This window comes from Thiocystis minor (genome assembly GCF_016653465.1).
Lineage (GTDB): Bacteria > Pseudomonadota > Gammaproteobacteria > Chromatiales > Chromatiaceae > Chromatium > Chromatium minus.
This window is the reverse complement of the sequence record NZ_NHSQ01000116.1, coordinates 1-41,131: the sequence shown is the minus strand read 5'-3', so window position 1 is coordinate 41,131 and position 41,131 is coordinate 1. Positions and strand designations below refer to the sequence as shown.

The 41,131-nt window shown below is 61.9% G+C and carries 34 protein-coding genes, 1 tRNA gene, 1 other RNA gene and 2 pseudogenes; 20 read left to right on the top strand and 18 right to left on the bottom strand.

Annotated features, from left to right (window positions below):
- Positions 1–195 (bottom strand): hypothetical protein (locus CCR95_RS16520; RefSeq protein WP_201092160.1); only part of this gene is annotated, 195 nt, incomplete at its 3' end.
- Positions 196–934: 739 nt separating this feature from the next.
- Here CCR95_RS16520 and CCR95_RS16515 point away from each other — a divergent pair.
- Positions 935–1,282, top strand: coding sequence for a hypothetical protein (locus tag CCR95_RS16515; RefSeq protein ID WP_201096245.1), 348 nt, complete (start codon positions 935–937; stop codon positions 1,280–1,282).
- Between the two features lie 574 nt (positions 1,283–1,856).
- On the opposite strand, the gene CCR95_RS16510 is transcribed toward CCR95_RS16515, so the two are convergent.
- Positions 1,857–1,932: transfer RNA gene (locus CCR95_RS16510), tRNA-Thr, on the bottom strand.
- A gap of 171 nt (positions 1,933–2,103) precedes the next feature.
- Here CCR95_RS16510 and CCR95_RS16505 point away from each other — a divergent pair.
- Together CCR95_RS16505 and ruvB are read left to right on the top strand one after the other, a co-directional pair.
- Complete coding sequence (locus CCR95_RS16505; RefSeq protein ID WP_201096244.1) at positions 2,104–3,591, top strand: FAD-linked oxidase C-terminal domain-containing protein; 1,488 nt, start codon at positions 2,104–2,106, stop codon at positions 3,589–3,591.
- A 41-nt stretch (positions 3,592–3,632) separates the two neighbouring features.
- The gene (gene ruvB / locus CCR95_RS16500; RefSeq protein ID WP_201096243.1) at positions 3,633–4,685 is read left to right on the top strand and encodes a Holliday junction branch migration DNA helicase RuvB; all 1,053 of its coding nucleotides are present in this window, start codon (positions 3,633–3,635) and stop codon (positions 4,683–4,685) included.
- Between the two features lie 88 nt (positions 4,686–4,773).
- On the opposite strand, the gene CCR95_RS16495 is transcribed toward ruvB, so the two are convergent.
- The 5 genes from CCR95_RS16495 to CCR95_RS16475 form a co-directional block, all read right to left on the bottom strand.
- The gene (locus CCR95_RS16495) at positions 4,774–7,149 is read right to left on the bottom strand and encodes a nitric oxide reductase activation protein NorD (RefSeq protein WP_201096242.1); all 2,376 of its coding nucleotides are present in this window, start codon (positions 7,147–7,149) and stop codon (positions 4,774–4,776) included.
- 64 nt (positions 7,150–7,213) lie between these two features.
- The gene (locus CCR95_RS16490; protein ID WP_201096241.1) at positions 7,214–7,576 is read right to left on the bottom strand and encodes a four helix bundle protein; all 363 of its coding nucleotides are present in this window, start codon (positions 7,574–7,576) and stop codon (positions 7,214–7,216) included.
- Between the two features lie 42 nt (positions 7,577–7,618).
- Complete coding sequence (locus tag CCR95_RS16485) at positions 7,619–8,425, bottom strand: CbbQ/NirQ/NorQ/GpvN family protein (RefSeq protein ID WP_201096240.1); 807 nt, start codon at positions 8,423–8,425, stop codon at positions 7,619–7,621.
- Positions 8,426–8,542: 117 nt separating this feature from the next.
- The gene (locus CCR95_RS16480) at positions 8,543–8,899 is read right to left on the bottom strand and encodes a ribulose bisphosphate carboxylase small subunit (RefSeq protein ID WP_201096239.1); all 357 of its coding nucleotides are present in this window, start codon (positions 8,897–8,899) and stop codon (positions 8,543–8,545) included.
- Between the two features lie 117 nt (positions 8,900–9,016).
- Positions 9,017–10,435, bottom strand: coding sequence for a form I ribulose bisphosphate carboxylase large subunit (locus CCR95_RS16475; RefSeq protein ID WP_201096238.1), 1,419 nt, complete (start codon positions 10,433–10,435; stop codon positions 9,017–9,019).
- Positions 10,436–10,643: 208 nt separating this feature from the next.
- Here CCR95_RS16475 and CCR95_RS16470 point away from each other — a divergent pair, with 208 nt between their 5' ends.
- The 3 genes from CCR95_RS16470 to gloB all read left to right on the top strand — a co-directional run bounded on the left by CCR95_RS16470 (position 10,644) and on the right by gloB (position 14,414).
- Positions 10,644–11,570 carry a LysR substrate-binding domain-containing protein gene (locus CCR95_RS16470; RefSeq protein WP_201096237.1) on the top strand — a complete coding sequence of 309 codons (927 nt, stop codon included), beginning with the start codon at positions 10,644–10,646 and terminating at the stop codon, positions 11,568–11,570.
- Between the two features lie 84 nt (positions 11,571–11,654).
- Entirely contained in the window at positions 11,655–13,607 is a 1,953-nt protein-coding gene (gene dxs, locus CCR95_RS16465; RefSeq protein WP_201096236.1) for a 1-deoxy-D-xylulose-5-phosphate synthase, read from the top strand.
- A 30-nt stretch (positions 13,608–13,637) separates the two neighbouring features.
- Positions 13,638–14,414 (top strand): hydroxyacylglutathione hydrolase, encoded by a 777-nt coding sequence (gene gloB / locus CCR95_RS16460; protein WP_201096235.1) that lies wholly within the window; start codon positions 13,638–13,640, stop codon positions 14,412–14,414.
- Positions 14,415–14,557: 143 nt separating this feature from the next.
- On the opposite strand, the gene CCR95_RS16455 is transcribed toward gloB, so the two are convergent.
- Entirely contained in the window at positions 14,558–15,802 is a 1,245-nt protein-coding gene (locus CCR95_RS16455; RefSeq protein ID WP_201096234.1) for a multifunctional CCA addition/repair protein, read from the bottom strand.
- 480 nt (positions 15,803–16,282) lie between these two features.
- Here CCR95_RS16455 and CCR95_RS16450 point away from each other — a divergent pair, with 480 nt between their 5' ends.
- From CCR95_RS16450 to CCR95_RS26420, 3 genes and pseudogenes are all read left to right on the top strand, one after another.
- Positions 16,283–16,765: a DUF2939 domain-containing protein gene (locus tag CCR95_RS16450; RefSeq protein WP_201096233.1), complete on the top strand. Its 483-nt coding sequence runs from the start codon at positions 16,283–16,285 to the stop codon at positions 16,763–16,765.
- 28 nt (positions 16,766–16,793) lie between these two features.
- Positions 16,794–17,561, top strand: a pseudogene (locus tag CCR95_RS26425) (AMP-binding protein); the annotation flags it as partial.
- Positions 17,562–17,669: 108 nt separating this feature from the next.
- On the top strand, positions 17,670–18,032 hold the full coding sequence (locus tag CCR95_RS26420) for an AMP-binding enzyme (RefSeq protein WP_420825665.1): 363 nt from the start codon (positions 17,670–17,672) through the stop codon (positions 18,030–18,032).
- A gap of 55 nt (positions 18,033–18,087) precedes the next feature.
- Here the strand turns inward: CCR95_RS26420 and CCR95_RS16440 are convergent, their stop codons facing one another.
- The 5 genes from CCR95_RS16440 to CCR95_RS16420 form a co-directional block, all read right to left on the bottom strand.
- Positions 18,088–21,426 (bottom strand): EAL domain-containing protein, encoded by a 3,339-nt coding sequence (locus CCR95_RS16440; protein WP_201096231.1) that lies wholly within the window; start codon positions 21,424–21,426, stop codon positions 18,088–18,090.
- Between the two features lie 301 nt (positions 21,427–21,727).
- On the bottom strand, positions 21,728–22,330 hold the full coding sequence (locus CCR95_RS16435; protein WP_201096230.1) for a TetR/AcrR family transcriptional regulator: 603 nt from the start codon (positions 22,328–22,330) through the stop codon (positions 21,728–21,730).
- Between the two features lie 30 nt (positions 22,331–22,360).
- Entirely contained in the window at positions 22,361–24,622 is a 2,262-nt protein-coding gene (locus CCR95_RS16430; RefSeq protein ID WP_201096229.1) for a nitric oxide reductase activation protein NorD, read from the bottom strand.
- A 343-nt stretch (positions 24,623–24,965) separates the two neighbouring features.
- Positions 24,966–25,772 carry a CbbQ/NirQ/NorQ/GpvN family protein gene (locus CCR95_RS16425; RefSeq protein ID WP_201096228.1) on the bottom strand — a complete coding sequence of 269 codons (807 nt, stop codon included), beginning with the start codon at positions 25,770–25,772 and terminating at the stop codon, positions 24,966–24,968.
- Between the two features lie 212 nt (positions 25,773–25,984).
- Positions 25,985–27,379: a ribulose-bisphosphate carboxylase gene (locus tag CCR95_RS16420; protein ID WP_201096227.1), complete on the bottom strand. Its 1,395-nt coding sequence runs from the start codon at positions 27,377–27,379 to the stop codon at positions 25,985–25,987.
- 604 nt (positions 27,380–27,983) lie between these two features.
- Between CCR95_RS16420 and CCR95_RS16415 the strand changes: the two genes are divergently transcribed.
- Positions 27,984–29,357 (top strand): porin, encoded by a 1,374-nt coding sequence (locus CCR95_RS16415; protein WP_201096226.1) that lies wholly within the window; start codon positions 27,984–27,986, stop codon positions 29,355–29,357.
- A gap of 76 nt (positions 29,358–29,433) precedes the next feature.
- Here the strand turns inward: CCR95_RS16415 and rpiA are convergent, their stop codons facing one another.
- From rpiA to CCR95_RS16390, 5 genes are all read right to left on the bottom strand, one after another.
- Entirely contained in the window at positions 29,434–30,105 is a 672-nt protein-coding gene (gene rpiA / locus CCR95_RS16410; RefSeq protein ID WP_201096225.1) for a ribose-5-phosphate isomerase RpiA, read from the bottom strand.
- A gap of 128 nt (positions 30,106–30,233) precedes the next feature.
- The gene (locus CCR95_RS16405) at positions 30,234–30,845 is read right to left on the bottom strand and encodes a 5-formyltetrahydrofolate cyclo-ligase (protein WP_201096247.1); all 612 of its coding nucleotides are present in this window, start codon (positions 30,843–30,845) and stop codon (positions 30,234–30,236) included.
- An 11-nt stretch (positions 30,846–30,856) separates the two neighbouring features.
- A non-coding RNA gene (gene ssrS / locus CCR95_RS16400) (6S RNA) lies at positions 30,857–31,042 on the bottom strand.
- Positions 31,043–31,056: 14 nt separating this feature from the next.
- The gene (locus CCR95_RS16395) at positions 31,057–31,410 is read right to left on the bottom strand and encodes a cell division protein ZapA (protein ID WP_201096224.1); all 354 of its coding nucleotides are present in this window, start codon (positions 31,408–31,410) and stop codon (positions 31,057–31,059) included.
- Positions 31,407–31,616 (bottom strand): TIGR02449 family protein, encoded by a 210-nt coding sequence (locus CCR95_RS16390; RefSeq protein ID WP_201096223.1) that lies wholly within the window; start codon positions 31,614–31,616, stop codon positions 31,407–31,409. Before CCR95_RS16390 ends, CCR95_RS16395 begins: the two co-directional genes overlap by 4 nt.
- Positions 31,617–31,692: 76 nt before the next feature.
- Between CCR95_RS16390 and CCR95_RS16385 the strand changes: the two genes are divergently transcribed.
- The 10 genes and pseudogenes from CCR95_RS16385 to CCR95_RS25455 all read left to right on the top strand — a co-directional run.
- Positions 31,693–32,298: a UPF0149 family protein gene (locus tag CCR95_RS16385; protein ID WP_242523289.1), complete on the top strand. Its 606-nt coding sequence runs from the start codon at positions 31,693–31,695 to the stop codon at positions 32,296–32,298.
- Positions 32,295–33,614, top strand: a complete 1,320-nt coding sequence (pepP, locus tag CCR95_RS16380; RefSeq protein ID WP_201096222.1) for a Xaa-Pro aminopeptidase — start codon at positions 32,295–32,297, stop codon at positions 33,612–33,614. The genes CCR95_RS16385 and pepP overlap by 4 nt, the downstream gene beginning before the upstream one ends.
- A 178-nt stretch (positions 33,615–33,792) precedes the next feature.
- On the top strand, positions 33,793–35,025 hold the full coding sequence (gene ubiH / locus CCR95_RS16375; RefSeq protein WP_201096221.1) for a 2-octaprenyl-6-methoxyphenyl hydroxylase: 1,233 nt from the start codon (positions 33,793–33,795) through the stop codon (positions 35,023–35,025).
- A 105-nt stretch (positions 35,026–35,130) separates the two neighbouring features.
- Positions 35,131–36,360 carry a UbiH/UbiF/VisC/COQ6 family ubiquinone biosynthesis hydroxylase gene (locus CCR95_RS16370; RefSeq protein ID WP_201096220.1) on the top strand — a complete coding sequence of 410 codons (1,230 nt, stop codon included), beginning with the start codon at positions 35,131–35,133 and terminating at the stop codon, positions 36,358–36,360.
- Positions 36,361–36,639: 279 nt separating this feature from the next.
- A complete protein-coding gene (locus CCR95_RS16365; RefSeq protein ID WP_201096219.1) occupies positions 36,640–36,996 on the top strand; it encodes a hypothetical protein in 357 nt (118 codons plus the stop codon).
- A 67-nt stretch (positions 36,997–37,063) separates the two neighbouring features.
- On the top strand, positions 37,064–38,317 hold the full coding sequence (locus CCR95_RS16360; protein WP_201096218.1) for a 6-phosphofructokinase: 1,254 nt from the start codon (positions 37,064–37,066) through the stop codon (positions 38,315–38,317).
- Positions 38,318–38,960: 643 nt separating this feature from the next.
- On the top strand, positions 38,961–39,929 hold the full coding sequence (locus CCR95_RS16355; RefSeq protein ID WP_201096217.1) for an IS5 family transposase: 969 nt from the start codon (positions 38,961–38,963) through the stop codon (positions 39,927–39,929).
- Positions 39,930–40,031: 102 nt separating this feature from the next.
- Complete coding sequence (locus CCR95_RS16350; protein ID WP_201096216.1) at positions 40,032–40,463, top strand: helix-turn-helix domain-containing protein; 432 nt, start codon at positions 40,032–40,034, stop codon at positions 40,461–40,463.
- A gap of 59 nt (positions 40,464–40,522) precedes the next feature.
- Positions 40,523–40,801, top strand: a complete 279-nt coding sequence (locus tag CCR95_RS16345; protein ID WP_201096215.1) for a transposase — start codon at positions 40,523–40,525, stop codon at positions 40,799–40,801.
- 77 nt (positions 40,802–40,878) lie between these two features.
- Positions 40,879–41,004 (top strand): annotated as a pseudogene (locus CCR95_RS25455) (IS701 family transposase); the annotation flags it as partial.
- Between the last annotated feature and the right edge of the window lie 127 nt (positions 41,005–41,131).

Genomic DNA, 41,131 nt, shown 5'->3' with positions numbered 1-41,131 from the left:
TTCTTCGTTGATGCGTTCAATATTTCGTTTTCCCGCTTCAGTTTTGATCAGGCCCATGATGTAAGCTCGACTCAACTCGTGACCATCAGACGTTTCGTTTTGAAAATACTCATGATAATCCTCAATATGAACTGAGAGATTATCAACCATGGTTTTCAACACCACATCTTTTTCATTATCAATACTGTTAGCCATGATTCACCATTTTCCAACATTATTTTTCCCTAGAAATAATATTTGCAAATCATAAGCTTATGTCAAGATAACAAAGTAGAATTAAAGAGCTAACGTATCAATAAACTAACATAATCTTTAACGATGAGGTCTGACGTGACGCGCTTAGATACGAACAATTCGGGCTCTCTCGATTGCGAGCGGACCCGATCCTGGCGTCTGGTGTTCCAGACGCTTGAAACCTTACTGAGAAGAGAGAAGAAAATCAAGCCCCATATGATAGCAATTCAAGACCACTCATCATCAATCGACGATGGGGTTCTCAGATTAGGTAGGCTGCTCGCTTCCACCAAGATGAGAGGGACACCAAACCAGAATCAGGTTTCAGTCAGAATCTGATGTTAAGGAATCGTGTCACAGGACTTAATCAATAAATAATACGTAGTGAATGATTTCCGCCGTTAAACCGCCAAATTAAACCAACAGATCGTCGTGACAGGCAGATCAATGTAACAACTATTAAACAATCAAATCACTGGTCATTGTAAAATTGCGTCCACAATGAGTTTCAAGGTCGATTGCGCATAAAATTTTTTGGCTTGGTATTGACATGACCGCCGCCAGAAGAATACGATGCTTTCGCAGTCAGAGATTAGTGGCGACTTAAATTATTCGACCCTGCTCTATTCTCTGACTGCTCGCGCCAAGGTGCGAAATTACATTTTCTTAAATCGATGCCCTTATTCAAGGAGTTTTTATAATGAATTTAGATCACTCTCATTACAATTTGATTTTTGAGCACTATGGTACTCATGGACCTGAAAAAATCGCTATCCACCTCAGTAGTGAACTTCAAGTGACGGTTACTGCTAAAGACGTTACGAAGATTGCCAGCGATCTTCGTAAGAAGACGCAGCGCAAAATCGACCTGCTCGAAAAGGATGGCAAGGTTGATCAAGCAGAAACCCTTCGGGAACGGCTTGCTTTAGCGATCCCTCCTAAGCGTCGCCCGGTGAATAAGGCGATGGAGTCCGCTGTAGAGGGGTTTATGGCATCGCCAATGCCGTCTGATCCAGCACCGGTCGAGGAGGAGCACGGTACGCCTTAAGTTAAGCTGGTGGGCATTCTCTTTTAATCATTGAATGGGGCGCTTTGCGCCCCATATTTTTTCCGCGAGCAATGGATGACTTCATTGCGTTCGTTCGGATCATGGGTGATTTCATACTTCGCATACTGAATACAGTAACCGCCGTCACTGCGGAAGCCGCTAGGGCAGGAAGAGCCGACTTTGGGGATGACGATTTTATCGTCTGCTGCTTGGGCGATGGTTGGACAACTGCGGGGACTTGGGATGGGACCGGGAGGTGATCCAACCGGTGGGAAAAACAGGCGTGATCGCTTGTGTCAGTTAGGGAGTCGCAACCGTCGAAGCATTTTCAGCAATTCCGTGAATTTTATCGGTGGGGTTGTTTTGCTGGGGCATTAGCGGGGCAAGAAGGGTCACTGGACACTCTATAACTGGAGCGGTTCGGTCGAGCCCGCTGACAATCGAGTAAGGGGATGAGACATGGCAGCGACCTTGAGGATGCCGAAGGGATCGCAATCCTTGCTCCACAACATAGCACCGACATAGCACCAAAGAAAAACGGCCTAGACGCTTTGCATCTAAGCCGTTGATTGTATGGAGCTGACGGTCGGATTCGAACCGACGACCTGCTGATTACAAATCAGCTGCTCTGCCAACTGAGCTACGCCAGCTTGGGAGGCGCGACACGTTACTCTGCGTCAGCGACAGCCGGATTCTACAGTGAAGACCGGGGGTTTCTCAACGGGCAAAGTCTGGCCCTGATGATTCTCTGTTTACTGAAGCCAGGCGAGGCTCTAGGCTCACGACTTCGATCCGCATTCCCTATCGAGGTTCCGGACGCCATGAGCCTGATTCAACCGACACAAATCCCTTTCGACGACGCACGGCTGGCGACGGCGCGGGCCGGGTTGCTGCCCGCGCTGCGCGCCTTTCTGCCCGAGGATGCGATCCTGGCGCGGCAGGAGGAAGTCAGTCCTTACGAATGCGATGGTCTGTCCGCGTATCGGCAGTTGCCCCTGCTGGTGGTGCTGCCGCGCACGGTGGAGGAGGTCCAGCGGATTCTGCGCTTGTGCCATGAGCGCGAGGTGCCGGTCGTCGCGCGGGGCGCGGGGACGGGGTTGTCGGGCGGCGCCCTGCCGTTGTGCGATGGGATCGTGCTGAGCCTGGCGCGCTTCAACCGGATTCTGGAGCTGAATCCGGAGGCCCGCACCGCGCGCGTTCAGCCGGGGGTGCGCAATCTGGCGATCACCGAGGCGGCGACGGTCCACGGGCTGTATTACGCGCCAGATCCGTCGAGCCAGATCGCCTGTACCATCGGCGGCAATGTGGCCGAGAATTCGGGCGGCGTGCATTGTCTCAAGTACGGTTTGACGGTCCATAACGTGCTGGCGGTGACCGTCGTGACCATGGAGGGCGAACTCGTCGAACTCGGCTCTGCGGCGTTCGACTCGGCGGGCTATGACCTGCTGGCGCTCTATATCGGTTCCGAGGGCATGCTCGGGGTAACGGTGGAGGTGACGGTCAAGCTGCTGCCGGTGCCGGAGCGCGCCCAGGCGCTGCTCGCGGCCTATGACGATGTGGAGAAGGCCGGTCAGGCGGTCGGCGACATCATTGCCGCCGGCGTCATCCCGGCCGGGCTGGAGATGATGGATGGGCCGGCGATCCAGGCGGCGGAGGCATTCGTGCATGCCGGTTATCCGACCGACGCGGCGGCGATCCTGCTCTGCGAACTCGATGGCACCAATCAAGAAGTCTCGGAGCAGGTGATGCGGGTGCGTGAGCTGTTGCTGGCCAGCGGCGCGACCGAGGTGCGGACCTCGACGGACGATGCCGAGCGGCTGCGTTTCTGGAAGGGTCGCAAGGCGGCGTTTCCGGCGGTCGGGCGTCTCTCGCCGGATTATTACTGCATGGACGGCACCATTCCGCGCCGCGCGCTGCCCGAGGTGTTACGGCGCACCGCCGAGTTGTCCGAGGAATATGGTCTGCGGGTGGCCAATGTCTTCCATGCCGGCGACGGCAATCTTCACCCCTTGATTCTGTTCGATGCGAATCGGCCGGGCGAACTGGAGCGCACCGAGGAACTGGGCGGGCGCCTGCTGGAACTTTGCGTGGAGGTGGGCGGCACCATCACGGGCGAGCATGGCGTGGGCATCGAGAAGATCAATCAGATGTGCGTGCAGTTCTCGCCGGAGGAGTTACGGCAGTTTCATGCCGTCAAGGCGGCCTTCGATCCCAAGGGGCTGCTGAATCCGGGCAAGGGCATCCCGACCCCGCGTCGCTGCTCGGAATATCGGCAGTTGCCGGATCGCCAGCATGCCCATCCCCACTGATCGTCCATCCGGTTCAATACCGCTTTCATTCAGGCTGATTGATGAATAACGCCGACCGTCTCATCGACCCCGAGGCTGCGACCGATGACAAGTCGATCGACCGCGCCATCCGTCCGCGCAAGCTGGTCGATTATGTCGGCCAGCCGGCGGTGCGCGAGCAGATGGAGATATTCATCGGCGCGGCGCGCGCACGCAAGGAGGCGCTGGATCATGTGCTGATCTTCGGTCCGCCCGGACTCGGAAAGACCACGCTGTCGCACATCATCGCCCACGAGATGCAGGTGACGCTGCGCCAGACCTCGGGGCCGGTGCTGGAGAAACCGGGCGATCTGGCTGCGCTGCTGACCAATCTGGACGCGGGCGACGTGCTCTTCATCGACGAAATCCACCGTCTCAGCCCGGTGGTCGAGGAGATGCTCTATCCGGCGCTGGAGGATTATCAGCTCGATATCATGATCGGCGACGGACCGGCGGCGCGCTCGATCAAGCTCGATCTGCCGCCCTTTACCCTGGTCGGCGCGACCACGCGCGCGGGGCTGCTAACCTCGCCGCTGCGCGACCGCTTCGGCATCGTGCAGCGGCTGGAGTATTACTCGGCGGAGGATCTGACCACCATCGTGAAACGCTCGGCCCAGATTCTCGCCATCGAGACCGATCCCGATGGCGCCGCCGAGATCGCGCGGCGTTCGCGCGGCACGCCACGCATCGCCAATCGTCTGCTGCGCAGGGTTAGGGATTACGCGCAGGTCAAGGCCGATGGGCGGATCACGCGCGAGGTGGCCGATCGTGCGCTGGGGATGCTCAAGGTCGACGCACTGGGCTTCGATCACATGGACCGGCGTCTGCTGGAGGCCGTGATCGAGAAGTTCGACGGCGGACCCGTGGGGGTGGAGAGTCTGGCCGCCGCGATCGGCGAGGAGCGCGGGACGATCGAGGACGTGCTGGAGCCGTTCCTGATCCAACAAGGGTATCTGATGCGGACCCCGCGCGGGCGCATGGCGACCCAGTCGGCCTATTTGCATTTCGGGCTGACGTCGCCGCGCTCGCTGCAGCCGGGGAGCGTTCCCGATTTGTTCGAGTCCTCGGACAATTGAACCGCAAAGGACGCGAAGGGCGCAAAGAATGCATCTTGCTGTTCTTTGTGTCCTTTGCGCTTTTCCGGTTTTCATTCAGCCGATTCAATCACCCCGTCAGCGCCGCGAACACCGCCGGCAGCCGTTCGGGCAGCCGCTGGACATGGTCGACGATGGAATAGCTGTTCTCGCCGAAGATGCGGGCGACATAGCGGTCCGCCTGGGGGTCGAGCGTCAGGCAGTAGGTATGGATGCCGAGCATCCGCAGATCGTCGACCGCTTTCTTGGCGTCGTGGCGCAGATACTGCGGGTCGCGTTCGTCGATGTCGGCGGGCTCGCCGTCGGTGATGACCAGCACCAGGCGCTTTTTGGCCGATTGCTGGGTGAGATGCCAGCCGGCGTGACGCAACGCGGCGCCCATGCGGGTCGAGAGTCCGCCCTTCATCCCGGCCATGCGTGACTTAGCGTGATCGTCGTAGGGCTGATTGAAGTCCTTGAAGCGGTAGTATTGGACATCGTGGCGACCGTCCGAGGCGAAGCCGTGGACGGCGAAGTTGTCGCCGATGGAGTCGATTGCCCAGGCCAGCAGGCCGGTGGCCTCGCGCGTCAGGTCGAGGATGCTCGGGGCGTCCGCGTACCCCGGTTCGCCCTCGGCGATTCCGACCTTCTCGTTGGTGGACTGCGACAGATCCATGAGGACCACCAGCGAGAGGTCGCGGATGTGGCGGTCGATCCGGATGTTGATGCGCGGGTCGGGCATGATGCCGCGCCGGATGTCGATCATGGCGCGCACGGCGGCGTTCAGGTCCAGTTCCTCGCCTTCCTCGTAGCCGCGCCGACGGACGATGCCCTGGGGTTGCATGGCGTCGATCAGATGCCGGATGCGGCTCGCGACCGGTTTGTGTTTGGTCAGGATCTCGTCCATCCGCTCCGGGTCGCCACGGCCCTGGCGGCGCTCGATGACGGTCGCCCAATCCGGACGATAGAGCTGAACGTGGTAGTCCCACTCCTGATAATGATAGGGGTCGGAGACCGGTTCCTTGCCCTCCAGTTCGTTGATGGTGCAGCCTTCCTGGTCGAGCCAGAACTCGGTCGAGAGAGTCCAGATCTCCTGGGCGTCGTCGCCGGCCAGTTCGCAGTCCAGTTCGTTGACCATCTCCATGACGCTGACGTTGCGCCGGACCTGCTGCTGGGAGACCGGGAGATAATCGGTCCCGCGCGTGAGGAAGAGGTTCTCGTCGAACGCCCAGACATAACGGTTGTCGTCCCGGTAGGGCAGGGGCCAGGACTCCAGGATGCGTACGCTCGGCAGCGGGATGACCTGGAGAACCCGGTTGTAGAAGGTCACGCCGGCGTCCCAACTGATGCGGTTGTCCTCCGCCCGCTCGGCGAAGACGCGCCGAAAATCCTCGGCGCTCTCGTTGATCAGCGGATGGGCGTCGCGATAGTCCGCGTCGAGCAGCGCCTGGGCCAGACGCATCATCAGATCCATCATCGGATGACGCTCGCCGTCATCGTCGCCGCCCGGCGGTGTGGTGAAGAATTGCAGCCAGAGCTTTTTCAGGCCGGGAAATTCGCGGATGGCCAGATTCTCGACGCGCGCATCCTCGAAGATCCCGATGAAGGCCATCTGTGCCTGGCTCAGTTGTTCGGCGCTGAGCGGCTGGGTGGTATAGACCATGTGCGCGGCGCAATGGGCGGCGGCGGCGCGATAGAGTTCGATCCCGGCGATGCCACGCCAGGGGTCGAAGGCGTCGGGCAGATGGATCTGGAAATCCTCGACGAAGGGCTTCAGACCCTGGCGCGACTCATAGTCGCCGGAAGTCGGGCGCATGAAGAAGGCGCGCGCCCAGAGCGCGCGCAGATAGAAATTGAGCCGGCGCTGGTTGTCGACGAAGAGGGTACCGCGACGCTCTTTCTGGAGCACCGATCGGGAGGATTCGGTCTGGAGCCCGAAATAGGCCATCTGACCGTCCAGATCCCGCGCATGCGCCTGCGCACCCCAGAGCGCCCAGCGGCGTAGCCCGCCGAGGGTCAGCTTGGAGAGCAGTTCGTCCATGTTCTCCATCATCGGGCGCAGACCGCGCGGGGCCTTGCCGGCGAGCTGATGGAGCAGATTGAGATAGCCGCGCAGTACCTCCGCATCGCCGAGCCGGCTGGCGGCTAGCGGCATGTTGGCCATCATCAGGGTGACCACGGTTCCCGAGGTGTGCGAGGCGAGCTTCATCAGGGCGCTGACGACCTCGGGGATGATGTCCTCGCCGACCTCTTTGGCGACCCCCGGCATTTCCTGGACGTAGGTTAGTACCAGATCCGTTCCCCTGTTCAGCCCGCACATGGCGCGGATGCCGGTCAGATAATGCCCCAGTCCCTGCGCAGACATCACCCGCGCCGCCTCGTGATAGCTCGCCTCCAGCGCCTGGGCGTGCGGGTGCTCGGGATCGGCCTTGAGGCAGGAGAGGTATTCGCTGAAGTCGATGGTCATTTTAGGAGCCTCCAGCTTTCAGTCGCCAGCTTCCAGCCAGAGGGTTTCAGCGGGTAGCGAGCGTCTATACGGCGGATTGAACGAGTTTGGAGAGCAGGCCCGCGAGCATGCGACGCACCTCGGAGCAACGCACCATCAACACTTGGGCTTGATCCTGGGATAGATAGTGTAGGTCTCTGGATAGCAAACATTGGTATTCGAGCTCGTTGGCTGAACCCACCGCGATTCTGACGAATCGGGCAAAATCCGCATCGGTTCCCCGGCCACAACCTTCGGCGATATTGGAAGGAATGGAGACGGCGGCGCGCCTCATCTGGGCGGATAGCCCAAACCGCTCGTCCGCAGGAAATCCCTTCGTCGCGTCATACACAGAGAGCGCCAGGAGATGCGCGCTAGTCCAAACACTCAGTTTGCGATAATCCCTCATCCGCGCCCCTGCGCTGGTGGCTGAAAGCTGGCGGCTGGAGGCTCAAAAATACGTATTCACCGCCGCGTCCAGGGTATCGCGCATATCCGGATCGTCGGTCAGCGGGCAGACCAGGGCCATGCGGGCGGCGGATTGCGGGTCGATGCCCTTGCCGATGAGTTGGGCGGCATAGACCAGGAGTCGGGTCGACATGCCTTCGTCCAGTCCGTGTCCCTTGAGATTGCGGCTGCGATGGGCAACCTGAACCAGTTTCTCGGCGGTCGACTGGTCGACTCCGCCCTCGTGGACGACGATCTCGGTCTCGATCTCGGCGGTGGGGTAGTCGAAATCGAGCGCGCCGAAGCGTTGCTTGGTGGATTGTTTCAGATCCTTCATCAGGCTCTGATAGCCGGGGTTGTAGGAGATGACGATCTGGAAATCCGGGTGCGCCTGGACCAGCTCCCCCTTTTTCTCCAGCGGCAGATTGCGGCGATGGTCGGTGAGCGGGTGGATGACGACCGTGGTGTCCTGACGCGCCTCGACGACTTCATCGAGATAGCAGATGGCGCCGATGCGCGCGGCGACGGTCAGCGGGCCGTCCTGCCATTTGGTGCCGTTGATGTCGAGCAGGAAGCGCCCGACCAGATCCGAGGCGGTCATGTCCTCGTTGCAGGCGACGGTGATCAGCGGCTTGCCGAGCTTCCAGGCCATGTACTCGACGAAACGGGTCTTGCCGCAGCCGGTCGGCCCCTTGAGCATGACCGGCATGCGGGCCTCGTAAGCAGCCGTGTACATCTCCACCTCGTTGTGCACGGGGCGGTAGTAAGGCTCGCTCTTGATCTGGTATTGGTCACGGTCGATGTCGGTCATGGCGACGATTTCCAGGGTTGGATGCGATGGAGGTTAAGCGGCCAGCGGCCAGCGATCAGCGGCCAGCAAAAGGTTGATTCGGCTGGCTGCTGGAGGCTGAAAGCTGGCGGCTGTCAATCAGACCGGCTTGCCGCGGAACACCACCATCTCGGCGCCCTTGGACTGGGCGTAGTTGTCGAAACCGATCAGGCGCACATGGTTGTTGGGATGCGCCTTGTGACAGGCCTCGGCCTCGGCTAGGATGGCGTCGACGTTGGTCTCGCCGAACATCGGCAGCTTCCACATGTACCAGAAGTGGTCAAAGGCGTTTTCCGGCTCGGTGTGCTCGATGGCCGGGTTCCAGCCCTTGTTGACGATGTACTCGACCTGCTTGCGGATGCGGTCGGCATCCATCGCCGGCAGATAGGAAAAGGTCTCGAACTTACGGCTGTTGACGTCTTCGAGACTGGACTTGTAATCCTGCATTTCGCTCATTGGTGTGATGCTCCGATTGTTCTTGATTTGAGCCTCCAGCCTCCAGCGGCCAGCTTCCAGCGAGTGGAAGCAGGCGGCCGTGGTTTAGCTGGTGGCTGATCGCTGGTCGCTGGCAGCTTACTTGTGCGCCACGTCGAGCTTGTCGACGGTGTCGAACTCGAACTTGATCTCCTTCCAGGTCTCCATCGCGATCTTCAGCTCGGGGCTGGAGGCGGCGGCCTTGGTGAGCACGTCCTTGCCTTCCTTCTCGATCGCGATGCCCTGGTTGCGGGCCTCGACGCAGGCTTCCAGCGCGACGCGGTTGGCCGCGGCGCCGGCTGCGTTGCCCCAGGGATGACCCAGGGTGCCGCCACCGAATTGGAGGACGGAGTCGTCGCCGAAGATGGTGACTAGGGCCGGCATGTGCCAGACGTGGATGCCGCCCGAGGCGACCGCGAAGGCACCCGGCATCGCACCCCAATCCTGATCGAAGAAGATGCCGCGCGAGCGGTCTTCCTTGATATAGGAGTCGCGCAGCAGGTCGATCCAGCCGAGCGTGGAGGCGCGGTCGCCTTCCAGCTTGCCGACGACGGTGCCGGTGTGCAGGTGGTCGCCGCCCGACAGACGCAGGATCTTGGTCAGCACACGGAAATGGATACCGTGATGCGGATTGCGGTCGAGCACGGCGTGCATGGCGCGGTGAATGTGCAGCAGCAGGCCGTTATCGCGGCACCACTGGGCCAACCCGGTGTTGGCGCAGAAGCCGCCGGTGATGTAGTCGTGCATGATGATGGGTGCACCGATCTCCTTGGCATACTCGGCGCGCTTGTACATCTCTTCCGGGGTCGGCGCGGTCACGTTCAGATAGTGACCCTTGCGCTCGCCGGTCTCGCGCTCGGCCTTGTCGATGGCCTCCATCACGAAGTCGAAGCGTTGACGCCAGCGCATGAAGGGCTGCGAGTTGACGTTTTCGTCGTCCTTGGTGAAGTCCAGACCGCCGCGCAGACACTCGTAGACGGCGCGGCCATAGTTCTTGGCCGACAGACCCAGCTTGGGCTTGATGGTGCAGCCGAGCAGCGGACGACCGTACTTGTTCATCATGTCGCGCTCGACCTGGATGCCGTGCGGCGGGCCGTTGCAGGTCATGACATAGGCGATCGGGAAGCGCACGTCTTCCAGACGCAGCGCGCGCACGGCCTTGAAACCGAAGACGTTGCCGACCAGCGAGGTGAAGACGTTGACGACCGAGCCTTCCTCGAACAGATCGATGGGGTAGGCGATGAAGGCGTAATAACAGGAATCGTCGCCGGGCACATCCTCGATGGCGTAGGCGCGGCCCTTATAATGATCGAGGTCGGTCAGCAGATCGGTCCAGACCGTGGTCCAGGTGCCGGTCGAGGATTCGGCGGCGACAGCGGCGGCGGCTTCTTCACGCGGCACACCGGCCTGCGGGGTGATCTTGAAGCAGGCAAGCAGGTCGGTTTCCTTAGGCTTGTAATCGGGCATCCAGTAAGTTTCGCGGTATTCCTTGACGCCCGCGCTATATGTCTTTGCCATGCTGGAAAGTCCTCAGTGTTTAAGGTGTGGTGATGTCTCGCCGGCTCTGCCTTGGTGCCGCCTTTGCGTCGCGGTGAATCCAGTGAGTGGCTGAACCTGGAGAAATCATAGCGGGACAAAGGTTATAATGAATACTCAAGGTTTTTTATGAATAGCCTAACAATTTACTTATGATTTGGTTCTTTCTGGATTCGGCCGGTTTCGCATCGTGCATCTTTCATTAAGACAACTCCGGGTTTTCGAGGCGGTCGCGCGCCGGTTGAGCTACACCCGCGCGGCCGAGGAACTGCACCTGAGCCAGCCAGCGGTTTCGATGCAGGTCCGTCAGCTTGAGGACGAAGTCGGACTGCCGCTGTTCGAGCGACTGGGCAAGCGTATCCTGCTGACCGAGGCGGGACAGGAGGTCCAGCATTACAGCCTGGCGGTCAACCGCTCGCTGCTCGAAATGGAGGAGATTCTGGAGTCGCTGAAGGGCGTCGGCCGGGGGCGCCTGCAGATTGCGGTGGCGAGCACGGTCAACTATTTCGCGCCGCGCCTGCTGGCGGTCTTCCAGCAACGCTATCCAGGGATCGGTCTGCGCCTGGATGTCACCAATCGGGAGACGCTGGTGCACTTGCTGGAGAGCAATGCGGTCGATCTGGTGCTGATGGGAATTCCGCCCAAGGGCATCGATGTCGAGTCCGAGGTCTTCATGGAAAATCCGCTGGTGGTGATCGCCCCGCCGGATCATCCGCTCGCGGGCGCGCGACGGATTCCGATGTCCCGGCTGGCCGATGAGGTCTTCGTGATGCGCGAGCCCGGCTCCGGCACCCGGCAGGCGATGGAGCGCTTTTTCAGCGAGCGCGGTCTGACGATTCGCCACGGGATGCAGATGACCCGCAACGAGGCGGTCAAGCAGGCGGTGCGCTCGGGTCTGGGGCTGAGCGTGGTGTCGCTGCACACCATCGAGCTGGAACTGGAGACCCGCCGGCTCGTGACCCTTGATGTCGAGGGCTTCCCGGATCTGCGGCAGTGGCATCTGGTCTATCGCCGCGGCAAACGTCTGTCGCCGGTCGCGCGCGCCTTTCGGGATTTCGTCCTCGCGGAGGCGGCGACCATTGCCGCGCCGGCCCTGTTTCGGCTTGAAAACCCCTAGAGAAAACCGCGTCGATTACAAGTGGGCAGCCCGGACGCGATTCGTCTAAACTAGCCAATCCGTCAAAAAAAAGACCTCTTCATCATGCCGCACCGCACCTTGAGCGATCCCGGTGTCGTCTCGCACCGACGCCAACTCCTTGACGCGATCGATAGCCCCGTCGACCTGCGTGCATTGTCCCAGAGTCAGCTTCCCGAGGTGGCGAGCGAACTGCGCGCCTTTTTGATCGACTGCGTGTCCAAGACGGGCGGCCATCTGGCGGCCGGACTGGGCGTGGTGGAGTTGACCATCGGTCTGCATTATGTCTTCGATACCCCGCATGATCGGCTGGTGTGGGACGTGGGCCATCAGGCGTATCCGCACAAGATCCTGACCGGGCGGCGCGAGCAGATGAGCTGTCTGCGCCAGAAGGGCGGTCCCTCGGGTTTCCCGAAACGCAAAGAGAGTGCCTACGACACCTTTGGCGTCGGTCACTCCAGCACCTCGATCAGCGCCGCGCTCGGCATGGCCCTGGCCGCCAAGCAACGCGGCGAGCGCCGGACGGTGATCGCCGTGATCGGCGATGGCGCGCTGGGCGCCGGCATGGCCTTCGAGGCGTTGAATCACGCCGGCTCGATGGATATCGACCTGATCGTCATCCTCAACGACAACGAGATGTCGATCTCTCCGCCGGTCGGCGCGATCAGCGAGCATCTGGCGCGCCTCTTGTCCGGCAAGCTCTATACCAGCGTGCGCGAGGGCAGCAAGACCGCGCTGGCCGGACTGCCCCAATTGCGCCATCTGGTCGGTCGCTGGGAAGAGCACATGAAGGGCATGGTGATGCCGAGCACCCTGTTCGAAGAGTTGGGATTCAATTACATCGGTCCCATCGACGGTCACGATCTCGATTCGCTGGTCAAGACGCTGCGTAACGTCAAGGGCATGCCGGGTCAGCGTCTCTTGCATGTCGTGACGCAGAAGGGGCACGGCTTCGAGCCCGCCGAGGGTCAGCCGACGACCTATCATGGCGTGACGCCTTTCGATTGCCGCACCGGCGAGCTGCGCAAGGGCAAGAGCAATGGCCCGAGCTACACGCAGATTTTCGGTCACTGGCTGTGCGACACCGCCGAGCAGGATCCGCGTCTGGTCGGCATCACTCCAGCCATGTGCGAGGGCTCCGGCCTGACGGCCTTCTCCAAGCGGTTTCCTGAGCGTTTCTTCGATGTCGGCATCGCCGAGCAGCATGCCGTAACGCTCGCCGCCGGCATGGCCTGCGAGGGACTCAAGCCGGTGGTGGCGATCTATTCCAGTTTTCTGCAACGGGCTTACGACCAGCTCATCCACGATGTTTGTCTGCAAAACCTGGATGTGACCTTCGCCGTCGACCGGGGCGGTCTGGTCGGGCCGGACGGCGCCACGCATGCCGGGAGTTTCGATCTCAGTTTCGGTCGTCCGATCCCCAAGCTCATTATCCTGGCCCCGTCGAACGAAAACGAGTGTCGCCAGATGCTCAGGACCGCCTACGAGCATCAGGGGCCGGCGCTGGTGCGCTACCCGCGCGGCGGCGGATCGGGGGTCGCGATCGACCCGAACGCGCCCGCCTTGCCCATCGGACGTGGCGAGATCGTCCGCCAGGGCCGACGGATTGCCCTGCTCGCCTTCGGCAGCATGGTAACGCCCGCGCTGGAGGCCGCGGCCAGTCTGGATGCCACGGTGGCGAACATGCGCTTCGTCAAGCCGCTCGATGAGTCGCTCATTCTGGAGCTTGCGCGGGGCCACGATCTGCTGGTGACGATCGAAGAGAACGCCATCGCGGGCGGCGCCGGCAGCGCGGTCTCCGAGTCGCTGTCCGCACGGGGCCTGGTCGCGCGCTGTCTGCATCTCGGACTCCCGGACCGCTACATCGAACATGCCGAACACGCCGAGCAACTGGCCAGCTGCGGGCTGGACGCGGACGGGATCCTCGCCAGCGTGCGCGCCGAACTCGACCGTTTGGCGCCGGACAACGCCGATGCGGCTGCCTTTGAGCCATTCCGTCAGCAGGGGCGGGGCGCTTAATTAGGTCACACTCTCACGCGGTCACCGACGATGCTTCAAATCCGCCCGATCCAGGCCTTCTCCGATAACTACATCTGGCTGCTGACGGAAGGCTCGGGCAGCGCCGTCGTCGTGGATCCGGGGGACGCGGATCCGGTGCTGGAGACGCTCGCGGCCGAGCGTCTGACGCTGACCTCGGTCCTGGTGACCCATCATCATCAGGACCATATCGGCGGACTCGACGACCTGCTCGCGGCCTTCCCCGAGGCGCGTCTGTACGGGCCGCGTGACCGGCGTATCCGCGACCTGACCGACCGGGTGGGCGAGGGCGATTCCTTCCAGCCCGCTGGACTCAAGACCGACGTCCGCGTGCTGGAGGTTCCCGGTCACACCGCCACGCACATCACCTATCTGGGCGCCGGTCGTCTCTTTTGTGGCGACACTTTGTTCGCCGCCGGCTGTGGGCGAGTGTTCGACGGAACCTTCGAGCAACTTGCCCATTCGCTGGAGCGGATCGCCGCTCTGCCGGGCGACACGCTCTGCTACTGCGCCCACGAATACACCCTGGCCAACCTGGGCTTTGCTCAATGGGTGGAACCGGACAGCGCCACGTTGGCGGACCGCCTGCGGGCCGACCGACAGCGGCGGGAGACCGGACAGCCCACGGTGCCCTCCCGGCTTGATCTGGAACGGGCGACCAATCCCTTTCTGCGCACGGGCGAGCAGGGAGTCATTGCCGCCGCCGAGGCTTTTGCCGGGCACGCGCTTGATTCTCGCGCCGAGGTGTTCGCGGCTTTGAGACGCTGGAAGGACGAACGCTACGATTGAGCATCGACCGCGCTTGCTGTGACGGGTGGCGTCAGGTTAAACAGGCGCGCTCTCGGGACCGCCCGGTTGCATTCGGTTTCCCGGCCGTCAGACCGAAGCGAGGACGCAGCATGCAACTCGGCAACCGCGGGATTCGTCGGCCCTCACTCCGGCTCCTGCCTTGCCGCCTTGATCGCACCGATCCGCGCTGCTCGAATCCGCTCCGGAATCAACCGCGACTCGCGTGTCGCCAGCGCGATGGCGCCGACATCCACCCCGGCGACGACGTCGAGCAGTCGACGCAATTGATCACCTTGCGGATAGGGGCGTTCCTCGTAACCGGTTCGACCCCGATAATCGGCCTCGCAGGCGATCAGCATCTGATGGAAGCGCGCCGGTCGGCGGATGGCGTCGGCCCCTTCGAGCAGATCCAGAATGGTCCCCGCCCGCAGCTCGTCGACCTTGTGGACGAGGCCATGATCGCGGGCGGTGATGCGCGCCAGTTCGCGACAGCGGTTGGGGATTTTAAAACGGTCGCACAGGGCATCCACCAGCGCCGCGCCGCGCGCCTCATGGCCCCGATGACTGGGCAGAATGTCTGGTGGTGTGGTGCCCTTGCCGAGGTCATGACAAAGCGCGGCGAAGCGGATCTCCAGGTCCGTCGACAGACGCGCGGCCATGTCGAGCACCAGCATGACATGAACACCGGTGTCGATCTCGGGATGCCATTGGATGGGCTGGGGCACGCCCCACAAACGATCCAGCTCCGGCAGCAGCCGCGCCAGCGCCCCGCAGTCGCGCAGCACCTCGAAGAAGCGCGAGGGGCGGTCTTCTCCCAGCGCGCGCGAGAGTTCCTGCCACACCCGCTCGGGCACCAGCGCATCCACCTCGCCGGCCTCGACCATGGACCGCATCAGCGCGCGGGTCTCGTCCGCGACCCGGAAACCGAGATCGGCAAAGCGGGCGGCAAAGCGCGCGACCCGCAGAATCCGCACCGGATCCTCGACGAAAGCCGGCGAGACATGCCGCAGCAGCCGCGCGTCCAGATCGGCCAGTCCGCCATAGGGATCGACGATCTCGCCCGACTCGCGCTGCGCCAGTGCATTGATCGTCAGGTCGCGACGCAGCAGATCCTGTTCCAGCGTCACCTCCGGATCGGCATGCACGGCGAACCCATGATAGCCGGGCGCCGTCTTGCGCTCGGTACGCGCCAAGGCGTATTCGTCCTTGGTTTCGGGATGCAGAAAGACCGGAAAATCCTTGCCGACCTGCTGAAATCCCCGTTCGAGCAGATTGTCCACGGTCGCGCCGATCACGACGAAATCGCGTTCCGTCACGGCGCGTCCCAGCAGGCGGTCGCGCACGGCGCCGCCGACCAGATAAGCGTCCAAGTCTTGCGTGGCGCTCATGAGACGCTTCCAGCCACCAACCGGGGCGACGGGCCGACAGTGCCGTCAACCGTCAGGTCGGGCGCCGGGCTGGCAGTGATTTCAATCGACTCGTCCACGCGTGTCTCCGTATTCCGATCGTTTTGGGATTATATCCAATGCAGGGTTGCGGTTAGAATGAACGCATTAAACTGCGTCCAGCGCGATATGCGTAATTTTCAGTTTGTGTTTGGCTCTGGGGATTTCACCAGACTCACAAGAGACGCGGTTTAAAATTTTATATTTTTTAATATCTTAAACCGCGTCCGCTCCGACTATCCTAGATGCGGCCAAGGTTTATCCAATCCAAAAACATCGCATACCGCACTGGACGCGGTTTAAGATCCGTACTCGAACAGCGATCAAGGTCCGCGTGCTTTCCGGGACCGCCGAGTGCAACTCGGCGGTCCCGGGGTTCTTGGCTGGCGGCTTGCGTGACTCATTCATCAAGGGATAAAACAGATGCGTTTTTTCGGCTACTTGCTGCTCTTCGCGCTGATTGGCTATGCTCTCTGGCCCTATTACACGGTATATCGACTCGACGCCGCCATTAACCAGCAGGATGCCAGTCAGCTTGCCGAGCTGGTGGATTTGCCGGCCATTCGCGCCAACTACAAAAAGCGAGTGGCCTCGGGCGCCGATGCGATCTTTCCCTCCGGCGATCCCGATAGCGTCATGCACTGGATCCGCCAAAATCTTGAGCGTCTGGGCGATTCCGCCCTGGATCAGGCGGTCACGCTACCCTGGGTTCACGAAACGCTGCGCGATGCGGTCAGTCAGGCGACGGGCCAGAGTCCGCCCTATCTTCTGGCTAGTATCGGCTTTGCCTTCTTTGAGTCCTATCATCGCTTTTTGATCCGCATCGGAGATCTTGGCCAGGGGCCAACCCATCTGCGGCTCTCGCTGGTGGACGGCCATTGGAAGATCACGGATATCGTGCCTTAGCAATATTGGCACTGATTGCACGTCCGCGATGACCTCATTGTCACCCTGGTGGACTCGCGAGCATGTTCCTCGTCTGTTGACGGATCTGGTCGCCGCCGAAGTCGCGCGCCTGCGGCCTGGACTGCTCGGGTTGCGCAACGCCCTGGAGCCGATCGCCGCAGCCGCGGCCGAGCGGATCGGCCCGGGGATGGGCCGGGATCTCGGGACGCTTGAACTCGACTCGTTGGAGTTTCTGGATCTGGCCACGGTGGTGGTGGTGCAGTTCCATCTTCACGAAACGGGGCTCGACGATGACCTCATGGCCAGTCGCCACCTGGGAGAATGGGCCGATCTTATCTTGCGCAGCCGCGCCCGCTGGGATGAAGCGATCAGCTTTCAGACCTCCGGCTCTACCGGTCGCCCGAAACTCTGCACCCATTCGATGCCTTTCCTGGAGCAGGAGATCGCGTACTTTGCCGACCTGCTGCGTGACCGACAGCGTGTGCTCAGCGCGGTGCCTGCCCATCATATCTACGGTTTCCTGTTTTCGGTCATGCTACCAGCCCTCTTGGGCATTCCGGTACGAAACGTGCGCGATACGCTGCCCGGCAGCGTACTCAGGCGCGCTTGCGCGGGCGATCTGATCCTGGGGCATCCGAGCTTTTTCGATCTGTCCACCCGCACTCCGGTCGCGGTGGCGGACGACGTGATGGCTCTGACCTCGACCGCGCCTTGTCCAGAAGCGGTCTGGCGTCGACTCGGCGCGGCGAGTTTTGCCAGGGTGATCGAGATCTATGGCGCCTCGGAGATCGCGGGGATCGGTATCCGCGAGGCGTTGGACGCCCCTTTCCGACTTCTGCCGCATTGGTCGCGCGTTGCCGGTTCTCATGATCGGATCCGACGGTGGCGGACGGCTGACGAAGCGGTGGAGAGTGAGCTTCCGGACCATGTCCGATGGCTCGACGACCATGCTTTCCACGTCACTGGACGTCGTGACGGAGCGGTGCAGGTCGGCGGGGTGAATGTCTTTCCGCAACGGGTGCGGCATTGTCTGTGCGAGCATCCAGAGGTCGCGGACGCGCTGGTGCGTTTGGCGAGTGTCGGGCAAGGCGGGCGATTGAAGGCGTTCGTCGTCCCTGGTCCCGCCTGTCTTGAGGCCGAGCGTCTGCCCGAGCGCCTGCAACTCTGGCTTGCCCAACGCCTGACGCCCGCCGAACAGCCCCGTTCCATCACCATCGGGTCGCAACTGCCAAGGTCGGTTCTGGGGAAGGCGATGGATTGGGATTAGGCTTTTTCGGTGGTCAGTGGTCAGTGGTCAGTGGTCAGTGGTCAGTGGTCAGTGGTCAGTGGTCCGTTGCCTGCCTGCTTTTCAGGCGTAAAGCTTCCTCCGGGGGGACCGGACGCGACCAGAGATAACCCTGCCCCCAATCGCACCCGAGTTCCTTGAGCAGTTCGAGTTGCCGCGGGGTTTCGATGCCCTCGGCGATGACCTCCTTGCCGATGGAATGGGCCATGGCGATCATGCCGGCGACCAGACTGCGGTCGCGGGGGGCCTCGATACCGCGAATGAATCCGCGGTCGATCTTGAGATTCGAGATCGGTAGCTCGCGCAGATAGACCATGGAGCTGAAGCCGGTGCCGAAATCGTCGAGCGACAGCGTGACGCCGCCACGGTCCAGGATGTTCAGGGAGGTTTTCACGCTCGGCGTCATGCGCAGCAGCAGGGATTCGGTAATCTCGATCTCGATCAGATCCGGCGGCACGTCGGCGGCGTGCAGGTCTTCGAGCAACCGGCGCGCGAAGCCGCGCGCCTCCAGGTCGGCGGCGGAGACATTGATGCCAAGCCGCACGCCCTCGCCGTCGTGTTCGAGCTGTTCGCGCAGGAGCCGGATGGACTGGCGCAGCACGGCGGCGGTGACGGCGCCAATCAAGCCGTTGCGTTCGGCCGCCGGGATGAAATCGCTCGGCATGACGATCGCGCCATCCTCGTCGCGCCAGCGTGCCAGAACCTCGAAGCGCCGCTGCCGCTCGGTGGCGGCGATGGCGATCTGCGGCTGAAGCAGGATTTCGATGGCGTCCATGGGCGAGCGGCCCAGCACCGCGCGGTCGATTTCCAGGCGTTTGAGCGCCTGCGTTTCCAGATTGCGATCGAAGGGGCGGGCACAGTTGCGGCCATCCGCTTTGGCGCGATAGAGCGCCAGATCGGCCTGCTTGAGCAACTCGCCAGGCTCGGAGTCGGCGCCGCCGATGGCGAGCCCCAGCGAGCAGGTGATGGAGAAGCTGTCCCCCTCGATCAGAATGGTCTGGCGCAGCGTTTCGATCATCCGCTCCACGCGCGCGAGCGGATCCTCGCCCGCCGGTTGCGGCAGCAGCAGCACGAATTCGTCGCCGCCGAGTCGCGCGGCCAGGCCACCGCCGGGCAGGGATTCGCGGATGCGCTCGGCCAGGGCACGCAGCAGGAGATCGCCCTTGTCGTGACCGAGGGTGTCGTTGATGGTCTTGAAATGATCGATATCCAGGAGCGCGACCGAAAAACAGTGACCATCGCGCTGGCTGGTCTCGATCGACTCGGCCAACGCCTCGCGGAAGCGCGCCCGATTCGGCAGTCCGGTCAGCGAGTCATGCAGGGCGCGATGACGCATCTCCTCGCGCGACTGGCGCAATTGATCGCGCTGACGCGCCAGCGACTGGGCGAGGCGCTCGAAATGCGCGGCATTGGCGACGATCACCTGCTGGATCAGATTCTTCAGCGCCAGTCCGGTGGCCAGCGCGACCCGCGACCAGGGCCGCGCATGATGGGTGCGTTCTTCCTTCCAGACCTGAAAGGTCCGGTTCGACCAGCCGAAGGGACGCTCGCCATCGCTGGCGGCGAATGGCAGCGAGGCCGGATCGGCACCCCAATTGACGGTGTATTTGACCCGTCGGCGTCCGAACAGCAGGATGTCGTCGTGCCGGTCGTCGACGAAGATCGCCATGACGCCGGCGAGTCGATCCGGATAGGTCGCCGCCGGCTCGAATTCGCCGGAGAGACAGTCGGTACTCCAGAGCGGTCCGGGGCGTGTCCGCAAAAAATCGAGCAGGGTCTGGATGTGGCCGTTCGGGATGTTGCAATCCTGACCCAGAAAGAGCGGTTGACCGTGATGGTAGATCTGGACCATGTCCGCGCCGACCAACTCGCACAACAGTTGTTCCTTGCCGATGAAACTCTCCGGAAAGGGCTGCTCGATGTCGATCTCGCCGACGATGCCGTTGACCTCCGCCATTCCCAGTTCGCTGGCGCGATTGCGCTCGCGCTCCTCGACCAGACCCAGTCGCGCGGACAGACAGCCGCTCAGTTCGATCAGTCCGCGCCGCAGGGTGGCCGTCACCGGATGGGGGGCGCGATGATGAAAGATGATCAGTCCCCAGAGCCGCTCCTCATGCAGGATCGACAGCGACATGGAGCCGTTCACGTCGAAGCGTTTCAAATAGTTGCGGTGAATCGGCGATTGCGCGCGCAGATGGGCGACGCCGATATCGATGGCGTCGGGGGCCAGGGTTTTGCTCAAGAGCGGCACGTCGGAGTGATCGCGGCTGGGCGCGTAGCGCAGCGGCGTCTCCCGATAGAGCGCGCGCGCCTGACGCGGAATATCGGTCGCCGGATAGCGCAGATCCATGATCGAGGGCCAGGCGCCCGGCAGCAGGCTCTCGGCGATCACGATCCCGTCGTCCTCGGGTTCGAAGCGGTAGGCGACCACGCGCTCGAATCCGGTCAGATAGCGGAAGATCTCGACGGCCTCCTGGCAGATCCTGGTGGCGCTGTCGCAGCCGCGCAGCCGTTGCTGGAAGGCGGCGAGATCGAAGCCGCGCAGACGCGCATCCATCGCCATCTCGCCATGGGGTTCGATCTCCAGCAGCAGACGCCCGCGCCAGCGGTGCACACGGACATCGAGCGGCAGCTCGCCGACCGGCGCCATCGCGCGAAAAAAGGAGGGACAAAAGAGGGCGGCATCCTCGCCCGCGCCCAGGCAGGCGAGTCGCTCGGCATCGCTGTCCGGCAAGGCCAGGGTTAGCGGCTCGCCAAGCAGGGTCTCGGGCTCCAGCCCCAGATACATGGCCGTATTGGCGCTACAGGCATCGATGCGCAGCGTTGCGGGATCGATCGTCAGCAGACAGCCGAAGGGTTGGATGGCGCCGCAGGTGGCGATGGGTTCCGCGTCGCATTGGGAAAAGTCGAAGGAGGCCGCCGACAGCGCCGCCAGCGTTTCGCAGAATTTGCCGGAGATCAGGTCATGGGCGACCTGTTCGTTGCGCGGCGGCAGTTGGCGCAGGGGTTCGATGAGGATCCAGAATTCGCCGGGGCGATGCGAGGCGCGCATTGAAATACGGACCTGAATCGGGTGCATCTGGAAATCGAAGACAAACTCGAAGGCGGCGTTCAGGTGTCCGGTCAGGACGCCCCGGCGGAAACGTCCGTAGAACTCGGGCACGACCGTGCAGGGCGCCACCTCGGAGAAGAAGTTGCGTCCGATCACCGCCTCGGGTTCGCGATTCGTGATCGCCGCCTGGGAGCGGCTGTAAAACAGGATGACGCCCTCGGCATTGACGCGGATCGCCCCGCAGGGCAGACGGTCCAGTTGCTCCTCGGACAGGTTGTCCAGTTGCCGGGGGTCGTGGATGTCGATGGCGTCATTGAACATCATGGGTTGGGCTTCGGCTCCAGCACGCCGCAGAAAACCGGTTATTATCCCTCAAGGATCGCGTATTTTTTGCAGAAAGCCGAAAAAAGCTTCCTGTTAAACCGCGTCCAGCACGATATGCGTCATTTTCAGTTTGTGTTTGGCTCTGGGGATTTCACCAGCCTCACGAGAGACGCGGTTTAAAATTTTATATTTTTTAATCTCTTAAACCGCGTCTGCTCCGACTATCGTCGATGCGGCCAAGGTTAATCCAATCCAAAAACATCGCATACCGCACTGGACGCGGTTTAGCATCTCCCTGGCTTCAACGGGCGCCCAGCCCGTCCAGATAGCGTCCGATCAGATCCTCGGTCAGCGCCTCGGCGGTGGCATCGCCGCCGAGGGCGAGCTTGTCGGTGATCGTCAGCACGGTAATGCCATGCACGCCGCTCCAAAGCGCTTGAGCGGACCGGCGCACGGCAAGCGGATCGCGTTCGGGTGCCAGGGTGGAAAGATAGCCGGCCACCCGCGTGAAAAAATCCTCGATCTTCGCGAGCAGGCCAGCCGGAACCTCCGCGTTCGCGGGCAGGACATGTTCGAAGATCAGCCGCCAGCGGACCGGATGCGCGGTCGCGAAGGTCAGATAAGCGCGTCCCATGCCAAGAATGGCCTCGCGCGGTTCGCGACAGTCCGCCACGGCCACCTCGATCCCGGCGCGCAATTCATCGAGCGTGCGTTCGTTGACCTGCAGGATCAGATCGTCGCGGTTGCGGAAGAGAAAATACAGGCTGCCGGCCGTGTAACCGATCCGACCCGCGACGGCGCGGGTCGTCAGGATCGTTGGCCCTTCTTCCTCCAGCATGGCTACGGCCGCCTCCAGGGCCAGGGCCGCGAGTTCTTCCTTGCTGTGTTCGCCGCGTCGGCCCATGTCATTCCGCCAGGCGCTGTTGCCGCGTCATTATTTAGTCAGGGCCATGAAAAGCTGGGGGAGCTTTTCCGGGAGCCGCTCGACGCGGTCGATCACGGTGAAGCGGTTGCCGAAACAATCGCGGACGTATTCGTCGGCGTGGCTGTCGAGGTTGATGCAGTAGGTGTAGATGCCCTGCTGGTCGAGTTCCTGGACCGCCTTGTGGGTGTCCTCGATCAGCAGCCGCTCGTCGTCCACATCGATGTCGTGAGGCTGGCCGTCGGTGAGAATCAGCAGCAGTTTTTTGTCCGCTTGGCGGGCCTCCAGATAATGGGCGGCGTGACGCAGGGCGGCGCCCATGCGGGTGGAATAACCGGCCTCCATCGCGGCGAGACGACCCTTGACCTGATCGTCCCAGCCCTCGCCATACCCCTTGATATGCTGATAGCGAACTTCGTGACGGGTGTTTGACGAGAAGCCGGCGATGGCGAACTCGTCGCCCAGATGATCGATGGCCCAGCCGAGCAGGGCGACGGCCTCCTGACTGAGTTCCAGGATGGTTTGGCTGCATCCGTCCGGGATCTGATTGAGCGACTGCGAGAGATCGAGCAGGAGCATGACGGCGATATCGCGCCCGTCGTGGCGGTGACTCATGTTGATGCGCGGGTCCGGCGTGGCCCCGCCGCGAAAGTCGATCAACGAGCGGATGGCGACATCCAGATCCAGCTCGCTGCCTTCTTCCTGATAGCGCAGACGCACGTACTGCTGCGGCTTGAGCAGGTCGAGGATCTGCTTCAGGCGCTTGGCCAGCATCCGGTGCTTGTCGAGCAGGGCGTCGATGTGGGCGGGATCGCCGCTGGGATGCAGGCCCTCGTAAAGACTGACCCAGTCCGGGCGATAGGTCTTGCTCTGATAGTCCCACTCCGGGTAGTGGCGGGGCGGCAGGGTTTCGGCCTCGTCGGCCTGACGCGGCTTGCGTTCCTCGAAGGCTTCCTCCTCGTCGCCCTGCTCGATGTAGCGCCAGAGGTGACGGTTGTCGTCGCGGTAGTCGACCTCGGTGTCGGTGAAATGGACGTTGGGCGCGAGATCCTGCTGACGGCGGGTGCGGGCGATGTAGGTGATGGCAAGATCCGCGATGGCCTGGGTGCTGGACGGACCCTCGGCCAGTTCGGCGTGAAAGCGGGCGACGAAGTCGAGCAGATCCGGGTTGCGGTAGCGATGGTCCGGGTCAAGAACGGCGCGGGAGAACATCGCCAGACGATGACGGATGCAGGATTCGCGCTCCGGGTTGCAGGCGTTCTCCGCCGGCGTGGGGTGCAGGGCCAGGAGGATCCGGCGCAGTCCGGGGTACTCGCGCAGCGCCAGCGATTCGACCCGACAATCCTCGAAGGTCTCGACCGCAATGCGCTGGAAGGGGCTGAGATTGTCCGCGACGAGCGAGCCGCTCCAGCGCAGATGGGCGGCGACATGGGCCAGCAGCGCGCGGTAGCGGTCAATCCCGGCGACCTCGTCGCGGTCGTCGTAAACGTCCGGGATGCGCACCCCCAGCGTATCGAAGTAGGGCACGGGCTTGCGCAGTTCGTCGAAGGCTTCCGAGTAGGGGACGAAGGTCTGGCGCTCCTGCCACAGGGCGCGCAGATACAGATCGAGCTGTCGCTCATGGTCGACGAACAGGACGCCGTGACGTTCGCGCTGGAGAACCGCCCGGCTATCCGCCGATTGCAGACTGAAATAGTCGCGCTGGCGGTCGGGATGGTCGGCATAGTGGCGCAGACCATAGTCGAGCCAGTTGCGCAGGCCATGGCAGGTGAGCTGATTGAGCAGGTACGGAATCCGCTCCAGCAGGTCCGGAAGGCTCGGACTGGGGATGGTGGTGTGGAAGCCGTGGATGGAGCCGGTGGTGCGCTCCATGAAGTCTAGAATCATCTCGGTATAGCGGGTCAGCAGCTCGGCGCTGGCCAGGCGACGCGACGCCTCGGCGATGCTCTGCAGAAAGGGCAGGATCGTCTTGCCGTTGGGACTGCGCGAGATCTTCCAGACGGTCTGGGAGACCAGCGTCAGGGTCTCCTCGCCCAACTCGGCGGCGACCCTCGGCATCTCCTCCAGATAGACCAGCACCGGCTCGAAACCGCGCCCGATGCGGCAGATCAGCGAGGCGCCCTCCAGATAGTCCCGGATCCCCGTCTCGCTCAACAGGATCTGGGCCTCGGTCATGCAATCGGGGAAGACCTGGTCGAGCTGGGGGAAGTTGCAGCGCAGTTGCTGGCGCAGCGGGGCCAGGGTCTCGGGCGGAAGCGGTGCGAGGACGGTCATGGTGGCTCCGGCGGGGTTGTCACGGATCGGTCTGGGGCAAGGCTTCAGGGTACCCCGGCCGGGGGCCGATGGGTAACCGAACCGCACGCCAGATCAATGGTTAGGTTATTTCCTGAAAATCCATCCCTTGAGCAGGATGCAATCCTGTAGGGGCGAATTTATTCGCCGCGTGGATTGCGCCGATATCGGGATGTCGGGGCGAATGAATTCGCCCCTACAGGGATGCCCCGCAACATTCGCGTCGAGCAGCATCGATCCGAGCCCTGGAACCATGTTGAAAAATCCTGTTAATCCTGTCCATTTGAAGCGTTGATTCCGGGTAAAAACTTCCCTGGAAATCGCCTTAGGGAAACACCGCATCGATCGCATGGTGCAGCGTGGAGCGAATATCCTCGTCGTCGGTGAGCGGGTCGACCAGCGCCATGCGGCTGGCCTCGCGCGGCGCGATGCCTTCGTCCATCAGGTTGGCGGCGTAGACCAGTAGCCGGGTGGAGATTCCCTCGTCGAGCCCGTGCCCCTTGAGGTTGCGGGCGGCGGCGGCGATCTTGACCAGGGCGGCGGCCAGTTCCGTGCTCGCGCCGGTTTCGGTGGCGACGATCTGGGTTTCCAGGTCGGCCGGCGGATAGTCGAAAACCAGGGCGGAGAAGCGCTGCTTGGTGGACTGCTTCAGATCCTTCATCAGGGATTGATAGCCCGGATTGTAGGAGATCACGAGCTGGAAGTCCGGATGGGCGGTGACGACCTCGCCCTTTTTGTCCAGCGGCAGGCTGCGCCGGTGGTCGGTCAGCGGGTGGATGACCACGGTGGTGTCCTGGCGGGCCTCGACGACCTCATCCAGATAGCAGATGGCGCCGATGCGGGCGGCCACGGTGAGCGGGCCGTCCAGCCAGCGCGTGCCGGTGGCGTCCAGCAGATAGCGCCCGACCAGATCCGAGGCGGTCATGTCCTCGTTGCAGGCGACGGTGATCAGCGGTTTACCCAGGCGCCAGGCCATGTATTCGATGAAACGGGATTTTCCACAACCGGTCGGACCCTTGACCATCACCGGCAGGCGACGCTGGTAGGCGGCCTCGTAGAGTGCGATCTCATTGCCCTGAGGCTGGTAAAAGGGCTCCTGTTTGACTTGGTACTGCTCGGTGTCGATGCTCATAGTCGCTCGCGGGGGATGCGGGGGAATGGGTTGTCTGGCGTTTCACAGCGCGCATGCGCGGATCATACTGGGGTTCGGTCCGCGCAGCGGACCCTACGGACGAGGTGTTGGGGTTGCGTAGGGTCCGCTGTGCGGACCTGAATCCTAGCGCAAAAAGCCCCCGCGGGGCGGGGGCTTTTGTTCACCGGATCAGGCTCGGAGAACCAGACGGCTTACTTGTGCTCGGCCGCCGCGCCGAGCTTGTCGCGCCAGCCTGGGTAGAGCTTGTCGGCGTCGAGCGGGAAGGACGCGAAGGCCCGCGCGAATTCCTTGTGCTCCTTGGCGAACTCGATCGGGTCGGCGCCGGTCTTCCAGCACTCGTAGGACTGATGTAGCGAAATCGCGCCGGCCGCCGGGGAGTCGATGTGGCCGTAAGCGCCGCCGCCGGCGGTGTTGATGACGTTGCCATGGCCCAGGTTCTCGAAAAAGCCAGGCAGACGCAGCGCGTTCATGCCGCCGGAGATGATCGGGGTGGTGGGCTTCATGCCGTGCCACTTCTGGAAGTAGACCGGACCCTGACACTCGTCGCGCTCGATCATGTAGGCGATGATCTTGTCGTCCGCCCCGCCTTCCATCTTGCCGTAGCCCATGGTGCCGACGTGGATACCGGAGGCACCCTGAAGACGGGAGATCTTGGCCAGCACGAAGGCGGTATAGCCACGATTGGCGGACGGCGAGGTGATCATGCCGTGACCGGCGCGGTGGTAGTGCAGGTACTGGTTGGGGTACTGACGACGGGCGGTGGTGATCATGCCAGGACCGCCGACGAAGCCATCGACCAGGAAGGCGACCTTATCCGCGTCGGGTCCGAAGGTCTCCAGGATGAAGTCCGCGCGGGCGCACATCTCGTAGTGATCGTCGGCGGTGATGTTCGCGGAGAACAGCTTGGCCTGACCGGTTTCGTCCTGGGCGCGCTTCAGGGAGTCATAGACCAGCGGGATGACCTTCTTGGAGGGACAGAAGGTCTGATTGCCCTGGGGTTCGTCGTTCTTGATGAAGTCGCCGCCGAGCCAGAACTGGTAGGCCGCGTGGGCAAAGGGCTCTGGACGCAGACCCAGTTTGGGCTTAATGATGGTGCCGGCGATGTAGCCGCCGTCCTTGATCGGGCGACCGAGGATGCGCCACAGGTCGGAGATATCCTTGGACGGGCCGTCAAACAACTGGATGGCGCGATCCGGCATATAGAAATCGATCATCTGACCGTATTCGATGTCGCCCATGCCCTGGTTGTTGCCGATGACCAGCGTCAGGAAGGACACGATCATCATGCGCCCGTCGGTCATGTTGCGGTCGAAGAGGTCGAGCGGATAGGCGATCCGCATATCCTCGGTCGCCTCGTCAATGTAATAGACCAGCGCGTCGACGCCCTTGGTGAAGTCGTCGGTGGTGGAGACCTCGACGTTAGTGCCGGTGGAGGATTCGGCCGCGAAATGCGCGGCGGCCTCCAGATAACCGATGCCGCCCTTGGGCTTCATCTTATAGGCCACGAGGATGTGCTTGCCGCCCGCGATCAGGTCGGCTTCGGTGAGGCTCAGGTCGGAGTAACGCGCGGACTGGTCAAGTGCCATGTAACGTCTCTTCTGGGGGTGATGGGCGTCGAAGCCCGTGGCGAAGGCGGGCGCCGAGGTGGACCGGGTCCAGTCGGCAGGATGATTCCCCGCGATGAATTTCCTGGTAGATTACAGGTAAATTGGGCATAAAAATATTATGAATTTCTTATTCTTCCAATAAGCTTTTCGATATGGACGTGATTGTCCGCTATCCTTGTTGTGTATGCCATTTGCGACATGGCGTCAATCATGGCCAAGTGCTGATCCGATTGTTTTGAATGGAAGTAAAAAACCGTGGCTATATTAAGGTAACGTCCGCGGCATCCTGGGCTTTTGGATGTTTCGGCAGACTTGTCTGCTTGTTGCCAAGGCCGCTGGGTGGAACGAGTATCGAGTCGCTGCGGTTGATGGTTCGGGAGGCGTTGCCGTGTGTCCAGAGCGCGCGAACTTGCTTTCGATACCCTTGTTGGTGTAAAAATGCGACAGGACGTGAAGGTGTGTCTTTTTTTTCGCCCAATCTGTTGCAAAACGCGATGCGCTCCACTATAGTTCAACCCGCAAAGCATGATTGCCTACAGTTTCAGCAGTCTAGTCTGACAAATTCACAACAGCGGAGAACAGCATGAACAAGAAACTTCTTACCCTGGCAGTCGCCGCCGCCCTGGCAGCGCCCGTCATCGCTCCTTCCACCGCCTCGGCGGAAGCCATTGTCTATGGCAAGTTCCACGTTTCTCTCGATTATGCAGATGTCTCAAATGTCGTGCGGCCAACCTACGGCTTTGCGCGTGATTCCGCCGGCGCGGTGATCCTCGACGTCAACGGCAACCCCACGCTCGTGAAAACCGCCGATGGCGAAGACTTCAAAGGCTGGGGCATGTCCAGCAACGGCTATATTCCTGGCGAAAGCCGCGCCAGTCGTTTGGGCTTTAAGGGCTCCGAGGATCTGGGCAACGGCCTCAAGGCCATCTACCAGTTGGAGTTCGGTGTCAATCTGAACGACACCAACGATAACGTCCTCAGCAACAGCGACTCGATCACCTATCGGAACAGCTTTGTGGGCTTGGCCGGCGACTGGGGTACCTTCCTCATGGGTCGTCATGACACCCCGATGAAGATCTCCACCGGCAAGCTGGATCTCTTCGCCGATACCATGGCTGACTACAACGGCACCGTTGGCTTCCGCGATCTGCGCGCCGACAACGCGGTTGCCTACATCAGCCCAAGCTGGAGCGGCTTCCAGTTGGCGGCTGCCTTCGTTCCGTCCGGTGGCGCCACCGGCGGCAACAATGGTCTGAACCTCGAAGAAGACAGCATTGCCGACACCTACTCGCTCGCGGCCATCTACAGCAACGGACCTTTCTACGCCTCCGCCGCCTTCGAGAATCTGAACAGCGAGCACTTCAACAATGAGACTGTAGCGCTTGGCGGCAATAACTGCCCGGTGAACACCCCGGTCGATCCCGCGAACCCAACTAGTCCCTTCACGACGACCTGCAATTTCCAGGATGGCGACGCACAAGCCTGGCGTCTTGGCCTGGGCCTCCTCGACTGGAACGGCTTCAGCCTGACCGCGATCTACGAGAATCAGGATCAGTTCAATAACGACAGGTTTGCTGGCTACACCGATCCAGCCAACCCGGCCGTTACCTGGAGCATTCCCGCCGCCGCCGACGATGCTGATCTTTGGCAGATCCAGGCCGGCTACGCCTTTGGCAACAGCATGGTCAAGGCCATGTATGGGCAGGCCGATTACTCGGGCGACGATATCGTTGCGGGTGCTGATTGGGTGTCCGTCAACGGCGGCGAAGCCTTCCTAGTGAACAGAACTCAAGCGCTGGACTACGATGTAACGACTTGGTCCGTTGGTTACGACTACAACTTCAGCAAGCGCACCAAGGCGTATGCGCTCTACACCGACAAGGACAGCGACCTGGAAGACATCGTCGCTGGTTCCAAGTGGAGCGGCTTCTCCTTGGGCGTGATGCACAGCTTCTAATGCTGTAAGCCACGCTTTAAGGAATCGCTCGGATGCGATAAAAATGGGGCCTTCGGGCCCCATTTTTTTGTCTGCGTTAACCGCTGAAATCAGCGGCCTCGATCGTTTTGGCGCCGTTGGGCGTCCCCAGGATCAGCACATCGGCTGGCCTCAGCGCAAAAATGCCGACAGTGACCACGCCGGCGAGATTGTTGATCTGCTGTTCGAATTGCAGCGGATCGGTGATTTTCAGATGCTGCACGTCCAGGATCAGATTGCCGTTATCGGTCACGAAACCCTCGCGCCAGATCGGTGTTCCGCCCAGCCGAACCAGTTCGCGCGCGACATAACTGCGGGCCATCGGGATCACCTCCACCGGCAGCGGGAATTGCCCGAGCACCTGGACGAGTTTGCTTTCATCGGCAATGCAAACAAATTGCCGGCTCGCCGCGGCGACGATCTTCTCCCGTGTCAGCGCGCCGCCGCCGCCCTTGATGAGTTGCAGGCGATGGTTGGACTCGTCCGCGCCGTCGACGTAAAGCGATAATTCGCCCGCGCCGTTCAGGTCGAGGACCGGGATGCCGTGCGCCTTGAGCCGTTCGGTGGACGCTTCCGAGCTTGAAACGGCCCCTTCGATGCGACCCTTGATGGTGGCCAGCGCATCGATAAAGTGATTGACGGTAGAGCCGGTCCCGACACCGATCACGCCGCCCTCGACATACGCCAGCGCGGCCTCGGCGGCCTGTTTCTTCATGGCGTCCTGATTCATTCAATGTTCTCCGTGGTTGAGTTGATGGGAAGCTGATCATCATAGCAGAGGCTCTCGCAACACCACTTCGTGCACTCCTGAAAACGGCCGCGCGTTTACCTGAATGCTGGTGTCGACCCGCCAGTCGATCACGGTTGAGCGTAAATGCGGCATTCCGTGATCACGGACTCCAGCGGAATGTCCCAGGGACGGGGCTCGATGCGATCAATGCGCTGGCAATTGTGAGCGAGACCGATCAGGCGGGGGCGTTGCCAGGATTGGTGCAGTCTGAGATAGGCCAGGGTGCGATCATAGAAGCCCCCCCCCATGCCAAGGCGATGACAGTCGGCATCGAATCCGACCAGGGGCATGAGCAGGAGGTCGAGGTGCCACGGCAGTTTGAGCTGACGTCCGCAGGCGATGGGTTCCGGGATGCCGAAGCAGTTGGGACGCATGCGGTCGCCTGGACGGAAACGCGCAAACCAGAGTTTTCCTCGGCCCCACCGGGTGTTCCGGGGTTTCAGGATGGGGAGATAGCAAGTTTTGCCGCATGCGTGTGCGTGGGTCAGGAGGGGGCGTGGATCGAGTTCGCCGTCGGTCGGCCAATACAGGGCAATCCGTCGGGCGCGAAGATACAGGCGATGATGCGAAAGCCGTCGCGTCACGCGCGCGGCGTGCTGGCGGTGTTGGCGAGGCGTCAGCTGTCGACGCGCGGCTCTGAGTTCACGGCGTTGCGTCTGATGTGATCGCTGGGGCTGCATGGAGTGAAGGGACACCCCCCATTGACGCCGTTATCGGTCTTCGTTCTTGAACCAAGCGGTTCAAGTGGGGACACTTGGCTTGACTTCAGGCTTTCCGCTCGAAGACGGACATGCTCAACAGCCTTGCTGTCATATCCCCTGGGTAGCAATTAGGCTCAAGAAAATACCCAGACCATGATCGAACGCTACAGGGGGTGTCTTGGGAATAAGGCTATACCCTTTCATTCGAGGCGTCCAGCGGTGCTTCGACGGGCGGGGCAACTGGCGGCTCATCGGCTAGAGCCATGGATACCCGCTCCTGGAGTTCGCGCAAACGCCGTCCGGAATCCTGATCGAGGCTAGGCTGTGCCCGTTGAAGCTGGATGAGGTCATGCGCGATGTTCAGTGCCGCGATGACCGCGATGCGGTCGGTGCCGATCACCCGTCCGTTTTGACGAATCTCGCGCATGCGATGGTCGAGCAGACGGGCCGATGCCCTCAAATCCTCCTGCTCATGTTGCGCGCAAGCGATTCGATACTCTTTTTCCAGGATCTTGATACTGACTTGCAGCGGCTCGTCGCTCACAAATTTTCCTCCATCGCGCGTAGCCGGGACAGCATGGCTTCCACGCGGCTACGGGCCTGCTCGGTTTTTTCGATCAATTCGCCACGCTCGGTCACCAGGGTCTCCTGGCGCGCGCGCAGCGTGGTATTTTCGTCCCGGAGCCGTTGATTCAGGCGAATCAGTGCGTTGATCTGCTGCTCCAGTTCGTCGAGGTCGAAATTAGCCAAAGTCCGCGGCTCCGTTGAAATTCCCTGCACTATAGAAGGGGCGTCGTAAGCGGTCAATCGGGCATCGGCGCATGCTATGATTCGACACAGATTTTGGCGTCTGTTCAATGCGATGGAGGTAGCCACGGACACTGACTACGATCTGATTGGCCGCTTGCTGGAGATCAGCCCTTTAAATCCGTCGCCCGGCGAAGCACATGGCATCCTATGCGGTCTCCTTTGCGGCGGCGCCTCGGATCCGCTGAACGCCTGGTTCCTGCAACTCCTGCCCGCCGCGGAATCTGCGGAGCCAGCCGATCCGCTGCTCGCCGGGGTCCGCGAAGGTCTGAGCGATCTGGCGACCGCGACTCAAAACGGGATACGCGATCCGGATCTAGGCTTCCATCCGCTCTTGCCGGATGACGACCGTCCGCTGGCGGAGCGCGCGACCGCGCTCTATGACTGGGTGCGGGGATTCCTCTTCGCCTTCGGCGTGCTGGGCGTGGCGGAGTCCGATCTCTCCGAGCAGACCCGCGAGATTCTGCGCGATTTTACCGATCTGACGCGGATGGATCTCGATAATCTTGACGATGCCGAAGAAAACGAGGAGGCGCTGGCCGAAGTGATCGAATTTATCCGGGTGGCGGCAATGCTGATTCATGACGAGCGGGCGAATCCAGTCGACGTGTCCGGGCAGCCATGAACGCAGCCGAATACAAACGCCGTCGGCGTGCCCTCTTGAAGTCCATCGGTCCCGAAGGTCTTGCGATCCTGCCGGCGGCGCGCGAGGCGATCCGCAATCGCGATGTCCATTATCCCTTTCGTCAGAACAGCGATTTCAGCTATGTCTGCGGTTTTCCGGAGCCTGACGCCTTCGCGGTCTTTGTGCCCCGGCGCAAGGAAGGCGAATTCATTCTTTTCTGCCGACCCCGTGACGCGGAGCGCGAACAGTGGGATGGGGCACGTCTCGGTCTCGAAGGCGCGACCGAGCGCTTTGGCGCCGATCAGGCCCATCCCCTCGACGCGTTGGATGAGGTGATGCCAACCCTGATCGACGGGCGGACCCGCCTGTACTACCCGATCGGCGCCGACGCGGGTCTCGATCAGCGGGTGATGGGTTGGGTGAATCGGGTCCGCGCCAAGATTCGCACCGGCGCGGTCGCCCCCGACACCTTCATCGCCATCGAATCCCTGCTGCACGAACAACGGTTGCGCAAAAGCAAAACCGAAACGGCCCTGATGCGCCGGGCCGCGCGCATCTCCGCCCAGGCCCATCGCCGCCTGATGCGCCATTGCGCCCCCGGCGTGAAGGAACTGGATCTGGAGGCCGAATTCCAGCATGCCTGCGCCACCGCCGGCGCCCGTTTCAACGCCTATCCGATGATCGTGGGCGGCGGCGCGAACGCCTGCGTGCTGCATTACATCGCCAATGACGCCGTGCTGCGCGACGGGGATCTGGTCCTGATCGACGCCGGCTGCGAACTCGACGGCTATGCGTCCGATATCACCCGGACCTTCCCGGTCAATGGTCGTTTCAGTCCGCCCCAGCGCGAACTCTACGAGCTGGTGCTCAAGGCCCAGCAGGCGGCGATCGACAAGGCCCGGCCGGGCGCTCGCTGGAACGAACCGCACGACACGGCGGTGCGGGTGCTGACCGAGGGTCTGGTCCGGCTCGGCATCCTGACGGGCGAGATCGATTCGCTCATCCAGGAGGAAGCCTACAAACCCTATTACATGCACCGCACTGGCCACTGGCTCGGCATGGACGTGCACGATGTCGGCGCCTACAAGCACGATGGTGCGTGGCGCGTCTTCGAGCCCGGCATGGTGTTGACCGTGGAGCCGGGGCTGTACATGCCGGACACGGAGGCGGTGCCGGAAGCCTATCGCAAGATCGGCATCCGTATCGAGGACGATGTGCTGATCACCGAAGAGGGTAACGAAATCCTCTCCGCAGCGGCTCCCACGCAGCCGGACGAGATCGAGGCGTTGATGGCGGGATCTCGTCAAGCACGTTGAAGAACGGGTGTGCGAACGATGGAGGTGAGCTTGGCAATGCTGCACGATTACGACGTAGCGATCATCGGCGGCGGTCTGGTCGGCGGCAGTCTGGCCTGTGCCTTGGTCAGCACCCGACTGCGGGTCGCGCTAAGCACGTTGAAGAACGGGTGTGCGAACGATGGAGGTGAGCTTGGCAATGCTGCACGATTACGACGTAGCGATCATCGGCGGCGGTCTGGTCGGCGGCAGTCTGGCCTGTGCCTTGGTCAGCACCCGACTGCGGGTCGCGCTGATCGAGGCGGTGCCGACGGTTTCCGCGCAACACCCCAGTTACGACGAGCGCGTCATCGCGCTCTCGCTGGGCAGTCAGCGGATTTTCGACGCCATGGGTCTGTGGCCGGACATGGCGCCCGAGGCGGAGCCGATCCTGAAGGTGCATGTCTCCGAACGGGGGCAATACGGCATCGCCCGGCTCGATCACGCCGAGGAGGGCGTTGCGGCGCTGGGCGCTGTCGTGCCGGCGCGCGCCATGGGCGTGGCGATCCGTTTGGCGCTCGATCATGCCGACAATCTCGAACTCCGCTGCCCCGCGCGGCTGATCGAGCATCGCGTGCATGGCGACGGGGTGGATCTGGATGTCCAGATGGACGGGGAGATTCGTCATCTGCGCACCCGTCTGCTGGTCGCCGCCGACGGCGGCGATTCGTCCATCCGCGAACGACTCGGTCTGAAGGCGCGGGAGCATGCCTATGGTCAGGACGCCATCATCGCCACGGTCACGCCGGATCGTCCTCGGACTGGCGTGGCCTTCGAGCGGTTTACCGAATCCGGTCCCCTGGCGCTGCTGCCCATGACCGGCGGGCGCTATTCGGTGGTCTGGACCTGTCGCGAGAACGAGACCGCCGACCTGCTGGCGCTCTCTGATGAGGAATTTTTGGGCCGTCTCCAGGATCGCCTCGGGTATCGGCTGGGTCGCTTGACTCGGGTCTCCTCGCGTCGCGCCTACCCGCTCAAATTCCGGCTGATCCGCAATCCGGTCCAGGAACGTCTGGTCCTGATCGGCAACGCTGCTCACAGCCTGCATCCGGTCGCCGGTCAGGGCTTCAATCTGGGACTGCGGGATGTGGCGGCATTGGCCGAGGTGCTGGCGCGCAGTGCGGTGACGGGCGGCGATCCCGGCGCGGCGGCGACCCTGTCCGAGTATGCGCGCTGGCGAGGTCGCGATCAGGCCGGAACCGCCAGTCTGACCGATACGCTGGCGCGACTCTTCGTCATCCCCTGGGCGCCAGTTCGGTTCGCCCGCGGGGCGGGTCTGCTAGGTCTGGATCTGCTGCCCTGCGCGCGCCATCGGCTCGCCAGACGTTTCATGGGCCTGGGCGGTCCCCTGCCGCATCTGGCGCGCGGACTTACATCGCCATCCTCCGTTTGAAACCTCCCTCTTCAGGGGGATAATGCGCGCGGGAAAGGGGTAACCTCTTCCGCGCGGTGTCGCCTGGCTTAAATTAGGCGCGGATTGAAACATTGGAGCATGCGCATGACTGAGTCAGAGCAGTCCTTCGATATCGCTGTCGTCGGCGGCGGCATGGTTGGCGCGGCCTTCTCCCGCGCCATGTCCGGCAAGGGGCTCTCCATCGCCCTGATCGAGTCGCGCGCGCCGCTTCGCGACTGGCCGGCGGGCGAAGTGGATCTGCGGGTCTCGGCCCTGAGTCGGGCCAGCCAACGGATGCTTCAGCGCCTGGGCGTCTGGGAGCGGATCCTGGAACTCGGCGCCAGTCCCTACCGCCAGATGCGGGTGTGGGACGCCGCCAGCAGCGGACGGATTCGTTTCGATAGCGCGGATCTGGGCGAGGCGGATCTGGGCCATATCGTCGAGAATCGGGTCATCCAACTCGCGCTCTGGGAGCGATTGGAACAAACCCCGGATGTCGCCCTGATCTGCCCCGCCGTCATCGCGGATCTGGATCGCCGCGAGCCGCCGGCGCGGATCCGGTTCGCCGACGGTCGGTCGATCGACGCACGTCTGCTGGTCGGGGCCGACGGCCGCGATTCGCTGGTGCGCGATTTGGCCGGCATCGCGACCGAGGGCTGGAACTATGACCAACGCGCGATCGTCGCCAACGTCAGACCCGCCGATTGGCACCAGGAGACCGCCTGGCAGCGTTTCCTGCCGACGGGGCCGCTGGCGCTGCTGCCGCTGTCCGACGGGCGTTGTTCGATCGTCTGGAGCGCCGACGACGAGCGCGCGCTCGAACTCATGAATCTGAACGACGGGCTGTTTTCGGAGATGGTCACCGACGCCTCCGAATCTTGCCTCGGTCGCTTGATCCTGGACGGACCGCGCGCGTCCGTCCCGCTGCGGTTACAGCATGCCAAGCAGTATGTCCTACCGGGACTGGCATTGATCGGCGATGCCGCCCATGCTATCCATCCGCTGGCGGGGCAGGGCGTCAATCTGGGTTTTCTGGATGCCGCCGAATTGGCGGCGACCCTGGATCTGGCGATCGAACGCCGTCGCGATCTCGCCGGTCTCTGGACGCTGCGTCATTATGAGCGGGCGCGGCGCGGCGACAATTTGCTGATGCTTGGCGCCATGGATGTCTTCAAACGGATCTTCGGCGACAGTCGGCAACCGCTGGCCGCCATTCGCGGTCTGGGCCTGACGACCGTTGATCGTCTTGCGCCGCTCAAACGCTTGTTCATGGACCGCGCCCTGGGTCTGGGCGCGGATCTGCCGCCGCTGGTGCGGCCGTACACCGCATCGTAGGAGCCCGCTTGCGGGCGACGCGGTCGACATCGCGGCGGAGTCGCCGGAAGCCTTTGCTCGCGGCCTATCGCCCGCAAGCGGGCTCCTACGGCGGTGGGGTACCCAACGAGAACCTGGGGACGGCGGGCATTATCGGCGGCTGGCGCCCTCGTGGTTTAACATTTGGAACTGGCGTCCGTTTTGGTTAGTCTTGCTGCATTTTTCACGGAGTGCTTGCGATGGCGCGGTTCATCGCTCGCCATACTCAATCGAACAACGTCCGACCAGCGACAACCCAATATGGCCACTATCCCCGACATCACGGAAACCGAGCAGTGGCTGATGCGAACCACGCTCCGCGAACGCTACGGGCGTGACCTGGAGATCCAGCTCGCTGACGCGGAGATCCGTCTCGCCGCCTCCGATCGCGAGCTGACGACCTGTCCGGTGATCTACTGGCAGTCCGATGACGGTTGCAACTTCGTCATCTTCAAAGCCGGCGAGCGCGCCTATCGCTGCCAGTTTTTTTATAAGCCTTACAAACAGATGGGCGTGGGTGTCGAGCAATACGACGACCTGGCCGAGTGCGCCGTCGCGCTGCTCCAGGCCCAGGCCGACTTTGTCGCCGAACAGCGCGGCGACCTGCCCCAGCGATAGTTGTCAGTCAGTCATCCAGGCGACTAACTGAAAACTGCCAACTAAAAACTGCCAACGAGGAAGCAATATGTCCGCGAAAAATGCCTTTTACGCTCAATCCGGCGGCGTCACCGCCGTCATCAACGCCTCCGCCTGCGGGGTGATCGAGACCGCCCGCCGTCACACTGACCAGATCGCCAATGTTTATGCCGGTCGCAACGGCATCATCGGCGCGCTGACCGAGGATCTGATCGATACCAGTCAGGAATCGGACGAGGCCATTGCCGCCCTGCGCTACACCCCTTCCGGCGCCTTCGGTTCCTGCCGCTACAAGCTCAAGAGCCTGGAGGCCAACCGGCGCGAGTACGAGCGTCTGATCGAGGTCTTCAAGGCCCACGATATCGGGTATTTCTTCTACAACGGCGGCGGCGATTCGGCCGATACCTGCTACAAGGTCTCGCAACTCTCCGAGGCGCTGGGCTATCCGGTGCAGGCGATCCATGTCCCCAAGACGGTCGACAACGATCTGCCCATCACCGACAACTGCCCCGGTTTCGGCTCGGTCGCCAAGTACATCGCCACCTCCGCGCTGGAAGCCTCGTTCGACGTGCGCTCCATGTGCAAGACCTCGACCAAGGTTTTTGTCCTTGAGGTCATGGGCCGCCATGCCGGCTGGATCGCCGCCGCCGGCGGTCTAATCGAGGATCATAATCTCCCGGTCATGATCCTCTTCCCCGAGATCGAATTCGATCAGGCGCGCTTCATCGCCGCCGTCAAGGACAAGGTCGAGCGTTTCGACTTCTGCACCATCGTCGTTTCCGAGGGCGCCAAGTATCCCGATGGCCGCTTCCTGGCCGAGCAGGGCACGCGCGACGCCTTCGGTCACGCGCAGCTCGGCGGCGCGGCGCCCGTGGTCGCGAACATGATCAAGGACGCGACCGGCTACAAATTCCATTGGGCGGTGGCCGATTATCTCCAGCGCGCGGCCCGTCACCTGGCCTCCAAGACCGATGTCGAGCAGGCCTACGCCATGGGCCGGGCCGGGGTCGAGTTCGCGCTGGCCGGACACAATGCCGTCATGCCGACCGTCCGGCGTCTGAGCAGCGATCCCTATGCCTGGGAGGTCGGCGAGGCGCCGCTGTCGGAGGTCGCCAATGTCGAGAAATTCATGCCGCGCGACTTCATCACCGAGAACGGTTTCGGCATCACGCCGGTCTGCAAGGAGTATCTGATCCCGCTGATCCAGGGCGAGGACTACCCGCCGTTCGAGCATGGCCTGCCGAAGTATGTGACCCTGAAGAATGCCCCGGTGGCGCGCAAGCTTGCGGCGTTTGAAGTCTGACCGACAACAGATGACGTTCCCACGTCATCTGTCGATCACGACATCACCTGTCAACGTGGTTTTTCCGCGTTGGCAGTGTGCGAATCGGGCGTAGAATTCCTCGCCGCCGCAGCTTGAATTTCACAACGGGTTGGTGCTATGGACAAGGCGAATAGGCCGACGGTGTCGCCATGACACTTGGCAAACCATCTTCACACTCTCAGACCGAGAATACCCCGCTACTCGTCGTCGATCTCGACGGGACGCTCCTCGTTCGGATTTGCTGGTCGAATCAGGCTTTGGATTCATCCGACGCTAGTAGTTCTACTTTGTTACCTTCAAAAAATCTTTAAGTGTTTAAATTTTATGATAATAAACAAAAATACACATAAACAATAGGGTTCTAGTGGCGCGTTGAGCGCCTATAATCACCCATAAACCGCCAACATCTATCTTCAATAGGGGCATAGTAAATGAAGATTTATTGCGCCTAATAAAAAATAACTTAAAATTCATTAATTTATGCGACAGTCAAAGTTAACAAAGTAGAAGTAGTCAGTCACGTTGAATTGGAGAGATATTTTAGGCGTGAGAAGGCCTTGGTGCATAAACCTGCCGCCAGCGGCTAATCTAGCGGTGGTTTCAGCGGAGAAAGTTCCCAGACATGTCATCGACAGCTCCCAACAATGGCGAAGGCGCCTCCCCCAAGAAGGCGAAATACCGGGTCACCAACTGGCCGGCGTCCGACCGGGCGCTGGTGGCGCGTGGGGACATCACCGTCTGGTTCGACCAGGAAGCGATCACCCAGCGCTGGAGACCAGAGCCGACGGGCAAACGGGGTGCGCCGTGGCGCTCTTCTGACTGGTCTATCCAGACGTTGCTGATGTTGAAGCAAGTGTTCCGCCTGCCGTCTCGCTCGCTGGAAGGATTTGGACGGTCCCTCATACGCCTGATGGGGTTGGACTTGCCGATCCCGGATCACACGCACCTGTCGCGTCGGGTGCGGACGTTGGTGGTTCAAATCCCGCGCCAGGAACGCACGGGGCCGATCCCTGTCGTGGTGGACTCCACCGGGTTGAAGGTGTTTGGCGAGGGGGAATGGAAGGTCCGCCAACACGGTGCCGGGAAGCGGCGCACCTGGATCAAGGTTCATCTGGCGGTCGACGCGGACGTCAAGGATGTCATTGGCGTGGAGGTCACGACGGCGGCCTGGACGGATGGCGAGGTCGTTGGGGATCTGGTGGATCAGGTCGACGGGGTCATTGCACAGATCGATGCCGATGGGGCCGACGATACCCGCGAAGCGGATGACGTGGCGGCGCAACACCAGGCCACGCTGGTGGTGCCGCCCAGAGAAAACGCGGTGGCCTGGGAAGCCGATCATCCGCGCGCACAGGCGCTGGCCGCGATCCAGGAGAAAGGCGTGGTGCAGTGGAAACAGGACGCCGGTGATCATCGACGCAGCTTGGCCGAAAATGCCATGTACCGTCTCAAACAGATCTTCGGGGAGGCGGTCGCCTCACGCATTTTCGAATCCCAGGTGAACGAGGTTCATGCACGGATCGCCACGATGAATCAGATGACCGATCTGGGGATGCCGATCTCGGTGCGGGTTGGGGTCGCTGTGTCCTGAGAAAAGGGGGGAAGGGGAATCCTGCCCTACTGCTTCTTTATGCACCAACGCCGCGTGAGAATGGTCTAAGGAAGCAAGATTCGCAACCCGGATGAGACCACCATGCCCGCCATCAAATATCGTGTGGCGCTGACGGACGAGGAAGTGGACACGCTGGAAGCCTTGTTGCGCAAGGGGAAGAGCGCGGCCCGCCAGCAGACGCGGGCCCGGATTCTGTTGAAGGCGGCAGCGGGTTGCCAGGATGCGGCGATCATTGAGGCCCTGGGGGTCTCGGCCACGATGGTCGGCCATCTCCGGCAACGCTGCGTTGAGGAAGGCGTCGCCGCGGCCTTGCATGATCGACCCCGTCCGGGCAAGGCACCGAAATTGACCGACAAACACTGCGCTCAGGTGATCGCGACAGCCTGCACGCCAGCCCCGACGGGGCATGACCACTGGACACGGCGTCTGTTGGCCGATCAGGTGGTGCAACTGGAGTATGCCGACACCTTTCGTCATGAATCGATTCGTCGCCTGCTAAAAAAAACACCTTGAAACCTTGGCAAGTCCAAGAGTGGTGCATTCCCAAGGTCGGTGCAGAATTTGTGGCACCTATGGAGGATGTGCTCGACCTGTCTGCTGAACCTGCCGATCCTGCCCGCCCCGTGGTGTGCTTCGACGAAAGCCCGAAGCAGCTGATTGGCGAGGTGCGGGCACCCCTGCCGCCGCAGCCGGGAACACCCCAGCGCCAGGATACGGAATATGAGCGCAAGGGCGTGCGCGATCTGATGATGATCTGCGAACCCAAGCGCGGGTGGCGGGAGGTGCTGATCATGGCGCGGCGGACCAAGATTGACTTCGCCCACTGCATGCGCCACCTCGTGCAATCTTAGCCCCAATAACGCTTTGCAATCAAGTATTGGCAGCGTTTGGGGCGCTGTCAAAAATTCTTCTATAGCGGTTTCAGTAATGGTGTATCGAGGAGTATCACAAGTCGCTCAAGTCCAATGCGGCCTTGGCCAAATCACCGACACGGACGCTGCGCACGCAGAGCAACCACGTTTTCCTCTCGATCTGCGCGGTCTTCAAGCTCGAACCTGATTAGAAAGATTTTCCAGCAGGCCAGTTTTTCGCTGGAAATAGGCGCACAGTGGGTTACCCCGTCTCGCTGAGGAATCCCGTCATGCCCATGAACCGTATCCAATTCCAAGCCGGGCTGTCAC

What these genes read in the sequence shown, in the direction of transcription:
- CCR95_RS16515 (WP_201096245.1), top strand. Translation starts at nt 935, where the DNA reads ATGAATTTAGATCACTCTCATTACAATTTGATTTTTGAGCACTATGGT.
- CCR95_RS16505 (WP_201096244.1), top strand. Translation starts at nt 2,104, where the DNA reads ATGAGCCTGATTCAACCGACACAAATCCCTTTCGACGACGCACGGCTG.
- ruvB (WP_201096243.1), top strand. Translation starts at nt 3,633, where the DNA reads ATGAATAACGCCGACCGTCTCATCGACCCCGAGGCTGCGACCGATGAC.
- CCR95_RS16495 (WP_201096242.1), bottom strand. Translation starts at nt 7,149, where the DNA reads ATGACCATCGACTTCAGCGAATACCTCTCCTGCCTCAAGGCCGATCCC.
- CCR95_RS16490 (WP_201096241.1), bottom strand. Translation starts at nt 7,576, where the DNA reads ATGAGGGATTATCGCAAACTGAGTGTTTGGACTAGCGCGCATCTCCTG.
- CCR95_RS16485 (WP_201096240.1), bottom strand. Translation starts at nt 8,425, where the DNA reads ATGACCGACATCGACCGTGACCAATACCAGATCAAGAGCGAGCCTTAC.
- CCR95_RS16480 (WP_201096239.1), bottom strand. Translation starts at nt 8,899, where the DNA reads ATGAGCGAAATGCAGGATTACAAGTCCAGTCTCGAAGACGTCAACAGC.
- CCR95_RS16475 (WP_201096238.1), bottom strand. Translation starts at nt 10,435, where the DNA reads ATGGCAAAGACATATAGCGCGGGCGTCAAGGAATACCGCGAAACTTAC.
- dxs (WP_201096236.1), top strand. Translation starts at nt 11,655, where the DNA reads ATGCCGCACCGCACCTTGAGCGATCCCGGTGTCGTCTCGCACCGACGC.
- gloB (WP_201096235.1), top strand. Translation starts at nt 13,638, where the DNA reads ATGCTTCAAATCCGCCCGATCCAGGCCTTCTCCGATAACTACATCTGG.
- CCR95_RS16455 (WP_201096234.1), bottom strand. Translation starts at nt 15,802, where the DNA reads ATGAGCGCCACGCAAGACTTGGACGCTTATCTGGTCGGCGGCGCCGTG.
- CCR95_RS16450 (WP_201096233.1), top strand. Translation starts at nt 16,283, where the DNA reads ATGCGTTTTTTCGGCTACTTGCTGCTCTTCGCGCTGATTGGCTATGCT.
- CCR95_RS16440 (WP_201096231.1), bottom strand. Translation starts at nt 21,426, where the DNA reads ATGATGTTCAATGACGCCATCGACATCCACGACCCCCGGCAACTGGAC.
- CCR95_RS16435 (WP_201096230.1), bottom strand. Translation starts at nt 22,330, where the DNA reads ATGGGCCGACGCGGCGAACACAGCAAGGAAGAACTCGCGGCCCTGGCC.
- CCR95_RS16430 (WP_201096229.1), bottom strand. Translation starts at nt 24,622, where the DNA reads ATGACCGTCCTCGCACCGCTTCCGCCCGAGACCCTGGCCCCGCTGCGC.
- CCR95_RS16425 (WP_201096228.1), bottom strand. Translation starts at nt 25,772, where the DNA reads ATGAGCATCGACACCGAGCAGTACCAAGTCAAACAGGAGCCCTTTTAC.
- CCR95_RS16420 (WP_201096227.1), bottom strand. Translation starts at nt 27,379, where the DNA reads ATGGCACTTGACCAGTCCGCGCGTTACTCCGACCTGAGCCTCACCGAA.
- CCR95_RS16415 (WP_201096226.1), top strand. Translation starts at nt 27,984, where the DNA reads ATGAACAAGAAACTTCTTACCCTGGCAGTCGCCGCCGCCCTGGCAGCG.
- rpiA (WP_201096225.1), bottom strand. Translation starts at nt 30,105, where the DNA reads ATGAATCAGGACGCCATGAAGAAACAGGCCGCCGAGGCCGCGCTGGCG.
- CCR95_RS16405 (WP_201096247.1), bottom strand. Translation starts at nt 30,845, where the DNA reads ATGCAGCCCCAGCGATCACATCAGACGCAACGCCGTGAACTCAGAGCC.
- CCR95_RS16385 (WP_242523289.1), top strand. Translation starts at nt 31,693, where the DNA reads ATGATTCGACACAGATTTTGGCGTCTGTTCAATGCGATGGAGGTAGCC.
- pepP (WP_201096222.1), top strand. Translation starts at nt 32,295, where the DNA reads ATGAACGCAGCCGAATACAAACGCCGTCGGCGTGCCCTCTTGAAGTCC.
- ubiH (WP_201096221.1), top strand. Translation starts at nt 33,793, where the DNA reads ATGCTGCACGATTACGACGTAGCGATCATCGGCGGCGGTCTGGTCGGC.
- CCR95_RS16370 (WP_201096220.1), top strand. Translation starts at nt 35,131, where the DNA reads ATGACTGAGTCAGAGCAGTCCTTCGATATCGCTGTCGTCGGCGGCGGC.
- CCR95_RS16365 (WP_201096219.1), top strand. Translation starts at nt 36,640, where the DNA reads ATGGCCACTATCCCCGACATCACGGAAACCGAGCAGTGGCTGATGCGA.
- CCR95_RS16360 (WP_201096218.1), top strand. Translation starts at nt 37,064, where the DNA reads ATGTCCGCGAAAAATGCCTTTTACGCTCAATCCGGCGGCGTCACCGCC.
- CCR95_RS16355 (WP_201096217.1), top strand. Translation starts at nt 38,961, where the DNA reads ATGTCATCGACAGCTCCCAACAATGGCGAAGGCGCCTCCCCCAAGAAG.
- CCR95_RS16350 (WP_201096216.1), top strand. Translation starts at nt 40,032, where the DNA reads ATGCCCGCCATCAAATATCGTGTGGCGCTGACGGACGAGGAAGTGGAC.
- CCR95_RS16345 (WP_201096215.1), top strand. Translation starts at nt 40,523, where the DNA reads ATGGAGGATGTGCTCGACCTGTCTGCTGAACCTGCCGATCCTGCCCGC.